44 protein-coding genes and 1 pseudogene (2 of these 45 running past the window's edge) are annotated in these 57,671 nt (G+C 36.7%); 30 read left to right on the forward strand and 15 right to left on the reverse strand.

All coding sequences use genetic code 11. The annotated features are described in order from the left end of the window. The 3 genes in view from NY607_RS11705 to NY607_RS11715 are tightly spaced (at most 16 nt apart) and all read left to right on the forward strand, a layout consistent with a single transcriptional unit that may run on beyond the window. Nucleotides 1–146, forward strand: the 3' portion of a protein-coding gene (locus NY607_RS11705; RefSeq protein ID WP_048393287.1) for a response regulator transcription factor. It extends 547 nt beyond the left edge of the window; the window shows 146 of its 693 coding nt (coding positions 548–693); the start codon falls outside the window, past its left edge; its stop codon occupies nt 144–146. Next, nucleotides 124–279: a hypothetical protein gene (locus NY607_RS11710; RefSeq protein WP_155483369.1), complete on the forward strand. Its 156-nt coding sequence runs from the start codon at nt 124–126 to the stop codon at nt 277–279. Before NY607_RS11705 ends, NY607_RS11710 begins: the two co-directional genes overlap by 23 nt. Before the next feature lie 16 nt (nt 280–295). Continuing rightward, complete coding sequence (locus tag NY607_RS11715) at nt 296–2,506, forward strand: sensor histidine kinase (protein WP_054549073.1); 2,211 nt, start codon at nt 296–298, stop codon at nt 2,504–2,506. A gap of 36 nt (nt 2,507–2,542) precedes the next feature. On the opposite strand, the gene NY607_RS11720 is transcribed toward NY607_RS11715, so the two are convergent. Continuing rightward, nucleotides 2,543–3,691, reverse strand: coding sequence for an acyl-CoA dehydrogenase family protein (locus NY607_RS11720; RefSeq protein WP_004229727.1), 1,149 nt, complete (start codon nt 3,689–3,691; stop codon nt 2,543–2,545). Nucleotides 3,692–3,986: 295 nt separating this feature from the next. Here NY607_RS11720 and NY607_RS11725 point away from each other — a divergent pair, with 295 nt between their 5' ends. The 4 genes from NY607_RS11725 to NY607_RS11740 all read left to right on the forward strand — a co-directional run bounded on the left by NY607_RS11725 (nt 3,987) and on the right by NY607_RS11740 (nt 8,773). Beyond that, complete coding sequence (locus tag NY607_RS11725) at nt 3,987–5,066, forward strand: metallophosphoesterase (RefSeq protein WP_259419729.1); 1,080 nt, start codon at nt 3,987–3,989, stop codon at nt 5,064–5,066. Between the two features lie 104 nt (nt 5,067–5,170). Then, on the forward strand, nt 5,171–6,007 hold the full coding sequence (locus NY607_RS11730) for an undecaprenyl-diphosphate phosphatase (RefSeq protein ID WP_175400802.1): 837 nt from the start codon (nt 5,171–5,173) through the stop codon (nt 6,005–6,007). Between the two features lie 294 nt (nt 6,008–6,301). Beyond that, a complete protein-coding gene (locus NY607_RS11735; RefSeq protein WP_259419730.1) occupies nt 6,302–7,594 on the forward strand; it encodes a globin-coupled sensor protein in 1,293 nt (430 codons plus the stop codon). A gap of 216 nt (nt 7,595–7,810) precedes the next feature. Then, complete coding sequence (locus NY607_RS11740) at nt 7,811–8,773, forward strand: 2-hydroxyacid dehydrogenase (RefSeq protein ID WP_131520694.1); 963 nt, start codon at nt 7,811–7,813, stop codon at nt 8,771–8,773. Nucleotides 8,774–8,811: 38 nt separating this feature from the next. Here the strand turns inward: NY607_RS11740 and NY607_RS11745 are convergent, their stop codons facing one another. Continuing rightward, a complete protein-coding gene (locus NY607_RS11745; protein ID WP_004229711.1) occupies nt 8,812–9,612 on the reverse strand; it encodes a TIGR00266 family protein in 801 nt (266 codons plus the stop codon). A gap of 578 nt (nt 9,613–10,190) precedes the next feature. On the opposite strand from NY607_RS11745, the gene NY607_RS11750 reads away from it, so the two are divergent. From NY607_RS11750 to NY607_RS11765, 4 genes are all read left to right on the forward strand, one after another. Further along, nucleotides 10,191–11,669 carry an aldehyde dehydrogenase family protein gene (locus NY607_RS11750; RefSeq protein ID WP_004229708.1) on the forward strand — a complete coding sequence of 493 codons (1,479 nt, stop codon included), beginning with the start codon at nt 10,191–10,193 and terminating at the stop codon, nt 11,667–11,669. 26 nt (nt 11,670–11,695) lie between these two features. Next, the gene (locus NY607_RS11755; protein WP_131520695.1) at nt 11,696–12,868 is read left to right on the forward strand and encodes a saccharopine dehydrogenase family protein; all 1,173 of its coding nucleotides are present in this window, start codon (nt 11,696–11,698) and stop codon (nt 12,866–12,868) included. A 9-nt stretch (nt 12,869–12,877) separates the two neighbouring features. Further along, complete coding sequence (locus tag NY607_RS11760) at nt 12,878–14,071, forward strand: acyl-CoA dehydrogenase family protein (protein WP_237899183.1); 1,194 nt, start codon at nt 12,878–12,880, stop codon at nt 14,069–14,071. A gap of 123 nt (nt 14,072–14,194) precedes the next feature. Beyond that, nucleotides 14,195–16,294 carry a beta-propeller domain-containing protein gene (locus tag NY607_RS11765; RefSeq protein ID WP_237899185.1) on the forward strand — a complete coding sequence of 700 codons (2,100 nt, stop codon included), beginning with the start codon at nt 14,195–14,197 and terminating at the stop codon, nt 16,292–16,294. A gap of 52 nt (nt 16,295–16,346) precedes the next feature. Here the strand turns inward: NY607_RS11765 and NY607_RS11770 are convergent, their stop codons facing one another. Further along, complete coding sequence (locus NY607_RS11770) at nt 16,347–17,756, reverse strand: polysaccharide deacetylase family protein (protein WP_131520697.1); 1,410 nt, start codon at nt 17,754–17,756, stop codon at nt 16,347–16,349. Nucleotides 17,757–18,094: 338 nt separating this feature from the next. On the opposite strand from NY607_RS11770, the gene NY607_RS11775 reads away from it, so the two are divergent. Both NY607_RS11775 and NY607_RS11780 read left to right on the forward strand, forming a co-directional pair. After that, the gene (locus tag NY607_RS11775) at nt 18,095–18,847 is read left to right on the forward strand and encodes a threonine/serine exporter family protein (RefSeq protein ID WP_131520698.1); all 753 of its coding nucleotides are present in this window, start codon (nt 18,095–18,097) and stop codon (nt 18,845–18,847) included. A gap of 12 nt (nt 18,848–18,859) precedes the next feature. Then, complete coding sequence (locus NY607_RS11780) at nt 18,860–19,336, forward strand: threonine/serine exporter family protein (protein WP_131520699.1); 477 nt, start codon at nt 18,860–18,862, stop codon at nt 19,334–19,336. 44 nt (nt 19,337–19,380) lie between these two features. Here NY607_RS11780 and NY607_RS11785 read toward each other — a convergent pair whose 3' ends face one another. Continuing rightward, the gene (locus tag NY607_RS11785; RefSeq protein ID WP_259419731.1) at nt 19,381–21,405 is read right to left on the reverse strand and encodes an EAL domain-containing protein; all 2,025 of its coding nucleotides are present in this window, start codon (nt 21,403–21,405) and stop codon (nt 19,381–19,383) included. A gap of 186 nt (nt 21,406–21,591) precedes the next feature. Here NY607_RS11785 and NY607_RS11790 point away from each other — a divergent pair, with 186 nt between their 5' ends. The 4 genes from NY607_RS11790 to NY607_RS11805 all read left to right on the forward strand — a co-directional run bounded on the left by NY607_RS11790 (nt 21,592) and on the right by NY607_RS11805 (nt 27,338). Then, nucleotides 21,592–22,488, forward strand: coding sequence for a DMT family transporter (locus NY607_RS11790; RefSeq protein ID WP_131520701.1), 897 nt, complete (start codon nt 21,592–21,594; stop codon nt 22,486–22,488). Between the two features lie 66 nt (nt 22,489–22,554). Then, nucleotides 22,555–24,276 carry an ABC transporter ATP-binding protein gene (locus NY607_RS11795; protein WP_259419732.1) on the forward strand — a complete coding sequence of 574 codons (1,722 nt, stop codon included), beginning with the start codon at nt 22,555–22,557 and terminating at the stop codon, nt 24,274–24,276. Continuing rightward, entirely contained in the window at nt 24,276–26,108 is a 1,833-nt protein-coding gene (locus tag NY607_RS11800) for an ABC transporter ATP-binding protein (protein ID WP_131520703.1), read from the forward strand. The genes NY607_RS11795 and NY607_RS11800 overlap by 1 nt, the downstream gene beginning before the upstream one ends. A 360-nt stretch (nt 26,109–26,468) precedes the next feature. After that, nucleotides 26,469–27,338 (forward strand): GNAT family N-acetyltransferase, encoded by an 870-nt coding sequence (locus NY607_RS11805; RefSeq protein ID WP_237899187.1) that lies wholly within the window; start codon nt 26,469–26,471, stop codon nt 27,336–27,338. A 266-nt stretch (nt 27,339–27,604) separates the two neighbouring features. Here NY607_RS11805 and helD read toward each other — a convergent pair whose 3' ends face one another. Continuing rightward, complete coding sequence (helD, locus tag NY607_RS11810; protein WP_131520704.1) at nt 27,605–29,830, reverse strand: RNA polymerase recycling motor HelD; 2,226 nt, start codon at nt 29,828–29,830, stop codon at nt 27,605–27,607. A 157-nt stretch (nt 29,831–29,987) separates the two neighbouring features. Here helD and NY607_RS11815 point away from each other — a divergent pair, with 157 nt between their 5' ends. Next, complete coding sequence (locus NY607_RS11815) at nt 29,988–30,704, forward strand: glycerophosphodiester phosphodiesterase (protein ID WP_259419733.1); 717 nt, start codon at nt 29,988–29,990, stop codon at nt 30,702–30,704. Nucleotides 30,705–30,795: 91 nt separating this feature from the next. Here NY607_RS11815 and NY607_RS11820 read toward each other — a convergent pair whose 3' ends face one another. Next, nucleotides 30,796–31,818: a DUF2804 domain-containing protein gene (locus tag NY607_RS11820; protein ID WP_131520705.1), complete on the reverse strand. Its 1,023-nt coding sequence runs from the start codon at nt 31,816–31,818 to the stop codon at nt 30,796–30,798. A gap of 182 nt (nt 31,819–32,000) precedes the next feature. Between NY607_RS11820 and NY607_RS11825 the strand changes: the two genes are divergently transcribed. Both NY607_RS11825 and NY607_RS11830 read left to right on the forward strand, forming a co-directional pair. Then, complete coding sequence (locus tag NY607_RS11825; protein ID WP_004229655.1) at nt 32,001–32,495, forward strand: amidase domain-containing protein; 495 nt, start codon at nt 32,001–32,003, stop codon at nt 32,493–32,495. Nucleotides 32,496–32,592: 97 nt separating this feature from the next. Then, nucleotides 32,593–33,165, forward strand: a complete 573-nt coding sequence (locus NY607_RS11830) for a nitroreductase family protein (protein ID WP_259419734.1) — start codon at nt 32,593–32,595, stop codon at nt 33,163–33,165. A 54-nt stretch (nt 33,166–33,219) separates the two neighbouring features. Here NY607_RS11830 and NY607_RS11835 read toward each other — a convergent pair whose 3' ends face one another. From NY607_RS11835 to NY607_RS11845, 3 genes are all read right to left on the reverse strand, one after another. Continuing rightward, complete coding sequence (locus NY607_RS11835; RefSeq protein ID WP_131520707.1) at nt 33,220–34,602, reverse strand: dipeptidase; 1,383 nt, start codon at nt 34,600–34,602, stop codon at nt 33,220–33,222. Nucleotides 34,603–34,879: 277 nt separating this feature from the next. Beyond that, complete coding sequence (locus NY607_RS11840; RefSeq protein ID WP_131520708.1) at nt 34,880–35,623, reverse strand: SDR family NAD(P)-dependent oxidoreductase; 744 nt, start codon at nt 35,621–35,623, stop codon at nt 34,880–34,882. Between the two features lie 20 nt (nt 35,624–35,643). Beyond that, nucleotides 35,644–36,399 (reverse strand): SDR family NAD(P)-dependent oxidoreductase, encoded by a 756-nt coding sequence (locus tag NY607_RS11845; protein ID WP_048393320.1) that lies wholly within the window; start codon nt 36,397–36,399, stop codon nt 35,644–35,646. A gap of 192 nt (nt 36,400–36,591) precedes the next feature. On the opposite strand from NY607_RS11845, the gene NY607_RS11850 reads away from it, so the two are divergent. Together NY607_RS11850 and NY607_RS11855 are read left to right on the forward strand one after the other, a co-directional pair. Beyond that, complete coding sequence (locus NY607_RS11850) at nt 36,592–37,725, forward strand: LuxR C-terminal-related transcriptional regulator (RefSeq protein WP_131520709.1); 1,134 nt, start codon at nt 36,592–36,594, stop codon at nt 37,723–37,725. Nucleotides 37,726–38,018: 293 nt separating this feature from the next. Further along, nucleotides 38,019–38,567, forward strand: a complete 549-nt coding sequence (locus NY607_RS11855) for an RNA polymerase sigma factor (RefSeq protein WP_259419735.1) — start codon at nt 38,019–38,021, stop codon at nt 38,565–38,567. Nucleotides 38,568–38,673: 106 nt separating this feature from the next. Here NY607_RS11855 and NY607_RS11860 read toward each other — a convergent pair whose 3' ends face one another. From NY607_RS11860 to NY607_RS11880, 5 genes are all read right to left on the reverse strand, one after another. Then, the gene (locus NY607_RS11860; protein ID WP_131520710.1) at nt 38,674–39,120 is read right to left on the reverse strand and encodes a MarR family winged helix-turn-helix transcriptional regulator; all 447 of its coding nucleotides are present in this window, start codon (nt 39,118–39,120) and stop codon (nt 38,674–38,676) included. Nucleotides 39,121–39,143: 23 nt separating this feature from the next. Then, nucleotides 39,144–39,548 (reverse strand): transcriptional regulator Spx, encoded by a 405-nt coding sequence (gene spx / locus NY607_RS11865; protein ID WP_004225558.1) that lies wholly within the window; start codon nt 39,546–39,548, stop codon nt 39,144–39,146. Nucleotides 39,549–39,986: 438 nt separating this feature from the next. Further along, on the reverse strand, nt 39,987–41,558 hold the full coding sequence (locus NY607_RS11870; RefSeq protein WP_054549086.1) for an ABC-F family ATP-binding cassette domain-containing protein: 1,572 nt from the start codon (nt 41,556–41,558) through the stop codon (nt 39,987–39,989). Nucleotides 41,559–41,592: 34 nt separating this feature from the next. Continuing rightward, on the reverse strand, nt 41,593–41,778 hold the full coding sequence (locus NY607_RS11875; protein WP_004225556.1) for an SE1832 family protein: 186 nt from the start codon (nt 41,776–41,778) through the stop codon (nt 41,593–41,595). A gap of 192 nt (nt 41,779–41,970) precedes the next feature. After that, complete coding sequence (locus tag NY607_RS11880) at nt 41,971–43,017, reverse strand: PseG/SpsG family protein (protein ID WP_054549087.1); 1,047 nt, start codon at nt 43,015–43,017, stop codon at nt 41,971–41,973. Nucleotides 43,018–43,335: 318 nt separating this feature from the next. Here NY607_RS11880 and NY607_RS11885 point away from each other — a divergent pair, with 318 nt between their 5' ends. The 5 genes from NY607_RS11885 to NY607_RS11905 all read left to right on the forward strand — a co-directional run bounded on the left by NY607_RS11885 (nt 43,336) and on the right by NY607_RS11905 (nt 50,723). Next, complete coding sequence (locus tag NY607_RS11885; RefSeq protein ID WP_259419736.1) at nt 43,336–44,166, forward strand: oxidoreductase; 831 nt, start codon at nt 43,336–43,338, stop codon at nt 44,164–44,166. A gap of 128 nt (nt 44,167–44,294) precedes the next feature. Continuing rightward, nucleotides 44,295–44,849, forward strand: coding sequence for an NADPH-dependent FMN reductase (locus tag NY607_RS11890; protein ID WP_131520713.1), 555 nt, complete (start codon nt 44,295–44,297; stop codon nt 44,847–44,849). Between the two features lie 112 nt (nt 44,850–44,961). Then, a complete protein-coding gene (locus NY607_RS11895) occupies nt 44,962–48,744 on the forward strand; it encodes a DEAD/DEAH box helicase (RefSeq protein ID WP_259419737.1) in 3,783 nt (1,260 codons plus the stop codon). Between the two features lies 1 nt (nt 48,745). Continuing rightward, nucleotides 48,746–49,498, forward strand: coding sequence for a hypothetical protein (locus tag NY607_RS11900; protein ID WP_259419738.1), 753 nt, complete (start codon nt 48,746–48,748; stop codon nt 49,496–49,498). A 154-nt stretch (nt 49,499–49,652) separates the two neighbouring features. Next, nucleotides 49,653–50,723, forward strand: coding sequence for a glycosyltransferase family 2 protein (locus NY607_RS11905; protein ID WP_131520716.1), 1,071 nt, complete (start codon nt 49,653–49,655; stop codon nt 50,721–50,723). 236 nt (nt 50,724–50,959) lie between these two features. Here the strand turns inward: NY607_RS11905 and NY607_RS11910 are convergent. Then, nucleotides 50,960–52,834 (reverse strand): annotated as a pseudogene (locus NY607_RS11910) (DNA topoisomerase III); the annotation flags it as partial. Nucleotides 52,835–52,932: 98 nt separating this feature from the next. Between NY607_RS11910 and NY607_RS11915 the strand changes: the two are divergent. The 3 genes in view from NY607_RS11915 to NY607_RS11925 are tightly spaced (at most 17 nt apart) and all read left to right on the forward strand, a layout consistent with a single transcriptional unit that may run on beyond the window. Beyond that, entirely contained in the window at nt 52,933–54,147 is a 1,215-nt protein-coding gene (locus tag NY607_RS11915; RefSeq protein ID WP_259419739.1) for a site-specific integrase, read from the forward strand. Nucleotides 54,148–54,149: 2 nt separating this feature from the next. After that, nucleotides 54,150–56,573, forward strand: a complete 2,424-nt coding sequence (locus tag NY607_RS11920) for a helix-turn-helix domain-containing protein (protein WP_259419740.1) — start codon at nt 54,150–54,152, stop codon at nt 56,571–56,573. A gap of 17 nt (nt 56,574–56,590) precedes the next feature. Then, a protein-coding gene (locus NY607_RS11925) for a hypothetical protein (RefSeq protein ID WP_259419741.1) crosses the window boundary here: on the forward strand, nt 56,591–57,671 show its 5' portion. Its footprint extends 557 nt past the window's final position; only the first 1,081 of its 1,638 coding nucleotides appear in the window; its start codon is at nt 56,591–56,593; its stop codon lies off the right edge, out of view.

The raw sequence follows: 57,671 nt of genomic DNA on the forward strand, positions 1-57,671 counted from the left end.
AACGTGTTTGGAATGAGGAAGCTTATAATGCTGAAAATATTGTAGCTGTTCACATTCGGAAAATACGTGAGAAAATTGAAGCTGATCCGAAAAATCCACGCTATCTAAAGGTGGTATGGGGCGTTGGCTATAAAATGGAAAAATAAATTAGAGAAGTATATGACTATTGCTGGATTTATTGCAGGTGTTATTGGGCTTATCTATTTTGGAATTTATGCCTATCAAATCGTCGATTCTCGCTCCTCAGAGGTTTTACAATTGTTAGAAAGAATTTTTTAGAGGAGTGTAAAAAGGGATGATAAAAAAATGGAAATCTCTTCTCGTATTAATGTGTTTAATCTGGACAATTTTCGGAGTCTTTACTTTTTATAATGTGGGCTATCAGTATATTGGTAAATCATATTTTGATTCGGAAAATTTCCAACATGAAATCGATAATTTCACAGCAGAACTAGGACCGTTAGTAATTAATGTACCAAATGCAGAGGAATTGAAAAATAAAATTGAGATTACTCAAACTGAAATAGAAGATCATCGTAATTATTATGGGACATTAGGACAGCAAATCGATAATATTAAGGCACAATACGAACAACGTATTCAGGAAGCTATAGATGCCAATGCAACAGAATTAAAGACAAAGCTAGTGTCTGAACGTGATAATAAAATTAAAGATATTACAGCAAATTTTGAAGATGATGAGCATGTAAGAAAAAAGATTCTTGCTGAAAAGGAAGCCCTCATTGATAAATATATTAAAGCAGCAAAAGGTGAATCCAAAAACTTTGGAAAAAACTATGACTATTGGTCTTATGAGTTGACTAATACAGAAACTGGTAAAACGTACCGTGCAGGTGATGTTACCGAAAGTAGTGCCTATAAAATTAAGTATACTGATCGAAAACCGCTATATGCATGGAATATCAGTGAGAATTTAAGAGATATTTTTTACAATACCGAAACATACGTAAATGTAGATGATCTTTACGAAACAGCTGAATATACAGGTGTAATAGCTATTTCAAAAAAAGCAGCAATGTCAGAAGATGTTATACAGGGAGGGTATCAACAATTTCAACAGTTTCAACGCAATCAATATACTCATTACTTTATTTGGCTCACAAGTATTTTAATGGCCGTCTTTGTATGGAGGGGGCGTAAAGACTTATTACAGATAGTTACGAGTATGAAGGAAAAAGATCTTTTAACAAAGTATAAAATCGATGTACAAATTATTCTTTTGTTAATAACGAGCCTTATGTATTTCATTTCAGCCCAGGTTGTTTTTGAATCTATTGAATATAATTCTGTTTATAATTATAATTATGTCCGTTTTATACTCGATATTGGCTTTAAAATACTTGTTTTAATGGTAATTGGTAGTGCTTTCTTCGTGCAATTAATTTGGTTGTATACAAGAGTAAATACTTTGAATAAGCTAGAGGAAAATGTGAAATCGAGCTATTTATGGTCACTTGGGGATTCGTTGACTGACTTATTTATTAATCGTTCGATAGCATTACATTCAATTGTAATGCTAGCCGCAGCCTTCTTTGGAGGTGGTAGCCTTGTTGCTACCATGATAGGAGGCGGAGCTTTTCCAGTCCTTGTACTTGGCATTTGTATGTTTATAGGATTTCCTGCTATGATTGTTTTCCTATCAAGAATGGGTTATTTAAACCGTATTATGAAAGATACGAAGGATATGGCTGAAGGACGTTTAAATCGTGATGTAAAGGTAAAAGGTAAATCTCCGCTTTCAGGTCATGCAGAAAACCTCAATCATTTACGAGAAGGTGTGCGTACGTCCATGCATGAGCAGGCGAAAAGTGAGCGGTTAAAAACAGAGCTGATTACAAATGTGAGTCATGATTTACGTACTCCTTTAACCTCTATAATTACGTATACCGATTTACTGAAGAAGCCAAATATTACAGAGGAAGAACGGAAACAATACATCCATATACTGGATAAAAAGTCTGAACGTTTAAAAGTGCTGATTGAAGACCTTTTTGAAGTATCGAAAATGGCTAGTGGTAATATTGAACTTCACCGCAGTCGAGTAGATTTAACACAGCTTATCCAACAAGCTGTAGGGGAGCATAAAGAGGATTTAACGCAGTCACAACTAGATTTACGAATGACCATGCCTCATGATCCAATCTTTGCATATGTGGATGGTCAAAAATGGTGGAGACTTATTGATAATTTAATTGTCAATGTTTTGAAGTATGCGCTAGAGGGAACGCGTGTTTATGTGACATTTAAGCGTACGGCAGATGGCGATGCTGAATTTACGGTGAAAAATGTAGCAAAGTATGAAATTAGTGAAGATGCTGAGGAATTATTTGAACGCTTTAAACGTGCAGATGCCTCACGTCATACAGAGGGCTCAGGGCTTGGATTAGCCATTGCACAATCCATTGTCGATTTACATGGAGCAAGAATGAGCATTGATGTAGATGGCGATTTATTTAAAGTAATCGTTCGAATTCCAGCAGTTTAATGGTAAAAAGGCGGCAAACTTCTGCCGCCTTTTTAATTATAGGCCTAAATTTTTGGCGATAATAACCTTCATGACTTCATTAGTACCAGCATAGATCGACATAACAGGTATATCTCTATATCTTCTAGCAATCTTATATTCCTCCATATAGCCATAGCCACCATGCAATTGCATACATTGCGTAGCAAGGTCACGTGCATTTTCGGTAATCCAGTATTTTGCCATAGAAACTTTTGTCACAACATCATTGCCTGCAATATGTTCTTCAATCAATGATTCTAAAAAGGATTTACCAAGCTCGATTTTAGTAGCCATTTCAGCTATTTTAAATTGTGTATTTTGGAAGTCACCAATTGTTTTGCCAAAAGCCTGACGTGATTTCACATAGTCCAGCGTTAGTGTAAGCATATCCTCAGCGGCTGTTTGTGCGGCAATCGCTACTGCTAATCGCTCTTGCTGCAGTTTTTCCATCATATAATGAAAGCCCTTGCCTTCTTCGCCAAGTAGATTTTGAACAGGCACTCGACAATCTTCAAAATAGAGTTCAGCTGTATCTTGGGCATGCATACCAACTTTTTCGAGCTGTCTTCCTTTTGTAAAGCCAGGTGTGCCCTCTTCAATAACAAGTAGGCTAATACCACGATGTTTTTTCTCAGCCTGAGGATTTGTTTTTACTGCGACAACCGCTAAGTTTGTATGGATGCCATTTGTTATAAAGGTTTTTTGACCATTTACAATATAATGGTCCCCATCGCGAATGGCTGACGTTTTGATATTAGCCAAGTCTGATCCTGTACCTGGCTCCGTCATTGCAATAGCTGTTATATAGTCGCCTGTAACACATTTTGGCAGCCAACGAGATTTTTGTTCGTGTGTCCCATATGCTTCGATATATGGGACAACAATATCATTATGCAGGCCAACCCCGATAAGACTTGAGCCTATACGTTCAAGTTCTTCTTGTATGATGACGCCAAAGCTGAAATCCAAGCCCAGCCCGCCATATTGTTCTTCTACTTGTGGACAAAGATAGCCCATATCGCCAAGCTTACGCCAAAAAGAAAGCGGAATAAGATGATCTTTTTCCCACTGTGCATAATGCGGTTCAGCTTCTTCAGCTAAAAACTTACGAAAGGTTTTGCGAAATAATTCATGCTCTGTTGTTTCAAATTTATAACGTGTCATTTGAAATAGCACCCCTTTTTCTTCGTAAATACGCGAATTTGCTCGTTCATCTACTATGTTACTGGAAGGAATGTGAAAATAAAAGTAGCGTTTAGTATGTAAATGACGAAAATGTCATCTATATACAGTGAAATGTCATGTAAAACGAGAGTAACGAATGAAATGAAAAGGTAAACTTAAATTTGGACAAGTTCCTACTTTCTTTAGAAGATTATTCAAGTGCTTTAAGCAATATGATTGATAAGTATAATGGTATAATCAATTAAATTATAGAAAGAAAGTAGAGGACTTGGTTATGCCAAAAGTAATCGGCGCTGTTCTTTTAATTAGTATTTATAGTGCTTTGACTTTCTATTTAGGGTGGGGAGTAAAGCAGTGGCTTGTAGCAATGGGGTGGTTTCGTTTTCCAGTATTATTTTGGATCGTGCTGTATATGGTTGCTTTTAGTATTATAATCGGAAGATTACACGAGTCATTACGTGTGTTTTCTGTAATCAGTAATTATTGGATGTTTATCTTTGAATATGGCTTATTGCTATGTTTAGTTGCACAATTCATTATTTGGCTTACACCTTTTAAAAACGTGCAAATAATAGGTAGTATAGCAGTAGCTATCCTATTCTTGTTAAGTATCATTGGCTCCTATTTAGCCTACTCTCCAGTTGTTCGTCACTTAGAAATAACTGTTGATAAACAAGATAGTGACTTAAACACACTAAGAGCTGTTGTAGCATCTGATTTTCACTTAGGTGTTTTATCACATAAACGACATTTACAACGTTTTGTCAGCTTAGCTAATGAAGCACAACCAGATATCGTGTTGTTAGCTGGGGATATTGTGGACGATGACCCTAAATGGTTTGTTCAAGAGGGTATGGCAGATGTCATGAAACAATTAACATCTACATATGGAACATATGGTATATTAGGTAACCATGAATATTATGGCAAAAAAATTCCTGAATTTATTAAGGAAATGGAAAATGCCAATGTGAAAATGCTCCTAGATGAAACAATTCTTATAGAAGATGCGTTTATATTAACAGGGCAAGAGGACAGAACGAATAAAGAAAGAAAACCACTTGAGGTGCTAAAGCCTTCTGCTAATTTACCATGGCTTGTAATGAATCATACACCTGACGATTTAAACACGCCTTCCCAAATAGGCGTTGATTTACATATGTCTGGTCATACACACAAGGGACAGCTGTGGCCGAATCAGTATATAACAGCTCGTGTATTTGAACTGGATTATGGTTATAAGTTGAAGGAACAGATGCATACACTTGTTTCATCAGGCTATGGCTTCTGGGGCCCACCGATGCGAATTGGCAGTAGATCAGAGCTTTGGGTAGTAGATATAACATTTAAATAGTATGTGATAATCTAACAATCGGCTTCTTAGGTGAAAAGGCAGTAGTATATAAAAACTTAGTATTTTATAATAAGTGGGTATTTGATTAAAAAAGGTAAGGTGACATGGTGGAAATTATAGAGTTATTAAAAGCATTAATATTAGGCTTTGTCGAGGGTATGACCGAATTTGCACCAGTATCTTCTACGGGACATATGATTATCGTGGATGATATGTGGTTAAAGACTGAGGAGTTTTTAGGGAAATATCCTGCCAACACATTTAAAATTGTTGTACAACTTGGTTCCATATTAGCGGTTATCGTAGTTATGTGGAAACGTATGCTAAGCTTAGTTGGTTTATATAAAATTGAAGGTCAAGCTAAGTCCATAAATGGCCGCTTTAACTTATTGCATGTTATTGTTGGTATGCTACCAGCAGTTGTCTTAGGTTTTGCATTCAAGGATTTTATTGACGACCATCTTTTTAAAGTAGAGCATGTTGTTTATGCACTAGTGGCAGGAGCAATTCTGATGATTGCTGCAGATAAGTTGGCACCGAGAAAACCAAAAGTTGATTCTTTAGATAAGATTTCTTATGGTTTAGCATTTAAGGTAGGACTTGTACAATGCCTATCACTATGGCCAGGTTTTTCTCGTTCAGGTGCAACGATTTCGGGTGGGGTACTATTTGGTATGAGTCACCGTGTTGCAGCCGATTTTACATTCATTATGGCTGTGCCAATCATGGCAGGAGCTAGCCTCGTATCCGTTTTGAAAAACTGGGATACTTTATCAATGGACTATTTTGGCTTTTATGCTGTAGGATTCATTAGTTCGTTCGTCTTTGCATTATTGTCCATTAAGTTTTTCTTAGCGCTTATTTCAAAGGTAAAATTAATGCCTTTTGCCATTTATCGTTTAGTTTTAGCAGCAGTTCTTTGCGTTATCATTTTCATGTAAACAATAAGTCACGCTTCTTCTTCAAGAAGCAGTGGCTTTTTTTGCGTTAAGATTATTGAATCATATATCCATTTTTTCAATAAATTGATAGAAAATGAGTATAAAGAATCATGTTAAAGCATAAATTAATAGCGAATTATAATAATATTAGACAACATTTACCTACATATTGTTCATTTAGATGTTTTGAGATTATAATTGATACATAAAGTGTCTAATTATTTGTTGTTTTTTTATAAAAAGTAGGAATATAGACTTATTAAGATATATGATTAAATATATGAGGTGGAGAAAATGTTTCAACTTATCAATAGATCTAAGAAAAATACAATTGAAATAAGCAATGAAACAACATTCGGTATTTTTATAGAAGATCCAGACCGTTTACTACAATTAAATCTTGTAGGGTTAAGTGTGCATGATCTTCAGCTGATTAATAGTTTAAAACCATATGTAGAAAGAAATGTAGTAGAAGTGGTAGCGGCATTTTATCATGCAATAGAAAGTGTTCCTGCCTTACAAAAGGTTATTCAATCACATAGCTCCAGCGAACGTTTACGACAGACATTACGTCACCATATTATTGAAATGTTTGAGGGGAGAATAGATGAAGCCTTTTTAGAAAAGCGAAGACGTGTGGCCAAAATGCATGTAAAGATTAATTTATATCCGAAGTGGTATTTAGCTGCTTTTCAAATACTTGAGAAATCACTTCGCAAAATAGTCTATGAACTACGATTACCAAAGGGCGAAGAAGAGAAGTTTTGTGATGCTATCAGTAAAATATGTAATTTTGAACAACAAATCGTTTTAGAAGAATACGATAGCTATGCAAGTATACTAATTGAAACACAACGCAATAATGTTAGGGACCATGTAAAGGATGTTATCGGCGGAGTTTCTACACAATTAGAGGTTCAATCACAAACTACGACTGAAACAGTAACAGAACTTGTATATAGCGCAAAGCGTGTCAACGTTTCTTTGAAGGAAAGTATGTATGAAGCAGAATCAATGCAAAAAGTGTCTAGTGAAGGCTATACTAAAATAATATCTATTAATGAGCAAACAGGGAAGATTCATCATAAGACCGTAGAAATGGCAAATATGGTGGAGCAATTAGATGCATCCTCTTCGAAAATAAATGCCGTTGTAGAAATTGTGAAAAGTATTTCTGGGCAAACAAATTTACTTGCGTTAAACTCTGCAATTGAGGCGGCACGTGCTGGTGAGCATGGTAAAGGCTTTGCAGTTGTTGCAAACGAAGTACGCAAACTTGCGGATCAAACGAAAAGTTCTGTTGAACAGATTGCTGAGTTAATCATGACGTCAAATGGTATCACAACACAAGTTGTACAAGCTATTCAGGACATACAGGAGCTTGTAAATAGTAGTATCGAACGTAATGCTGAATCTCTAAAAGCTTTTGATGCGATTTCTGGCTCTGTAGAAAATTCGATCTCAAATTTCCAAAAAGTCGATAATCAAGTATCTGAATTAGCTACTATTATTGAATCGATTGGTGAATCTTCGGAAGAATTAGCGGGGGTGGCTAATCGCTTAAATACAACAATAAGAGAGTTTTAAAAGAAACATAGCTATGCATACTATCTATGCATAGTTTTTTAGTATGTGAATTAGGATAAAAGGTCTTATTTTATGGATAAATCAACTAATAGGCTGATGAATTAGCTAATAACAAATTTTATAGAAAGAGGAAGATTACAAAACCCCTAGAAAATGCTTGTTTTAAGTGTTACGCTATAGGCGAATTAGGGAATTGAGTAGAGGGGTGTTTGGAGCATGAAAAAGAAATTATTTATAACACGTAAGTTTCCTACACATATTGTTGAACTGCTACAGGAGTTTTATGAAATCTCACAATGGGATGAGGAAGAAATTGTGATTCCACGTGAAAAATTGCTCACAGCTGTCGCTGACTGTGAGGTACTGTGGGTAACGATAGCTGACCAAGTAGATGAAGAATTACTTTCGCATGCCCCCAACTTAAAATTAGTGACGAATTTAGCAGTTGGATATAATAATATCGATGTGAAGGCTTTAAAAAAACGAGGCATTATGGCGACAAATACGCCTGGAGTTCTAACTAATACAACTGCGGATTTAGTATTTGGCTTACTGCTTGCAACTGCTCGTAGAATTCCAGAAAGTGAAAGATATTTACGTGAGGGCAAATGGAAAAGCTGGTATCCAATGCAACTGGTTGGCAAGGATGTTTCAGGAGCCACAATTGGCATTATTGGCATGGGAAGAATTGGCCAAGCTGTTGCTAGAAGAGCAAAAGGGTTTGATATGAAAATTTTGTATAATAATCGCAGACGTCGTCATGAAGCAGAAGAAATGTATGGCTTTCAGTATGTTTCGCTGGAGGATCTATTAAAGCAATCTGATTTTGTTGTGATTATGACACCTTATAATAGTGATACGGAAGGGCTCATTGGTGCAAAGGAACTTGCTTTGATGAAGGAAGATGCGGTATTAATTAATGCCTCACGGGGTGGAATTATTGATGAGGATGCGCTGTACGATGTTCTTAAAAATGGGAAGCTTTGGGCTGCAGGACTAGATGTGTTTGAACAAGAGCCAATTGCGATGGATCATCCTTTATTAACACTTCCAAATGTAGTAGCTCTGCCACATATCGGTAGCGCGTCATTAGAAACGAGAACGGCTATGCTCATGTTAAATGTAAAAGCTTTGACTGCTTATGGACAAGGAAAGGCAATATCCAATCGAATTGATTAAAAAGAGGAGCATATCGGTGAAAGATATGCTCCATTTTTTTATCTATTGAATAAATCGAATAAGCCACCGATACCGCCTTCACCTTTAGATTGACCGCCGCCACCTTGCGAAATAGGTGCAGCTGCAAAGACACGACTGGCTAAACGGCTAAATGGTAATGATTGTACCCACACTGTTCCAGGACCACGTAATGTAGCAAAGAAGATTCCTTCGCCTCCAAACAGGGCTGTTTTTACGCCTCCAACCATTTCAATATCGTAATCTACATTGGATGTCATTGCTACAAGACATCCTGTATCCACACGTAAAACTTCACCTGGTTGTAATGTTTTTTCATGAATGGCTCCTCCTGCATGAACAAACGCCATGCCGTCACCTTCTAGCTTTTGCATAATGAAGCCTTCACCACCGAAGAAGCCTACTCCAATTTTTTTCTGAAATTCAACGCCTACAGAGACCCCTTTAGCAGCAGCTAAGAATGCATCTTTTTGACAGATAATTTTACCATTTAATTGGCTTAAATCCATCGGAATAATCTTCCCAGGGTATGGTGATGCGAAATAAACATGCTTCTTACCTGAGCCAACGTTTGTGAATGTTGTCATGAATAAGCTCTCGCCTGTTATTAGGCGTTTTCCGGCACCTAATAATTTCCCCATTAGACCACTTTGTGAGCCACCTCGTGAGCCGTCACCAAAAATAGTTTCCATATGGATCGAATCATCCATCATCATTAACGCTCCTGCTTCTGCAACAACTGTTTCCTGAGGGTCAAGCTCAACTTGCACATATTGCATGTCGTCACCAAATAACTTGTAGTCAATTTCATGATTATTCATAAAGGGATTCCTCCAAAAATAAATTTAATGATATTGTATACGATTATAAGCTACATTGGTTTCAATAGAAAATTAAATATTTTAGAAAAAAAGGGAATTAGTTAGAAAATGTCGAATATAAAAACTAGAATGTGTATTATTTATTTTCATTTAACTAAGGGTATTGTGAATATACATAACCTTAAGAGGCTTCTAAATTCAGAAGTCATCCTCTATATTGAGGTAAGGAAGTTAAGTGGAAATAAAGCCTCTGGCAGTTGTCACCGATTATTATTGAAATGCTAGTATTACAAGGTGTGGTGTATATTGAAAATTCGGAATTTTGACATATTTTATCTCCGTTCATCCAAGATTCCTAATGAGATATTTATTGTTTTGGTGGGGATCACCTATTGATTGTATGGAGATAAAGCCACTGGTAGCTGTCACGAGTAGTGAAACGTGCAAGCACATTCCACTACTCGGACACAATTATCCTAAGGCGAAAAGGATTCTGGTTAAATTCATAGACTTATACCTATGGAATACGACTGGTACAACAGCTGAGGCATCATAGAGTATTTCAGGGGGTGTATGTAGTGGAGATTAAAAACTATATCGGTGGTAAATGGATCACACATTCACATTTACAAAGTATAGCAGTGACGAACCCTGCAAACGGTGAGCAGCTTGCTACCATTCCGCGCTCTACTTCGAACGAGGTAGGTGAGGCTGTAGCTGTTGCTAAACAAGCACAAAAGAGCTGGGCACTTATACCAGCACCAAAACGTGCAGATTATTTATATGCCATCGGTCAAAAAATGAAAGAGAAAAAAGAACATTTGGCGACCGTTTTAACAAAAGAGATGGGCAAGGTCATTGAAGAGGCTAGAGGAGAAGTTCAAGAAGGAATTGATATGGCATACTATATGGCTGGTGAAGGACGTAGATTGTTTGGTGAAACAACACCGTCTGAGCTTGCCAATAAATTTGCTATGAGTGTAAGGGCACCTATAGGCGTTGTAGCACTCATTACACCTTGGAATTTCCCTGTTGCTATCGCCACGTGGAAGTCATTTCCTGCCATTGTTGCAGGGAATACATTCATTTGGAAACCGTCTAATGAGACTCCAATGATGGCCTATGAAATGGGTAAAATCTTTGAGGAAGTAGGCTTACCAGATGGTGTCGCTAATATCGTATTTGGTACAGGACCTACAGTAGGCACAGCATTAATTGAACATCCTGACGTCAAGGTTATTTCGTTTACGGGTTCTACAACAACAGGCAGTAAAGTAGCTGAGCTTGGCGGGAAGCATTTGAAAAAGGTTTCTTTAGAGATGGGTGGAAAAAATGCTGTTATTGTCATGAATGATGCTGATTTACAGCTAGCTACAGAAGGGATTTTATGGAGCGCATTTGGTACTGCTGGGCAAAGGTGTACAGCATGTAGCCGAGTCATTGTGCATAAAGATGTAAAAGAACAATTAGAGAAACGTCTCTTAGATGAAATGCAAAAGCTCACAATTGGGGATGGTCTAGATGAGGGAGTAAAAATCGGGCCAGTGATTAATAAAGCAGCATTGGAAAAAATTAATCACTATGTACAGATAGGTAAACAAGAGGGTGCTACATTATTAGCAGGTGGCAGGATACTAAATGAACCACCTTATGATAAGGGGTTCTATTATGAGCCAACATTGTTTACAAATGTGAAGCCTGACATGATTATTGCTCAAGAAGAAATCTTTGGTCCAGTCGTATCTCTAATTGAAGTGGCAAGTTTGGAAGAAGCAATTGAAGTAAATAATGGTGTGAAATTTGGCTTATCTAGCTCAATATTCTCACAAGATGTCAATACAATTTTTCGCGCACAACGTGATTTAGATACAGGTATTGTTTATGTAAATGCTGGCACAACAGGTGCTGAAATTCATTTGCCATTCGGAGGTACTAAAGGGACAGGAAATGGACATCGTGATTCAGGTGTAGCAGCCCTAGATGTATACACAGAGTGGAAGAGTATTTATGTAGACTACAGCGGTAAATTACAAAGAGCACAAATCGATACAGAGTAACAGATCAACGAAAGGGGATGTTCTTGATGAAAGTTGTTGTATTAGGTGCAGGTTTAATGGGGAAAGAGGTAGCTCGTGATTTAATAAAAAACGATAAAGTGGAGCGCGTGTATTTAGGTGATATCGATGTAAAAGTTGCACAGGACTTTGTAGATACGCTAGATACAGATAAGGTAGAAGTGGTAGAACTACACGCAGAACGTGACGATTCATTAATGAACGTTATTTCGAAGGGGGATGTTGCCGTCAATGCATTGTTTTATTCGTTCAATGAACGAGTAGCAAGAGCAGCTATTGAGGCAGGCGTTCATTCCGTTGATTTAGGTGGTCATATCGGTGGCGTTACAGAGAAGATATTAGATTTACATGAGGAAGCAAAGGCAAAAGGTGTTACAATCATTCCTGACCTAGGTGTTGCTCCTGGCATGATCAATATTCTAGCGGGCTATGGTGCTTCAAAATTAGACGAAGTAGAATCTATTAAACTATTTGTTGGTGGTATTCCAACTGAGCCAAAGCCTCCGCTTCATTATACACGCGTATTTTCTTTAGATGGCGTTTTCGATCATTATACTGAGCCTTCAAAAACGATACAGAAGGGCAAGCTTGAAGAAGTTCCATCCCTATCAGGCGTTGAACCTATTTATTTTGATGATTTCGGTGTGCTTGAGGCATTTTATACATCTGGTGGTATCTCCACATTGTATAAGACATTCCCAAATGTCCGCACATTAGAATATAAAACCATCCGTTATAAAGGCCATGCTGAGAAATTTAAACTTTTAGCAGACTTGGGCTTCCTTGATTCTGCGAATAAGGTAGAAGTGGATAATCAAGAAGTGCCTGTTCGTGCAGTCGTACGAGAGGCTCTCAAAAAGAAGCTTGAATTGGGCTCAAAACCTGATGCTGTATTGTTACGTGTTATTGTAGCAGGTGAAAAGGCCCAACAGCAGGTGACATATGAATATGAAATGGTTGTACGTAAAGATATGACTATTAATGAAACAGCTATGGCACGTGCTACGGCAAATACGATTTCAGTTGTTGCTCAGATGATTGGTGCCGGTGCTATTACAGAGCATGGTGTATTCCCGCCTGAAGCAATCGTGCCAGGTGATACGTATATTGAAGAGATGGCTAAACGAGGTGTGGTCATTAAAGAGACATCACATAAGTCTGCTATGATTGTGAAATGGTAGGTGCTGACCATGAACTTTGAAATGTCCACTGAACAGGAAATGCTAAGAAAAACAGTAAGACAGTTTGTTGATGAGGAAATCATTCCCTATATTGCAAAATGGGATGCTGAAGGTGGCTTTGATGCTAAAATTTGGTCCAGACTTGCTGAGCTTGGCTTAATGGGGGTTTGTGTTCCTGAACAATACGGAGGTAGTGGCATGGATTATAATGCACTTGCTATCGTATGTGAGGAGCTTGAACGGGGAGATACGGCATTTCGTACAGCCGTATCTGTCCATACAGGTTTAAATAGCATGACCTTAATGCAGTGGGGGACTGAAGAGCAAAAGCAGCGATACCTTGTTCCGCAAGCTAAAGGTGTACGGATTGGAGCTTTTGGTCTCACAGAACCTGGGGCTGGGTCTGATGTAGCTGCTATGTCAACAACTGCTGTCCGTGATGGAGATCATTATATCCTCAATGGGCAAAAAACGTGGATCTCCTTATGTGATATTGCAGACAACTTTATCGTATTTGCCTATACAGACAAATCGAAGAAACATCATGGAATTAGTGCGTTTATTGTAGAACGTTCCATGGCTGGTTTTACATCTAAAGCGATTAAAGGAAAATATGGTATTCGTGCTGGTAATACAGGTGAGCTCTTTTTTGAAGATTTACGCGTGCCAATTGAAAACCGACTTGGTGAAGAGGGCGAGGGTTTCAAAATTGCCATGTCTGCGCTAGATAATGGTCGATTTACAGTAGCAGCAGGTGCTGTTGGTTTGATTCAAGCTTGCATAGAGGCTAGTGTGAAATACTGCCATGAACGGGAGACATTTGGTAAACCTATTGGTGAGCATCAGCTTGTTGGACAAATGATTGCTAATATGGAAGCAGGCTATCAAATGAGTCGTCTCCTTGTCTATCGAGTTGGAGAATTGAAAAATAAAGGTGTTCGAAATACTCGAGAGACATCATTGGCAAAATGGCAGTCTTGTGATTTTGCGAATAAGGCTGCGGATGATGCGGTACAGATTCATGGAGCCTATGGCTATTCAGACGAGTATCCAGTTGCCCGTTATTTAAGAAACTCCAAAGCACCAGTCATTTATGAAGGGACTCGCGAAATTCATACTATTATGCAAGCAGATTATGTATTGGGAAGACGACAAGATAAGCCATTAAAAAATATGTTGCCTAAATGGCCATTTGAAGAATAAACGAGAGGGAAGTGTTTCCCTCTCGTTTTTTGGTAGTGCCTTAACTTGAAAATTTCAGAAAAATGTAACTTTCCTCTTTTTTACTAGTCTAATTAATAAACAAGTATATGAAGGAGAGGAAAAATGATGAAAAGTAAATGGTTCGCAATTATGCTGATAATCGTTCTAGCTATCGTGCCTGGAATTTTTACATGGATAGTGAATACAGATGTGACGGCAAAGGCGGCTAGCGCAAGTATGGCAACACAAAACTGGCAAGCATCTTTTTCAGTTGCTTTAAAGAAAAACAAAATAACTGAGGAATATGTCTATATCACTACGGAAAAAGGACGCAAAGTACCTGCAACGATTGAATTGTTGGAAGATCAAAAAACGATAGTGGTCAATAAGTTAGCACCAGGTAATTATCAATTGCATGTAAAAAAGGAGGCCTTTGCACAAGGCGGACTGAATGTAGCTTCGCAGACAATCCCGTTTACAATTATCGAGACATTAACAGCCGTTAAATCGGAGAAAGAGTTACAGCAGTATTTTAAAAAGTTGTTAACAACTCAAAGAGTAGAAGTTAGAGAAGAAGAGAGCTTACAAAGTACAGCAAGTGAAGATAAAGCAACCGCTAATAATGAGTCTACAACTAATAATCAAGTAGAAGGGGTAGAAGAGGGAGACATTGTAGTTGTCAAAGATGGCTTTATTTACACTGCAAAAGATCAGAGCATTACAGTTGTGAATGCTAAAGATCCTAAGAATTTAAAGGTGGCTACAAGTATCAAATTAAAAGATTCCCAATATATTTCTAAGCTTGCCCTATATGACAATCTATTAATTGCTATCGGGGATCAATATATTGAAAAAGCTGGCACAGCTATGGTAACAGCCTCAATTTATGATATTTCAAATCCAAGCAATCCAAAGCATGTACGTGATGTTGGGCAAGAAGGCTTCTTGCAGGATATTCGCATAACGAATGATACATTATATTTAATCGGAAATATGTATCCAAATTACTGGATGCTACAAGAAAACAATAAAACCGATTTAAAGCCTAAAACATTTGATAGTATGGCAGGGCCAGAGTACAAAAGTCTGCCTTTAGAAAAAATCTCAATCTTACCAAATACGATGGATGGTACCTATAGTTTAATTACAGCTGTCGATTTAAAAAATGGAGCTAAGACAACGGCCAATACGAAAGGGTATTTAGGTGGAAGTAGTGGTCTTTATATGTCAGAGAACGCCCTGTATTTAACGACACCAATGTATGAAAGTAATATTGATGTTTCATCTGAAAAGCGCGTCATGGATATGATTTGGTTACCGAGGTCAGCCGACACTCAAATTTTCAAGTGGAATGTAGATGGAACGACTTTGAACTTTGTCGGAAGTACGGAAGTAAAGGGAACTGTGTTAAATCAGTATTCAATGGATGAATATAAGGGGAACTTCCGAATCTTTACAACAGAAGGTAATACGTGGAATGAGAAAAGTACTTCCTATAACCATCTCTTTATTTTGGATGAACATTTAAAACCGCTTGGTTCAGTAAAAGATATGGCGCCTGGAGAAAAGATATATTCAGCTAGATTTATGGGAGAAAAAGCATATGTGGTGACATTTAAACAAGTGGATCCACTATTTGTCATTGATGTAGCGAATCCGAAAAAGCCTGCAGTACTAGGGGAATTGAAGATTCCTGGCTTCAGTAATTACCTACATCCATTAGATGATAAGCATTTAATTGGTATTGGTTATGATACGGAGCAACGCTATGATTCGTATACAAAACGTAATTTTACTGTGACAACCAATATGAAGATGTCCCTATTTGATGTATCAGATTTCCGAAATCCGAAAGAGCAATCAACCGTAAAAATTGGTGGAAAAGGTTCTTCCTCTGAAGTGCAATACAATCCTAAAGCGCTATTCCGCAATAAGGAATTCAACTATTTTGGCTTCCCTGTAGTACTGTATGAGGCAGGTAAGGGAGACGAGGTTGTCTATCAAGGTCATGGTGCTCAAATTTATGAGATTACTGCAGAGAAAGGGATTGTATTGAAAGGAAATATAATCAATCGTAATAATAATGAGGCCTATGAAAATTGGGAGCAGGTTGTACAACGTGTTGTCTATATAGATGATACGCTGTATACAATAGCGCGTAACGAAGTGAAGAGCTATCAGTTAAATGACTTCAAGCCTTTAGATACTTTAACAATAAAATAATTGCAAAAGTCCAATGAATATCGAAATTCATTGGACTTTTTCTTTGTAAATACTATTGGCGATATGGCAGTATCTCGGACACAGTCACAAATTCATAGCCCTGCTCTTGTAAATAGGCAAGAACAGCATCAAGTCCGTCTGCAGTGGATTGATGAATATCATGCATTAAGACAATGGCATTATTGTGTAAATTATTTTTTACGTGTGGCAATAGCTGCTGTGCATTTCGATGTTTCCAATCCAATGTGTCAATTGTCCATAGCACAACAGGGATAGGAATCTCAGCATTAATTGTGTCATTAGTTGCACCGTATGGTGGTCTAAAAACTGTAGCACCTTGATTGATTGCCTTCTCAATTTCAGTGGCAGTAGTGTTATATTCTTTCATCACTTGTTCCTGCGTAAGCTTTGTTAAGACAGGGTGGTTCCACGAATGGTTTCCAATTTCATGACCGCGCGCAAGAACATCTTTTACGATGTCAGGATAGTATTGTACACGACTACCGAGCATGAAGAAAGTAGCCTTTGCGTGGTACTTATCGAGAATATTTAAAATTTGCTCCGTCACTTTTGGATGTGGACCATCATCAAATGTTAAAGCAATACGTTTTTTATTCGGATCACCAGTTGGTGGTGGATTAATTGGTTTTACATTTTCCATTGCGATCTGAAATTCAGAGGCTAACAATGGGTTAATAAGCGAAAGGGGTAGTTTCACTATTGGGGTACCTGCTGCTCCACTAGCAATCTCATATTCATCGAAATAGATTTGTAATGAATCGTCAACAATAGCAAAGCGATTGAAGTTAGACCATTTGGGTTCTGTAGCTTTTAATAGTTCATCGTTGAAAAGCTCATCCTTTAATTGGAGGTTTTTTTGCAAATCCTTTCGAACATTTACAGCCAACGTAGATAAGTTATTCTCATCATTTTGTAAGAGCGTTTGAATCGTAATTTGTTCGCCCGTTTCGTTGTTAATGAAGTATGTTTTTGTGGAGACTTCGTGATTGGCTCCACCTACATATAGCATTTTTGTAAGCACAAAGGAATAGTAATGCTCTCGGTATGGAAAAGTTTCAAGACTAATATTTAATTCACCCATAGCTTCTTTATCTTTATTTTTCTTCATCGATGTTAGATAGTTTTCTTTTGAATCCGATATGTATTGTAATACGGCATCATTAAAAACCTCGTTATCTGTTTGCGGGTAATGAATAGCAAATGGTGTTCGTTTGTCATTTGAAACGTCCGTAACAATACGTATGCCTGGAAACGCAGAACTTTCGGTCGATAAATGACTATTCACCGATTCCGTCTCGGATTCTTTTGAAGCACTAATCTTTTGAAACTTAAAGTCATCCTTTGAAAGGATAATAAAAAGTATAATAGTTGTTAAGGTCACAATAAGGCTAAGTAATAAGAAATCAATTATTGGACCGCGTCTTTTTCTGCGTTCCTGCATGGTTTTGGATACGCTCCCCTCTTTTTTTATTTTCTATACAATCAGACGTGCCAGTCATTAAAAAAGTTATACAAATCTAGAATCTTTTTATGTAATTTTATGGAAATTTATTAAGGTCACTTTTTCTTCAAGAATCAGCGAATTAATTGTAGTTGTACTTCTATTTAAGAGGTTGTAAAATACCTACTAAAATAGAAAAAACACATGCGTAATATTAGTGTAACTGTAAAAATAAATTGAAAGATAATACATTGCTTATGAAAAATTTTCAGTTGAGTTTTTATTGGCAGTTCGTTAATATTGGCAAGGAACCTTTTTGAAGGAGGCAGATAGCTGCAATGGTCTTACAAGATGCGGATAATGAACTTACGATTGACTGTTTGTTGCTTGCAGGACGCATTATGATTGAAAGTGGTGCAGAAACATACCGCGTAGAGGATACGATGCTACGTATGGCACATTCTCAAAATATGCCGAATGCTCAATGTTATGCCACACCAACTGGCATCATTTTTTCGTTAGGCAAGACACAGCCAACAAGAATTACATCAATTCCCAGTAGGGTTACAGATTTGCAAAAAATCGCCTTGGTAAATTCAGTATCTCGTAGACTCACATCTCAAATCATAACATTAGAAGAAGCTTATGACGAGTTAAAGTCGATACAAAAAACAAATTATTTTTTACCAACTTATTTGCAAGTTTTGGCAGCTGCGCTTGCTAGTGGTTGTTTCCTTATTATGTTTAAGGGTGGATGGTCAGATTTTCCGGTAGCTTTTTTAGCAGGTGGGCTAGGTTTCCTAGTACTTATAATCATTAATCATTTAACAAGGGTAAAGTTTTTTTCTGAATTTACAGCATCACTCGTCCTCGGCTTTGTTGCCTTCTTTGCAGTAAAGTATGGTTATGGTACTGAACTTGATAAAATTATTATTAGTTCCGTCATGCCACTCGTACCAGGTATTTTGATTACAAATGCTGTTCGTGATTTAATGGCAGGTCATTTTATGTCAGGGATGGCAAAGGGAGCAGAGGCCTTTTTAACAGCCTTTGCTATTGGTGCAGCAATTGCCGTCACACTAGGATTTTAGGAGGCGGACAATATGCATATGATGGATATTATTATACAATTAATAGTTAGTTTTTTTGCGACAGCGGGGATTGCCATTATTTTTAATGTTCCTAGAAAAACACTACTTCATTGCGGACTCGTTGGGGTAATTGGCTGGATTATATACTACGTTCTAACAGAGCAAGGCATGGATGTTGTCAAAGCTTCTTTCTTTGGCTCATTTGTCATTGCCATTGTGGCTCATTTATATGCCAGACGTTTTAAAATACCCATGATTATTTTCATTGTTGGGGGAATTATACCATTAGTGCCAGGGGGCATGGCCTATAATGCAATGAGAAATGTGGTAGAGGATGATTACTTACAAGGCTTGCAATATGGCTTAAAGGCATTTTTAATTACAGGTGCTATTGTTATTGGACTAGTTTTTGCAGAAGTAATTATTCAACTCATATTCCGCTCAGTTCGTTCAAGTAAAGTAAAATTACAAAAGGTTTATAAAAAATAGAAGGAGGCTGCGTGCAAAATGGACGCAGTCTCCTTCTTCTTTAATTATTGTTTAGTCAATAATAGTTCAATCTCTTCAGGTGTAACAGGCTTGCTAATATAATAGCCCTGAATGGCATCACAGCCATAAGTAATTAATAGATCTGCTTGTTCAGCTGTTTCTACACCTTCAGCGACCACTTTCAATTCCATGGATTTACCTAGTTGAACCATACCATTCATAAGCTTTTGGCTCTTTTCGGATTTCAAGAGTGAATTTGTAAACGTTTGATCGATTTTTAATGTACTTATTGGTAAAATTTGCATATATCTAAATGAGCCGTAGCCAGTACCGAAATCATCTAATACAAAGGAAATGCCTTCGTTTTCAAGCTTACGCATTTGCTGTGCAATAGACGTTGCGGCTTCAGCTTCTAAAGCAAATTTTTCAGTAATCTCAATTTGTAATAGGTTCGCTGGACAACCTGTTTTTGTAATCATTTCAAGTATAGATTTTGCCATATTCTTATCACGGAATTCGCGTACAGAAGAGTTAATAGATACTTTTAAATCATAGCCAGCCTTTTTCCAAAGTAATGCTTGTTCACAAGCCCTTTCCAGCATGAAGGACCCAATATTATTAATTAGACCTGTTTCTTCAGCGATAGGAATTAACTCATCAGGCGTTACGACACCTATTAACTCATCTTCCCAACGTACCAGTGCTTCCACAGCAGTAACTTTTCCAGCATACACATCGATTTGTGGCTGATAGAGTACCTTCAAGTTTTTTTGGTCAAGTGCTTGGAGTAAGCGCTTTTCAATTAATGCTTTACGATTTAAAGCTTTATGTGTTGCTGTTGATAAAGAAACAATTTTATCTCCGCCAGCCTCACGGACTGTTGAAATAGTAGCAATGGATGCCTTCATAAGCTGAGAGAATGTTGTTTGATCCTCAGGATATCTAGTTATGCCGCCACTTATAGAAATTGGTACAGCAATATTGCCGCTGTAAATCGGATGTTGTTGTAAGTAAGATAAAAAGCCTTGAATAAACCATTCACTTAAAGGCGTGATGACAACAAAATCATTTTCATTTATACGAGCCATCGTGCTATCTTGGAAATACATTTTTATACGATTTGTAAATTCAACAATCAGGCTTTGATCGATTTGTTGATCATGTAATTCTTTAAGTGTATAAAATTTATCAATACTTAGATAAACAAATGAAAAGTGTCTCTCATCGTCAATCATATTGGTGATTACTTTTTCAAGTCGATGTGCATTCATCAAACCAGTTTCTGTATCGATGTAAGCAATTTTTTCGAGTTGGTGTTGAATCGTTTTTGATTTTGTTACATCCTTTTCAATTAGGATAAATTGTTGTTCATTTGTTTCAAGATTAAAGAGAGGGATAGCCGTTAGTAGCACCCAATAGGATTGCCCCGTTTTTGTGATTTTTTCAACTTCTCCCTGCCATGTATGACCATTATTTAAATTACGCCAGATCGTATGTGTTATTTTTTCACTCACTTCATTATCAGGGAACAGTTGCCAAAAGGTTTTGCCGATAACACGCTTTGGTGTCCATTGGCTTGTTTTTAGAAATTCATTATTACATTCCAAGATAAATCCATCGTGATCGAGTGTAACAGTCATAAAGGTCGCATCTAAACCTTGCTTAAGATTTACAAAGGTATTGCATTGAGAGATAGCCTGCGTCATTAATTCTGGTAGCATAAAAATCAATAGAATAAAACGCTCTCCCTCATCTGTAAAAGGTTTAGCTAGCAGAGCTGTTGTTATTTCTGCATTTGAAGTTGTGTGTACTTGAATTTTTTCTAGATACGTACTGTCCTCATTTTGTAAAATAGATTGAAATGTTTCAACAGGAAGCTGACGCAGTAGATTTTCGTGTATAGATGGAGTAGTATTTCCTTTAATATCATTAGCTGATAAGCCAATCAGATGTTCAGCACTCTTTCCCCAGACTGTTGCTTGTCCATCTTGATTAATGATAATTGCAGGAAAAGGAAGTGAATTTAAATAATGTTCATCAATCGTAAATGATTTATGCATATGACTCATGATTATTCGATCTCCTTGGGTAATCAATATATACTAATATTATAGATAATAATCGGGAATTAGTCATTATGAATATATTTGTAAATATTTGATAGTAAAAAATAATAGGACTTTTCTAGTGAATTACAAGAAATGTTTTGAAGAAAAGTAACAATTTTTAGTACGTATATAGGAAGCAGGATTGGTATGAAACGTTTAAAAGGAATAATATTTATCGTCTCAGGTGCTATGTTATGGGGAGCAACTGGCCCTTTAATGGAGTGGTTGCTGAATCATACACCTTTGACTGTATCCTTTATGTTAACAATCCGTTTATCGGTTGCAGGTATATTACTACTTACATATTTATTGTTAACAGGAAAAAATATTTTTGGAATTTGGCAGCACAAGCTATGGGGGAGGCAACTCATAGTTTTTGGTATTGCAGGTATGCTTGGTGTCCAATTTACATTTGTTGCTGCAATTAATGAAAGTAATGCTGTGCTTGCTACCTTACTACAGTTTTTAGCGCCAATATTTGTTGTCGCGTATGTCTCTCTTAGTTTAAAGAAATGGCCACCAAAATATCAAGTGTTAGGTATTATTGGTACCCTTATAGGGTTATTTCTGTTACTAACGAATGCATCATTTGAAAGTTTACTTATTAGTCCAAAAGCCTTGTTGTGGGGAGTAGGAGTAGGCTTAACATTTGCATTTTACACCTTGTATCCTGCACGCTTAATGAAGGAGTGGAGTGTGCTTTTAGTAGTGGGCTGGGGGATGTTGGTGGGTGGCTTCACTTTAGGCTTAGTAAGCCGTGTTTGGCAGCAGTCCAGTCAATGGGTTGTTCTAGTAGATTTTAAAATTTTAATGTTATTAGTTACTTTAATATTTTTTGGAACAGTAGCTTTTATATTGTTTTTAAGTAGTATGAAATACATCACAGCAGTTGAAACGAGCATTCTTTCTAGTATTGAGCCATTAACTGCGATGGTTATTTCTGTTATTGTTTTTGGTACTTCATTAGGTTTTTGGCAATTAATAGGAGTATTCGTTATGCTTGTTTGTGTAACGTGGCTTTCAATAGCGGGAGAGAAAGCATAAATATACTATAGTGTTAGTAGTTTTTGACTGCCTTTAAATTTTATCTACCAACAAGGGGGAAAGAATATGAAAGAGGTTTTTTCCTATGTAAAGCCATATAAATGGACAGCTATTTTTGCTTTATGTTTAATGCTTTTAGAGTTATTTGTTGAGCTTGTGCAGCCACTCATTATGGCAAAAATAATCGACGAGGGAGTAAGGGCACAAGATCAAGGAATGGTTTTGCAATGGGGGGCTGTTTTACTTGGGCTATCTTTCGTTGCCTTTCTGGCGGGCGTTATTAATTCTTATTTTTCTTCACATACAGCTCAAAGCTTTTCGTATGATCTTCGAAATGCCATGTTTGATAGGATTCAATCCTTTACGCTAGCAACCTATCAAAAATTCTCCACTGCATCGCTTATTACTCGATTAACAAATGATGTCACACAAGTACAAACTGTGCTGTTTATGAGCTTGCGTATTATGCTTCGAGCGCCACTTGCTGTGATAGGAAGCATTATTATGGCTTTTGTCGTAAATCCGAAATTAGCTTTATTTTTAGTTATTGGTGCACCGATCATTTTTATTTTTCTTATTTTTATGGTGGCAAAAGGTGTGACTTATTTTGGGAGTGTACAAAAGAGGGTGGATCGTTTAAACAGAGTTTTACAGGAGAATTTACAGGCGATACGGTTAGTAAAGGCTTACTTAAGAGGGGCATATGAGGCTACACGCTTTGATGAAGTTGCAGTACGGTTAAAGGTTGATACTGTGAAGGCATTACGCATAATGGAATATATTATGCCGGTTCTTTTGTTTATTATGAATATGAGTCTGCTCGCAGTTTTATGGTTTGGTACAAAACAAATTGCTACAGGAACAACGCCACTTGGTGATATTGTGGCTATTGTGAATTATGCAATGCGTATGACAGGCTCATTTTCAATGTTCGCTTTTATTATTATCTTCTACGCACGTGCGAAGGCATCTGCAGAACGTATGGCAGAAATCCTTTCCATTGAAAATGAGGTTGAAGATACGTCCCTTTTAGAAGAAGTAGGTCATGCAACACAGTATGGAGAATTAACCTTTGACCATGTTAGTTTTACTTATCCAGGAGGGGATGTTCCTGTTCTGTCAGATGTGAGCTTTCAAGTTAAGTCTGGCGAGAAACTAGCGATTATGGGGGCAACTGGTGCAGGGAAATCAACATTATTACAACTCATTCCCCGGTTCTATGAAGTAACGCAAGGCAGAATACTTGTGGAAGGTCAGGATGTTCAACATTGGGATTTACAAGAGTTGCGGGAAGTGATTGGCTATGTCCCTCAGCAGTCATTGTTATTTACAGGAAGTATTGCAGATAATGTGCGTTGGGGAGATACACAGGCTGAAATGGATGCTGTATTACAGGCTACAATGCAGGCGCAAATTCATGCATCTGTTGAAGATTTTCCAAATGGTTATGATACCAAGGTTGGGCAAAAAGGTGTTAATTTATCGGGGGGGCAAAAGCAGAGGTTATCTATAGCTAGAGCCCTTTTGAGAAAAGGACATATTTTAATGCTTGATGATAGTACAAGTGCTTTAGATGTTAAAACTGAACAGTCTTTGTGGGCGGCACTGAGTGAAGAAAAAGCAACGATGCTTGTTGTTACGCAAAAAATACGTACAGCTAAAGGTGCAGATCGCATTTTACTGATTGATGCTGGAAAAGTAGTTGCTTATGGCACACATGAAGAGCTTTTAGAGACTTCCTCGCTTTATAAAAAAATAGCTATCTCTCAACAGGAGGTGGAGGATTAATGGGATTTTTCCAGAAACCTTTTGGCTATGAACCGCTTTTGACAAAAGATGATCTCAAACAGGTTGTGAAGAAAAAGAAGGGGCCACGTGCAGCTGATTGGCGAAGCACATTGCTGCGGTTATGGAAAATTGTCGACGAACAACGTGCACTGCTCATTGTCGTGCTCTTATTAGTGATGATTAGCTCCATATTAGCTTTGGTTGGTCCTTATGTAATCGGTCAAATGATTGATCACTATGTTATGCATGGCGAGCTTTCAGGCTTAGGTAAGGGGATTGGCTTATTAATTGGTATTTATGTGTTATTAGCCGTTTCACTTTTCCTACAAAACTATTGGATGATTGGCATCGCCCAGCAAACGATCTATAGATTAAGGACAAGTGTATTTACTCATTTTCAACGACTGCCAGTGGCATTCTTTGATCGTCGTCAGCATGGCGAATTGATGAGTAGAATGACGAATGATATTGAAGCTGTCAGCTCAACATTGAACAGTTCCTTTATTCAGGTATTTTCAAGTGTACTTACGCTTGGAGGAACCGTCATTATTATGCTCAGTTTAAGCCCATTGCTGACAGTTCTGACGATGATCATTATTCCACTGATGTTTTGGGCGATGCGATGGATTACACGTCGTACAGCACCACTGTTTAAAGAACAGCAGGTAGCTATTGGCGCCTTAAATGGGATGATAGAAGAAACCATTTCAGGACAGCGGATTGTAAAGGCATTTTCACAAGAGGAGCGAATGAAAGCAGAATTTCGTGAAAAAAGTTTGCGCTTAAAAAGAACTGGTTTTTGGGCACAGACATATTCAGGTTATATTCCTAAGGTTATGAACTTCTTAAATAACATAAGCTTTACCATTGTAGCAGGCGTAGGAGGAGTCCTTGCGTTATATGGACATGTATCGATAGGGGTAATTGTTATATTCACTGAATATGCACGACAATTTACACGTCCTTTAAATGATTTAGCAAACCAGTTTAATACGGTACTGTCAGCCATTGCTGGTGCAGAACGTGTATTTGCCTTACTTGATGAACAACCAGAGGCAGAAAATGTGTCAGCACAAAAGCATCAGCTGTTGGGACATGTATCGTTTAAGCAGGTGTACTTTAAATATGAACTAGAAGAAGAAGGATACACACTAAAAAATGTAGACTTTAAAGTGGAACCTGGTCAAACGGTAGCGCTTGTTGGTGCAACTGGGGCTGGTAAAACGACAATCCTTCAACTTATTGCAAGATTTTATGAGGTCTCAAAGGGAGAGGTATTATTTGATGGTATAAATGTACAGCAAATTGATCGACAATCCCTTCGTTCACAGATGGCTTTTGTTTTACAGGATCCATTTTTGTTTGAGGCTTCTGTTCGCGAGAATATCCGATATGGTAGACTGGATGCGAGTGATGCAGAGATTGAAGAGGCGGCCAAGCAAGCTAATGCACATGATTTCATAATGAAACTAAAGGATGGATATGATACTATTCTTGCTGCGGATGGACGCGAGATTTCCCAAGGCCAAAAGCAATTACTTTCTATAGCAAGGGCTCTTATTGCTGATCCAAAAATTTTACTATTGGATGAAGCAACAAGCAGTATCGATACTGTGACAGAGCTGGCGATACAAGAGGCTCTCGATACGTTAATGCAAGGGCGCACCAGCTTTGTGATCGCACATCGTTTAAATACTGTCCATAATGCCGATATAGTCTTAGTTATGCATAAAGGGGAATTAGTGGAGGCTGGACCTCAGCAAAAGCTAATCGAATCAGGCGGTCTTTATGCACAAATGCTGCATTCATCCTCACACCATCTTGAGGAATAGATGGAAAAAGAGCAATTTCATTTGAAGTTGCTCTTTTTATCGAATTAAAAATGTTCTTAATTTGAATAAATGGTACAATTATTATAAAAAAATACTAAAATAGGAAGCGATATATAGTTTAAAAGTAATGGTTTGTAACAGAATAAATATCTCTATTTTTGGAAAATTAGTATATTATATTATAGCTATTATTTCTAGTAAATTTCAGTCATTTTACTGACTTTTTATAGTATAAATCCTTTTATTTTTCTATTATTTGAAGTAAAATTTTGATTAATAGCAGGTAATAATATATTTTGTTGCCAGCTTATTTTCATTCTTGCTACAATAGGGCAATAGTCTGTTACAGGAACGGAGTAAATGATGAATATTTCAGTGATGACAGTGTCTTTTCCATTAGATGGAGAAACATTGAAAGAAGTAAAGTTATTATGTGAAGAAGCAACAGTTCAAGATTATCGAGTATATGAAACCATTATGAACGTACCAATGGCAGGATCTTTCGAGAATAAAGGCTTTATGGTACTAGCGTATGAGGATGATAAGGATTTACTAGTTGGTGCTGCTAGTGCTATCGACTTAATGGGGCTTCATACATATGAGTGGTCATTAGTGGTGACACCTGCATATCGACAAAAGGGTATTGGAACTGCGTTAGTTGATGGTATACAAGTTGGGCTAAAAGAAAGAGGGGCAGAGGGTCAATTAGCTGTAGTAATTGATGGTTCTCCTTATGGGCATACATTTATTGAAAACAAAGGTTTTACCTATAGTTTTTCAGAAACGACTTTAGAAACAAAAGCAGAGCCTGTTACGTTACGAGGTGATATAAATATACAGGCCTATAACGGAGAGCAAGCTGAATTGATTACTATTTATTGTGAGGCTTTTGGAGATCTACCCGAAGAATCAGAAGAGCTTATTGCTTTTAATACATCAACAAATGGAAGAGAGCTTTGGGTTGCTTACAGAGATGGTGCAGTTGTTGGCACAGTGACTACAGCGAAGGAAAATGAAATCCAGTGGGTCACAGCACTTGCTGTACATCCAAATTGTGAAGGACAAGGTATTGGGACAGCCCTTCTTTCCTTTTCAAAGGATTATGCGAGTAAGGTTGGTGCAGCATTTGTCATGCTAGATGTAGAAGTAGACAATAAAAAAGCACTTTCTGTCTATGAAAAAGCAGGCTTTATGAAAGCACAGCAAATTGATTATTATGTAAAACAATAGAAAAAAGGGTGATGAGAGGTATTTAATATTAACTCATCGCCCTTTTTTATCATAATCACCTACTATCTTCATATAATATTAATAAGCTTTAAGAAAGGAGTCGTGATCATGCGCATGCCAGCATTGCCAAAGAAGAAGTCTCCTCCGAAGGAAGCCCCTAGTTCATGGTGGAAAGTTGTGAAAGCTTATTTATCCAAAGGGAAGTTTTATAAATTACCCCCAAGAAATTAACGATGCAAAGAAAAAAGTCGCCTTTTAGCGACTTTTTAATTTTCTAATAAAAATGTCTTTTTGGATGGCCCGATTAAGTATAGCTCGTGCATAGCTCGTGTAAGAGCTACATAAAGTAGCTTTCGATCAATTGGTGTATCGTAAAATGGTGTATCGTAGGCAGCTACAATGACGGCATCAAATTCAAGTCCCTTAGCTAAGTGACTTGGGACAACAAGTAACATTTCTTGATTAATAGATTCATTTTCTGTTAGTAGTTGTGAAGCAATGTCATTATCTTTTAATGCCTGTTGCATAGTAATGGCTTCTGCAGTAGTTTTGCAAATTAAAGCGATGGATCGGTGACCATTTTGACGAATGGCTTCAAAGATCTCTTTAATTTTGAAGGCATCGAATTGCTCCTCTTGAATAAAACTTGGTACGTTACCGTGACGCACAACGGGTTCTACTAAAGGTAGCTGTTCATTCATTTGCGCTAGAATTTGATTCGCGACTTCCATAATTTCAATTGTTGTTCGATAGCTTTTTTGCAAAGTGCGGAAGCTTGCACGAGGAAATAAGCTTTGGACAGGCTCCCAGGCTGTTAATGAGCGATAGCTATGGATACCTTGTGCTAAATCACCGACCATAGTAAACATATCTGTATCAAGACCTGCTTTTAAAGCAGCAAGCTGAAATAAACTGTAATCTTGGACCTCATCGATAAAGACAACACGCATCTTCCATTCATCTGCAATGCCTTTTAAACGTGCTTGTAAATAGTATAGTGCAGCTAAATCTTCGAGTGCCCATTGTTCTTTACGATGTGCCTGCAAAAATTGTTGCTGTTCAAGGTAATGCCATTCAGGGGCGAGTTCTGCTAATAGTTCTGCATCGGTGAGAAGGGTACGATAGAGTGTTTTAATATTATGTTTGGGAAAGCGCCGCATATAAGCTGATGCCGTTGTCTTCGTTTCTTTTTCAATGGCAGGAATTCGTTCATCACGCTCATCAATGAATTTTGTGACAACACGTCGCCGTTTTTCATCATCTCGAATTCCATTTAAGGCTTTACCCAATGCTTCATCATACTTTTTATGGAGTGTAGCTAAAACAGCCTGTTTTTTTTGACGTACATGGCTTGCTAAGACCTTTTTAATATGTTCAAGTCGCTTTTCGATAGGCATATATGAGAATTCATATAAAAACAGCTTCTTCAGGTGGGAAGCACGCATGATACAGTATTTTTCAATATAGACATCTTCGAATTGCTCTGCGATCCTTTGTTCCAGCTTTTGTACGTAGCGTTCGATGACATCACGATAGTAAAGTGAGCCTTTCATTTCAGCAATCCAGTCAGTAGGCTGACTTCCTCCAGCAACGAGCAATTCTAATTGCTCATTTGGATTTTGAAGCTTAAGCTTTAATTTAGTGGCAGAAAGAACGTAGTCTGTAAAAGTAGTTTGGCATATTTTATCGACGCCAAGCTCTGGTAAAACATCGCCTATATAATCAATAAATAATTTATTCGGTGCTAAAATCATGAGCTGCTCAGGATTAAAATGTTCACCCATTGTATAAAGGAAATAGGATATTCTGTGTAGAGCAATGGTTGTTTTTCCACTACCAGCAGCACCTTGTACAATAATTGGTTGACGAAGATGTGCTCGAATAATTTCATTTTGTTCCTTTTGAATTGTTGAAACAATTTCAGTTAGACGGACATCAGCTTTTCCAGCTAATGCTTCTTGTAGTAGTTCATCATTTGTTGTTAGATCAATATCTCGTATATCGAGTAATTCGCCATTTTCGATCTTGTATTGCCTTTTAGCAAAGAGATGTCCTTTATGAACTTCACCACGGACATCGTATTCCATGTCACCAAGACGTCCATCATAATAAACATTAGCTACGGGTGAGCGCCAGTCAACAATAATGGGCTCATGGGTTTCACGATGAAATAGTGATGTTTTCCCAATATAAAGGAATTCTTCTGGGTCACCGGTTTTTTGGAAATGGATTCTAGCGAAATAGGGCTTCTTGCGAACGGCCTCTAGACCTTCTTTTTGATTACGTGCCATTTCAAAAAATCTGGCATTTGTTAAGATATTTAAATAACTTAAACTCGAATCTAAGTAATCAAGATCTGCCATAGATTTGCGGATATTTTCTTGAGCAGATTTTAAATCTCGTTGTGATTCGTCTAATATTTGTTGCATATAGCCTTGGGTATACGCTAACCGCTCTACTTCAGCCTGAAAATCTGGATGTTGTACAGTCATTTTTTAGCACCTCCTAGGTACTTACAATTTCAAAGTAGATTATCATACTACTATATATAATATTTACCAGCAAGTGAAAGCTAAAAAGTCAATTATGCTATTATTACATGGGGCTGGAAGGTTTTTCTTTGAATAATAATAGAGGAGGTTATTGAATTTGGACATATTTGCACATAGAGGCGTTTCGATAAACTACCCAGAAAATACGATGGCTGCCTTTCAAGCAGCATCAAAGCTTCCTATAGCAGGGGTAGAGCTAGACGTTCATTTAACCGCAGATAAAGAGGTAGTGGTGATTCATGATGAGACCATTGATCGTACCTCCAATGGCTCAGGCTATGTAAAAGATTTTACATTACAGCAATTACGTACTTTTGATTTTGGCTCCTGGTTTTCACGGGAGTTCGGAGATGAAGTAATTCCTACGCTAGGGGAAGTGTTGGAGTTATTTGCATGTACCAATCACCGTATCAACATTGAACTGAAAACAGACATTATTGCATATGAAGGAATCGAAGCGCTCGTGCTCAAAGAAGTAGCAGCACAGCAAATGACAGAGCGGGTGATCATTTCATCTTTCAATCATGAATCATTGCAAACAATATCAAAAATAGCGCCTTATATAGAAAGTGCAGCATTGTTTGCAGAGGTGCTGGTGGATTTCCCAACTTACATTGCTCTTATACCAGCTAAGGCGTTGCATGTAAGTTTACCAACTTCCTTCCGTAAATCAGTTAAACTAGCTCTCGCTGAAGGTGCAACTGTACGTGTGTATACCGTCAATGAACAACGAGATGCTCGAAGTTTACAACAGCTCGGTGTACAGGCGATATTTACAGATGATCCAGAAAAAATATTAAGAGCCCTTAGTTAGAGCAAAAGTGGACAGTTAGGAGACAAAAGCTTCCGTGGAATCATTTGCATTTTCAAAATACCCACGGAAAGCAACGTCTTCTAGAGGATTTTTACCATTTTGCACGATGTTCCTCAATACATCCGAGCATTTGTTGAATAACCAGTGTTTCACCATTGTCGAGTAAAATAGAACCGTCGTAATAGCCAAATAGTTGATGTACCTCTGATTTAACTAGTTTGGCATTCGTTTGGGCTATACGTTCAAAAAAGGGTGAAAAGGTTAAGGAGACCTGATTAGAAAATTTTGTTTTTACTTTCCAACGCTGCATATAATCTTCGGAATCATATTGAAATAATAAATCCTCATGTATTTTTGTCATTTTACCATCAACAAAAACAGCATTTTCGGTCATGCCTGTGCCATCTGTCCATTTACCTCCTAAATTAAGTCCGATGCGTCGTCCACGTACTCGTTGAGAGGCCATTCCCCAATTCCATAATGCTTCACGTGGCCATACACCTCGTCCATAATCCAACACAGCAAAATTCTCCTCAGCTGAGAAATTAAAACGTCGAGTACCAATTGTGACAACACCTGATGTTGGCAATATGTGATGCTTGCCTGTGAACTGAAATGTTTTGCGATTCCAAGGAATGACTACATTTAGGGTTTCGTCCGCTGGTGGGTGCTGAATGATAAGCTTCGCTCGTAAAACATCTCCGTCAAAGTTTGGTATGGAAACAGATAGATGTGTTTCATTTTGTATATATAATAAATCAATCATCATTTCACTATTTTTAAATGAAACAGATTCTAAAACCTGTGAAGGCATTTTTAGTTTACCACCGAAGGGGATTGTGATCGTTTTTTCAAAATAGCGCTGTGTTTCATATTCAAGGAAATAAACGAAGCAGACTGCTGCGTAATCTAGATGACTAATCGTAGCTGAAAACAAGATTTCATCACCGTAGACACACCAATAGTTCCATTTCTTTTTGCGCATGAGATGGCCGCTTAAATTGCTATTAATAAGTGGTTTGCGTGCAAATCCGATGGCTGCTGGATTTAAATTACCTTTTTTATCGCATAAAAGAGTTGGCTGTAAAATCTCTTTTTCAGCATGCTGCCTCACATTCAACATCCCTTCTGGTCATAAAATAAAATTGACATATCTTTAATCCTTATTGTAGCAAAAATGTTCTTGAAATTGGAAAGGAACATGCTGAATATAATGGATTTCAATAAGAATTATGAGGAAGGACCTAACTAATAGAAATGCTTAAATAGACATATGATGGCATGAGGAGGTTATGTATGGCAAAAATGTATAATAGGCAGGCTGCAGTTCAATATGCTAATTTGTGGTGGAACAGACGCAATCCTGCTTTTCCAAATTTTGATGTAGATTGCACGAACTATATATCTCAGTGTTTACTTGCAGGAGGTGCACCGATGCGAGGTGCACCAAGTAGAGAGAAAGGCTGGTGGATTCAGCAAGGGAATTGGAGCTTTAGCTGGTCTGTTGCCCATTCATTACGATGGTATTTAGAAGGATCTACAACAGGATTGAAGGGTAGACGTGTTCAATATGCAGAGGAACTAGAGCTTGGAGATGTCATTTTTTATGATTTTCAAGGGAATGGTAGAATTGACCATTCCGTTATTGTTACAAGTATTCAAAATGGTATTCCTTATGTGAATGCCCACACCTCAGATAGTATTAATCGACCTTATTTTTACGAGGATTCCACCGCCTATACGCCAAGCATGACCTACTTTTTCTATCATATAGATGACAGCTTTGCTTAGGAACAGGTAGTTTTAAAGCATACAAATATATGATAATGTGAAAGATAGAAGAGATAAACTCTAATATGTTGTCTTATGGTAGAAGGAGAATTGATATATGAGCGAACAAATTTTATCTGTTAGAGATGCAATTATTCAACGTCGTTCCATTAAAAAGTTTAATGGCCAGCCTGTAGAGCGTGAGGATTTAATGGCTATTATTGACGATGCAGTATGGGCTCCCAATCATGGTAATCGTGAGCCGTGGCGATTAGTTGTTGCCTGTGGAAAGGAATTAACAAATCTTCACCAGCTATTACGTGACTTAACAATTCCTAAATGGCAGGAGCTTTCAAGCGAAGATTTAGCGAAGCAGATGTTGAAATTTACATTACCAGGTGGCTATGCCTTTGTTATCGTTCCAGAGGATGCGCGTCAAAAAGAACGTTTAGAAGATTATGCAGCAGCAAGTACATTTATTCAAAACATGCAGTTACTGGCATGGGATAAAGGCATAGGCTCTTGCTGGAAAACACCAGGCTTCCTAGATAACCCAAAATTCCGTGAAGCTTTAAAGGTACAGCCAGGTGAGCGTGTCATTGCTATGCTACAAGTTGGTTATTTTGATGAAATGCCAAAAGGCAAAGAGCGCAAACAAGCAGCTGATATCGTTACGATTTTTGGTGAGTAATCAAACAAAAAAATCCCTTCACTTTGACAGTGAGGGGATTTTTTTAATCGATATTTATTTTTGTAATCCTGAAACCTCATATAAATAATCACTAAGAACACGTAAGCCTTTATCAAAGTTTTCTAAATGGAAGTGTTCATTTGGTGCATGGAAGTTTTCACTTGATAGACCGAAGCCCATTAGCACTACAGGTAATTCTAAAATTTCATCAAACGCAGCGACGATAGGGATGGATCCACCGCCACGTGTGTATGCTGTTGGTACATTATACACTTTTTCATAGGAGCGTCCAGCAGCCTGAATAAATGGATGATCGAAAGGCGTTAGGAATGGACGGCCTTTATCAAATTCAGAAATGTTGATTTCCACACCAGCAGGTTTGTGCTTTTCAACATGTGCTTTTAAAAGTGCTACAATTTCATCGGGCTCTTGATTTGGTACAAGACGACATGTGATTTTAGCGCCAGCTTCAGCTGGCAGCACTGTTTTGATGCCTTCACCTGAGAAACCACCAAATACACCGTTAACCTCTAGGGTTGGGCGGGCCCAAGTACGTTCTAAATAAGAATACCCTTGTTCACCGAATAATTCTTTTACGCCAACTTCCTGTTTAACAGACTCTTCATCGAAGCCAAGCGCAAGATAAGCCTCACGTTCCTCTTCTGTTAATGGCAACACTTTGTCGTAGAAACCTTCAACTTGAATCGTACCATGCTCATCACGGAAGGATGCTAAAATTTCAGCTAATGCGTGAATAGCATTTTGTACGCCACCACCATAAAGACCGGAGTGTAAATCTCCCTTAGCTCCACGCACATCAATTTGAATGCCCGTTAAGCCCCGTAAACCATAGCATACCGCAGGCTTCCCAGGACCATAAAGACCTGTATCGGAAATTAAAATTAAATCTGCCGCTAGTTTTTCTTTATATTGTTCAACATAGGCAGGTAGATGTGGACTACCAATTTCTTCTTCACCTTCATAAATGAACTTAACATTGACAGGTAATGTCCCTGTTGTAGCAAACAATGCCTCAATCATTTTTAAGTGCATAAAGACTTGTCCTTTATCATCACTCGCACCACGAGCAAATAATTTATTGTCTCGAATTGTAGGATTAAAAGGCTCACTGTCCCATAAATTTAATGGATCAACAGGTTGAACATCATAATGACCATAAAATAAAATAGTTGGTTTACCCTCTGCATGTAGCCAGTCTGCATAAACAACAGGGTGCCCAGCTGTTTGTGTAATGGAGATATTTTCAAGATTTAGTTTTTCAAACGCACTGGCTAGCCACTCAGCTGCATGTTGAATATCCTCTTTATGCTCGGATAAAGAACTGATACTTGGAATTCGTAAAAATTCATTCAATTCATTTAAATGTGCCTCACGGTGTTCTGCAAAATAAGCATCAATTTGCTGTAAATTAGTCATTAAGCATCCCTCTTTCTACTATTTCGATAATAGAAATAGTATAGCACAATTTGCTTTTAGGAATCTTAAATTGTCTTGAAAGATTACACATAGCACCTACAAAATAAACCACAAGAGCTAAATAGCAATTGTGGTTGAGTCTTACTTGAGTGGGTTATAAATTCGTCATTTTTCAGTGAAGGGTTCAGATACAACAGCCAGATCGCTTCGCACTTTTAACGGCTAGAATGGCATCATTAAATGCACTAGCTTTCAGGTGAGTCTATTCAAAGCCTCATTAGTGAGCAGTATAACCACCATCAACAAGAAGCGTTGTACCATTAACAAAGCTTGCGTCATCGCTTGCTAAGAAGAGAACAGCTTTAGCGATTTCTTCTGGTTTACCAAGTCGACCTTGTGGGTGAAGGGATGCTAAATATTCTTTCTTCTGAGCATCGACCTCAGCTAATAGAGGAGTGTCGATATAGCCAGGACACACCGCATTTACACGAATACCCTGTTTAGCGTAAGCAGTACATAGGTTTTGTGTTAATAATTTAACGCCACCTTTTGCAGATGAGTAGGCTGTAGGGTTTGGTAAGGCAACGAAGCTATGAATTGAACCAGCGTTAACAATGACACCACCTGTCCCTTGAGCTAGGAATTGTTCAATGGCATATTTATCCGAAAGAAATACACCTGATAAATTAATATCAATTGTTCTTTTCCATTTTTCAAAAGAAAGCTCGTGTGCTGGTGCATCGTCAGCTACACCTGCATTTGCATACATAATATCAAGTTTACCGTATTTAGCAACGGTCTCCTTTATCATGTTTTGAATGTCCGTTTCATTAGTTACGTCTGTTTTTACGAAGAGTGTATCAAAACCATTGTTATTTAATTCTTCAGAAACGCTTTGTCCACGATCAGAAAAATCGGCAATAACGACTTTAGCGCCTTCCTCTACAAAGAGACGAACTGTGGCTTCACCGATACCACTAGCCCCACCTGTAACAATTGCTACTTTATCTTTTAGTTTCATATAAATGACCACCTTTAATGTTATTTTGCTGTTGCTCCGCCATCAATAACGAATTCTGCACCTGTTGAAAAGGAAGATTCATCAGAAGCTAAAAACAATACAGTTTGCGCTACTTCCTTTACAGAGCCTAAACGTCCTAATGGGAATAAGTTTTTGCCTAATTCATCTTTTGAGCTTCCTGTTGTTGCTGATGCATAGTCTGCCATACCTGTATCAATGTAGCCAGGATGAATGGAGTTGACACGTACGCCGTATGGAGCATACTCCATAGCAGCATCTTTTGTCATAATGCGAACAGCCCCTTTACTAGCGCCGTATAATACGTGACCAGCAGCACCTGTTAAGCCTGCAATAGAGGAAGCATTAATAACAGAACCATTATGTTGTTTAGCCATAAGCGGCATAATATGTTTCATGCCTAAGAACACACCTGTCACATTGATGGACATTAAGCGGTTCCAGTCAGAAAGCTCGATTTCTGCAAGGGGTTTTATGATATAGATACCTGCATTATTGAAAAGAATATCCACTTTCTTAAATGTTTTTATTGATTCATCTGCAACCTTTTTCCAGTCTTCTTCATTACTAACATCGTGGCGGATAAATACTGCCTCACCGCCGATAGTTTGAATATCACGGACTGTATCGTTCCCAGATTGTTCATTTATATCAGTAATAACTATTTTTGCTCCCTCTTTAGCAAATAATAGTGCAGTTTCTTTCCCGATTCCTGTACCTCCACCTGTAATAATGGCCACTTTGTTTTCTAATCTCATTTCAAGCACGCACCTTTCATTATTTCTGGTTATATGGTTGCCTTAGGATTCAAAAGTATTCGCATTGTTTAGCGATACCTTCATCTTACTCCTTTCAATTTGAAATACTATCCTATAAGATGCTGTATAATATAGTGAGTGAATATCCTCCATTTATAGGGGTATTTTTAGTGTGAAGGAGAAGAATTTCCTATGACGCATCCATTTCAATCAATTGAAGAAGTAACACTTCAAGAGTTTGTGTTGTTTATTAAAATCCATCATCAGCAAATTGAAGAGAATACAATTATTTACCTTAATCTAGAACCTTCTATAACTGGGGCAGATCGAAATAGAACAGCAATGCTATTAGATTCATTTTTGCGTTTAATGACACATGCAAATATCGAGGAATTAAATAATGATGATAAGTATTTTTTTAACACATGGCTTCAATCACAGTTGTCCATTATTGATAGGAAGAGCTTTAATTTATTCCAATTAATTTTCGAGAAATCATTGATTACTTTTATGATTCAACAGAAGAGTAGTCGAACGAATGCCATCTTCATGTATGTATTATCGACATTTACGTTACTTGTAGAGCTTTATTATTATGACTGTGAGGGAGATAACCAAACTAGTAACATCGCTAGCGAAAATCAGAAAATTAGGCATCTACAGCTATTAGATAGGCTTGATAAATTGCTTATTAGTTCCTCAGGTTATCAGGATTTAGCGCTGATTTTAAAAAAATGTGAAGAGTATTTTAGTTATAAAAGATGTGTATTTTACGCATATGTCCCATGGTCCAATCAATTTTATGGAGTTATTGGCGCAGAGCTTCCTAAGGTGCAAAGCATGAAAGGGGAGTTGACTGGGGAAAACACAATACTTAGTTCAAGAAAGCCCATTTATTTAAAAAATCCTAAAAATTACTTGAAAGACGAGCATATCCAATTATTTAATTTATCCTCGATTATTTTTATTCCCATTTTGCGTCAAGATCAATTATTTGGATGGTTAACATTTGATCAGCTAGGGGAGGAGTTTGATTGTACAAAGGAAGAATTAACACTCCTTGAGGAAGTAGGGAAGCGTTTAGGTTTATTTTTATCACGTAAGGGCGAGAAGGTAGAAAAAAATACAGTGCTTCATTTAACTGAAAGGGAATCGATGATACTTGGCCTGCTTGCCGAAGGATATGATAATAAAAAAATTGCTGGTTTATTATTTTTAAGTGAGCATACTGTCAGGGATTATGTAAGCAGTCTTATGACAAAGCTCAAAGCAAAGAATCGAACACAGGTCGTTGCCTCAGCCTTTCGTCTAGGACTGTTAAGCTAAAACACCCAATGCACTTCTATTAGGAGTGCATTTTTTGTTTCTTCAAATGCTAATTAATATTCTGACAATAAATACTATTGAAAATATAGTTTAATTAATAGGTAACTATTGTCATCAAAAGCTTTTTTGGAGGGAAAGCAGTATAGTAGTAAAACAATTTTTACGAATATTACAAGTGAAAGCGATTAAGCTTACACGATTGTAATGAAATTGAAAGCCAATGCGATAGAGTGTAATACATTATTTTGCGAGAATGTGTATAGAAGCAAGAACAAGAAGCGGAGGCATACACAATGAATGAAAAATTAGAAGGCGTATACGAGGAATACAATCGTTATATATATCATTTATGTTTAAAACTAACTCGCAATAATATAGAAGCTGAAGATTTAATGCAAGAAGTTTGGGTTAAGGTTGTACGCTATGAAGATAGCGTGGCCGAAGTAGAGCATATTAAAGCTTGGCTGACAACTATTACAATGAATACATTTAGAGATCGCTATCGTAAAAAAGTACGACGTAGCAAATATATGATGAACCAACCTGAAACATTAGACGTGCCGATTCTAGATTTGGTTCCCAATAACGATATTTCTACAGAAGAAAAAATTGAAAAGGACATTGTGACAAAACTAGTCCAGGATAAAATGGAGCAATTAGAAGCGATTTATAGAAAGACTTTATGGTATTTCTACATAGACCAATACTCACTTGCAGAAATCTCTACAATTATGAAAGTTTCCATTGGTACTGTGAAATCTCGTTTATTCCGTGCAAAGGCTCGATTAAAAGAAATGCTCATGTCAGATACAGCTATTGTGGAATCTGTGCTACCAGCGTAATAAAGCAGATTGGTCGCACATCACAGTACTTAGACGGAAGTATTTGGTCGACTAATCAAAAAAGATGCATTCGCAAATAGTTGCAAATGCATCTTTTTATTGTGTTTTAATCTGGTCGATTTGTCTCCACATCCAATAAACATTTAGAAAAAATAGATCGTAAGGTTTGCAGTTCCTCCGCTGTTAGCATACCAAACATATTATTAATGATTTCACTCACTTGTTGACGAGATTCTTTTAATATGTTTTCACCGTCAGCCGTAATGACTAGTTGAGAAGCACGGCGGTCTGTGGCATGCTGTGTTTTTTCAATAAAGCCACCATTTATCAGCTTGGTTGTTAAAACGGTGACACCACCAGTAGTTACTTTTAACCGCTCAGCAATAGCAGAAGGGCGTTTTGGGCCCTCCTGCGATAAGTAGTCTAAAATTAAAATATGGGATTTTGAAAAGCCGAGTACATTATGATTATTCCACTCGTTTGCCCACTTACGCTCAATAGATGAAACGACTTCAAACAACGAGGTAATGGCTTTTTGTTTTTCTTGGTCCATAGAAGGTCATCTCCAAAACTGTTTTAACTTTCTTGTGCCAATCTTGTCATCGCATTTAATTCGTAAGCACGTACTTTACGTGGGATAAAACGACGGATGTCCATCTCATTGTAACCAACTTGAATACGTTTTTCATCTATTATAATAGGACTACGCAACATTCTTGGATGTGCCTGAATAATAGCAAATAGCTCTTGAATAGAAAGTTGGTCGATGTCGATATTTAAATTTTTAAAGTCATTTGAGTTTGTTGCAATGATTTCATCCGTGCCATCTTCAGTCATACTTAAAATTTCTTTGAATTCTGCAAGTGTAAGTGGGTGAGATGTAATACGTTTTTCTTTATATTCTATGTTGTGATCTTTTAACCATTTAAGTGCTTTTCTGGATGAAGAACAGCTCGCTTGTGAGTAAATTGTAACTGTCATTCTTCATTCCTCGCTTTCTTTTTTAGATTATATTTTACAAATAGCTTATTAGTAAGTTAATAGTTTATATATATATCTTACTAGTAAGCTATATATAAATCAATAGTTAATTGAAAAAATTTCTCAACCGAATTATTATTTTTTCAGTTATATTAAAATATACGAAGATAAGCGTAAAAAGTTTCGTTTATTCAGCTTACAATGATGTAAGTTTATGTTAGCTCTATAGAAAATGTCTTTTTAAGCTATAAAATCGATGTTGAATGAATAGGGACTACTAGAATTCTATGTTGTCTCGTAGGGGAGAGTTAGTTGGAAGTAGGAGTAAAATTGTTAGTCCACTGATTATAGTATGTTTAAATGAGGCTATTTATACATAGAAGTTAAAAAAATTTAAAAGAGCAGCCCCATAACATGTTGGAGCTGCCCTTGAAATAATTAGTCTTGGCCTTGTTGTCCAGAAGTAAACCAATCTTGAACATTCCAGACTTTTGTTACGAGTCCTTCATAGAAATCAGGTTCGTGACTTACTAGCACAATGGTACCTTTAAATTCTTTCATGGCACGTTTTAATTCATTTTTTGCATCTACATCTAAATGGTTTGTCGGTTCGTCGAAGAGAAGCCAGTTAGCTTCCTCCATCATTAATTTACATAAACGCACTTTAGCTTGCTCGCCACCAGATAATGAATTAAGCGGACGTGTAATATGGTCAGTTTTTAGGCCTGCTCTTGCTAAAGCTGCACGTACTTGGGCTTGTTCCATAGAAGGGAATGCATTCCAAACATCATCAATTGGCGTGATTTTCTCAGCTTTTACTTCCTGTTCAAAATAGGAAGGATATAGGTAGTCACCACGGACTACTTTCCCACCAAGCGCATTAATTTTACCTAACATTGTTTTTAATAATGTGGATTTACCAACACCATTCATACCGACTAAAGCAATTTTTTCTCCTCGTTCAATCGCAAAAGAAAGTGGAGGAAGTAATGGCTTGTCTTTATCGTAACCAATCACTAAGTTCTCAGCCTCTACAACATAGCGGCTAGATGAACGGGCTTCTTTAAAACCGAATTCTGGTTTTACAGCTGTTTCTGGGCGATCAATTCGCTCTAAACGATCAAGTTGCTTAGCGCGTGATTTTGCACGACCAGTAGTGGAGTAACGAGCCTTGTTTTTGGCTATAAAATCTTCTTGCTTCTTGATGAACTCCTGTTGCTTTTCATAGGCTTCAATATGCTGACGTTTATTGATTTCAGCAAGTTCAAGGAATTTTTCGTATGTTGCAGTATAACGAGTTAATTTAGAAAATTCCAATTGGAAGATGACATCCACTGTTTCGTTCATAAATTCTGTATCATGTGAGATTAGAAGGAAAGCATATGGATAGTTCTTTAAATAAATTTTCAACCAAGTAATATGTTCCTCATCAAGATAGTTCGTCGGCTCATCTAATAAAAGTACTTTTGGCTTTTCTAATAAAAGCTTAGCGAGGAGTACCTTTGTACGTTGTCCACCAGAAAGGGCAGCTACATCACGCTCTAAGCCAATGGCATCAAGTCCAAGTCCACGTGCCACCTCTTCAATTTTCATATCTAATGAATAAAAATCTCCTGCATCTAATGCATCTTGTACTTCTGCCATTTGTTCTAAAAGTACTTCTAATTCTTCAGGCGTTGCGTCTGCCATCTTGCCTGTAATTTCATTCAGTTCTTCTTCTTTTTTATATAATGGTAAAAAGGCATCGCGTAACACTTCACGCATTGTTCTACCAGCCGTTAGTACGGTATGTTGGTCTAGATAACCATAGTGTGTACCAGGCAGCCACTCAACTTTTCCTGTATCGTGGATCGTTTGACCTGTAATGATACCCATTAATGTAGACTTACCGACACCATTAGCCCCTACAAGTCCAATATGATCACCTTCCACTAAGCGAAACGATACATCTTTAAAGAGTGTACGATCACCGAAAGAATGACCTAAATTTTCTACTGTTAATATTGCCATATCTGTTCCTCCAACTATCTTTCTTGTTTACATTTTATAGTTCTGCAAGCTGCTTGTTAAGTTCTGCTAATTGAGCTTCCATATTCGCAAGACGTTGCTCTGCCTTAGCTACCTGATCGTTGTGTCCAGTAGACTCCAACTTTTCTATATCACCTTGTAAATTCATATAGTCCATTTTTAACTCTCTAATTTGGTATTCAATATCACTTTTTGTTGGCATGAAGACTACTCCTTTTGAGAATATTTTTATAGTGAATGCGTGTAAAAGCGATGGAGGTTTTAAGAATCCCCCACCGCTTATTCTTTAAAATCAATCGGGTACTTGTTGAATTTACTTATGTCCAAACTACTGTAAGAGCTGTTGGAGTGAAAAATTCTTATATATTGTATCATAATCATCTTCGAAGTAGCACTAAGTAGAAGCGATATTATGACGATCGTAAGCAAAATCTAAGAGTAAAGCTTGAAGTGTTTCATTATTACCAGCAAGATTGAGTTGTCGCTGTTTTCTCACTGCTCGTTCACTGCGAGCTTCGTGTAAAAGAAATTCCATGACAGCATTTTGGATTTGTGATTGCTTCATTTTACGACCAAGTCCTAGATGGATAAAGCCATTATGCTCACGAGGAAAAGCATGTAAAAGCTCAGCTTCAGTTTGCGCAAGTGTAATGCATGGCACGCCATAAGAGGCAATTTTATAAGGTGTATAGTTAGCATTACAAATAATGACATCTGCTTTAGGTAGTAGTTTGAGGAGTGCATCTTTATCTCGAAGAATAGCAGTATTGCGACGACTAAGTACCATCATTTGCAAGTCATCCGTTGCATGGCGATAGCTGTCGTCAATCATAACTGTAATTTGTAGTGGTATTTGTAGCTGAGTTAGGTGTCGAAGTGTTCGATACGTTAAATTATGCTCGTCCCCATCCTCGAAAGCAACAACGATATGAGGCGGATTTTCAGGTGTTTTACTATCAGGTATATTATCGAAATGCTGATATGCATCTGGCAGGGCAAAAACAAAGCTTCCACCAATATAATGCGCTGGTAAATAATCTTTCACTTCTTGATAGAGTGCTAGTAGTACACAATCACAGGCTTGGCCACCTTCACCAAAATCATCAAAATGAATAATTGTTTTGCAGAATGGTCGTAATTCCTCTACTTGCCAGCCTTCAGAATTTCGCCCATCTCTAACAATTAAATCAGGTTGAAGTCCTTTGATTTGCTTAGGTAATTCGTTAAAGTGATCAAATAGAATAGGCGTAACTCCTTCATTCATTAAAATTTGAATTCCGTCATTTGAAGGAGTCTTTACAAAGATAAAAACCTTCTCATTCGAAAGTAGTTTAGCTAATGTTGAAACCCGTTCAAAAGGATACAGCCCTTTATCAATACAGCTTTCAATAATGAAAACAATCGTTTTTTTTGGTTCAATTGCGTGTGTTTCGTTTTGCAAATGTATCCCATCCTTTCCTCTGTCTCTTTAAATTATGGCGAAGAAAGGGCAAGTATGTGTAAAATTTAGGATTTGATCATGATTGTCTCTAGCGGAATCTTCTAAAATAGCTATCTTTAATCAGTTTTAATCATCAAAAAAATGGTCGATATATATAGTAAGGCGAATTGTAGGAATATACATAACAATTGGAAGTTCTTTATCTTGGTTCGAAAAATCCCTCTACAAATGGAGATGATGGGATGCTTTGTTTAACTCCGATGTGTCAAGATAAGCGTAATTGATATACTATCAATAAGTAGAAGGACGGGAGAAAAAATGAGTATGCGTGCAGCGATTGTTGTAGGGGCGACTGGTTTAACCGGCTCCGCTCTAGTTGAACAATTATGTGAAAATGATGAGTATATTTCAGTAACAGTTATTGCACGAAGAAAGCTAACTTATACGCATCCAAAGTTAGAAGTGAAAATTCGTGATTTTGATAGAATAGAAGAAAACGATATAGGATTTGCTCATGAATTGTATTGTTGCTTAGGTACAACCATTAAAAAGGCAGGCTCTCGTGAAATGTTTGAAAAGGTAGATTTTGAATACCCGTTAGCAATTGCCTCTTTAGCAAAAAAACGGGGAATCCCTCATTTTCTTGTGATTACGGCAATGGGAGCTAATGAAAATTCTCCATTTTACTATAATCGAGTTAAAGGTAAACTTGAGCGTGATTTAGAGGAACTAGGTTTACAAAGGCTTTCCATTATTCGCCCATCACTCTTAGTAGGGAACCGTGATGAATTTCGATTAGGAGAAAAGGCAGGAGAAAAATTATTAAAGCTTGCACAGCCTTTATTGATTGGACCTTTAAAACGTTCTAGAGCAATTGAAGCTACACAAGTGGCAAAGGCTATGATTATCATTGCCTTATATAGTAAACAACAGTCAGTCACTATTTATCCTTCAGATGAGTTAGCTACATTAGAGTATCCGGAAATACCAGAAGAGGACATTTCAAGAGAGACATTATTTAATTGGGATAAGCTGAATGAAGGCGAGAAAGTTAATCGGGAGGTTGTCATTAATCGAGATAAATATAAGCTTGAGGAAACGGTCATTGATAAGGAAGTCCATTTCCGACAACGTGATCAGGATAATTAATTTTAGGATTAAATTCGTCGTTCCGTCTAAAGACTGAATTTATATCAATTGTCATGACAATCCTTTCCGAGCCACTTTTCATTTGTTACAATATTATTGTAGAAGATGAATGTGGAGGCAAAGTAAAGATGAAAATTTTACTCGTAGATGGCACGATGTTTGGTCGTAAAACTGGTGCTATTTTAGAGCAAGTGGAGCAATATATTAAAGAATTAGATGCTAGTTTCGAGTTAGAAATGATGCATTTTAGTCAATATAAGCATCAAATTGTGGATGGTTCTCCATTAAATGATGATATGAAAAAAATGATTCAACAATTTGAAGAGGCAGACGCTTACATTATTGCAACGCCTATTTTCCAAGCGTCCATTCCAGGTGTTTTGAAAAATGCCTTTGATTTCTTACACCCTAAAACAATGCGCTATAAGCCCGTATCTATTGTTGCAAATGGAGGCACATACCAGCATCACCTTGTAGTCGAAAATCAGCTAAAACCTATTTTAGACTACTTCCGAGCGCTTGTTACGCCAAACTATGTGTATACACATACATCACATTTCGATGCAAATAATACTATTGTAGATGAAGACGTTCATAGTCGTTTACGTGAATTAGCTCGAGTATTTGTTCAATACTGTGAAATGAGCAAGAACTTGCCGAAGGAAACAATTGACCAACATTAAGATAGCCCTTGTACGGTGGTAAGAAATCACTGTGCAGGGGATTTTTCTTTGTAAGTATTGTTTTAGGATGTGATAAAATAAAACTTTAGTGACACAGGAAGGAGGGCTGCTCATGCAGGACATCGCTTTACTAGAAAAACAACGCTGTAATCTTATTTTGACCAATAAGGCGAAGGAAGCGGTAGAGGAATGCTCAGCAAACGAGCATGCCTTTTTTGCGTTACAAAGATCTTTTACTGTCTATATTGAAAAACGAAAAGCAAAAACAGTTGGTGAAACCTTTTTATCCATCTATTTTAATGCGGAGGACAATGAAAAATTAAGCGATCTTCTTGCTGAGAAAACGGTTATTATGGATTGTGTGCTAAAGGTGGAAGGATTGCTGGCAACCAATATTCGATTTGTCCATATGCGTGGACCTATTAACACAAATCGTCGCTTAGCAGCCGCATTACAATTTGTGACGAAGCCTAATAATGGAGCAGGTATTCCACTTGATTTGCACACCAAAATAAGACAGTTACCGATTGCAGAAGAACGTACAGAGTATGTAAAAAAGCGTATAGCCAGCTGGGAAGGCTATTTAAAAATACAAGAACGAGATGCAACCATTGATGATATTCATACAGAATTTAAGCAAAGCTATTTCAATGAAGACTTTACACGCTTAACCATTGTATGTCCCTACATAAAGAGTAAAGAATGGAAAAGGTTAGATGGTTTAAGTGTTAGCATTCAAGGAATTCGAGGCGAAATAGGACAAGTTATAAAGGCTAATGCAGGAAAGCAAACGGTAGAAATTGATGTAAAGCCTTTTATACAGGATTTGGCTCGCAAGGACCAACTGAATCTTCGTTCAAAACAAACGAGCTTTAGTAATTTTGCAACATTAAGCCAAATTCGACGACTACGTAATGGTTTTACAAAGCTAGAAAAGGGTGAGGCAGTAAACCCTAATTTAGAAACAATATTGTTTGAGCGGCGTCCTACAGTTCGCGCATCCAAGCTACGCGAAGATATTGAGTTTCATAATAATTTAAATGAATATCAACGACGAGCCGTTTTAGGTGCACTATCAGTTGAGGATTTGTATGTCATTCAGGGTCCACCTGGTACGGGGAAAACAACTGTCATTTCAGAGATTTGTCAGCAAAATGTAAAAGCAGGCTTAAAAACACTTGTTGCCTCACAGTCTAATTTAGCTGTAGATAATGCATTAGGACGCTTACTGTCCAATCAAGAAATTCGAATTTTACGCTATGGTAGAACGGAAAGTATTGAGGAAGAGGGTAAAAAATTTATAGAGGAAAATGTTGCGCTTCAGTGGCGTGAGCAGACACTTGCTGCGATTGAAGAAGCAATTACAATATTTCCAGAACGTCAGCAAGAGTTAGAAGCAAATCTGGTAAAAGCAAAAGAGGAGCTAGAGAAATTAGAGCAATGGCTAGAGCAATTAACACAGGAAATTGTTGCAAAAGAGCAGGCAGCTATTGAGGAACCCATTTTACAGCAGGAGATTCAAGCATTAAAAAAAGAATTGAAGGCTGCTAAAACAGAGCAACAAACATGTGAGACTCAAAAAGAGCATTATGAAAAACAGCTCGCACAAATTGAGCCAATTGTACAGCAGCTTGAACAGACCCTTGCTGATTACCCTTCAGTCGAGCAACTACAGGGAACGATTCAGGAAACTACTGAAAAAGTGAATCATCTAGAGGCTGCTGCTCAATATAAAGAACTACAAGAACAAAAGCACCAGTTAACACAGCAATTTGAAGAGATACAGCAGAAATATGAAATCGAAAGTAATCGTCTAGTAATCATGAAGGAAGCGCAAAAATATATATACACCTTAACCTCATTTGAGCTTATCCAGCGTTTTTTACAGCATTATCAAATTCGCCCTTCTCATGTACTTTCGCAACAAATTGATCGCTTGCAGCATTTAGAGGATGCGAAAGATTTAGAGGCATGGTCAACGATTAATGCGCGTTTACAAAAAGCAATTGTGAAGCTTGAGGCTTTGGTTACGCATGAAGGCAAGGAGCGTGCCCTTGCTAAAAGTAGACTACAACCGGTACAATCGTTTTCTTTGCAAAACCTTACTGGTGTATTCGCACAATTAAACACGGCTTTTCAAGATGGTCAAGCACCAGCAAGTGATGTTATTGAAAGTTATTTGCTCGGGCTATATATGCGTCGTGATTTTGTTTGGCAAAAGGGTATAGCACTAAAGCAACAGCAAGAGCATAAAGATCAGGAATACGAAACTTTTCGTAAAAATCTTGGAACTTTAATTCATCAGGAATGTGCAATAACTAGCTTTGATGTGCAAAGTTACCAGCGGCAGCTCCAACCATTTATCCAGCATACTGAGCGGTTACAACAATTAGCAAACGCCTTTCAAATTACTGAAGAACCAGAAGAATCTGTAGACTATTTAAAAATTCTTGCCTCACAAGCTAGAGAGTCTCTTCTACAAGCAAAGCAGCAACTGGAGGCAGTGGAACAGGCTAAAGTACAACTCGTTCCTAAACAAGCCTCTTTACAGACTGTCCAAACAAACTTGCAGGAAGTAGAACAGCAGCTAACGCTTATAGAAGAACAAATAAAAGATATTAATATAGCAGGATTGAAGAAAGAAAAGCAACTAGCTACCTTTACAAAGCTTTTACAATCTATGCCAGAACGAACGGCTGAAGAGGTGAAGGAAGCTATTCAAACTGCAAAGCAAGCAATCGAAGCATTCCAACGTCAGGAAAAACAGCTACCTCTTCACAAAAAACTACAAGAACAATGGCGTGAAAAATTACAAAACGCAACAGAGTATGATTTAGATGAAATTCGAAAATTGTATGTGCGTCATGCGAACGTTATTGGTACAACATGCGTAGCTTCTGCCAGTAAGGAGTTTATGGAAAATTATCCGACCTTTGATGTGGTTATTATTGATGAAGTTTCAAAGGCAACACCACCAGAATTGCTCTTACCAATGCTAAAGGGGAAGAAAGTTATTTTAGTAGGTGATCATCATCAGCTACCACCATTACTTGGGGATGATACGCTGGAGGAAACATTAAAGGCAATGCTAGAAGAAAATCCAAACTTTGAAGGCGCACAGGAATTAAAAAATCTGTTGCGTGAATCATTATTTGAGCGTTTGTTTAATAATTTGCCACCAACACATAAGCAAATGCTAGCATTGCAATACCGCATGCATGAGAAAATCATGCAAAGTATCACACCGTTTTATGCGGAAGAAGAAAATGGCTTGCAATGTGGCTTACCAGATTCAGATGCAGCAAGAGATCATGGCTTAGAAGGGCAGTTTATAAAACGTGATGACCATTTACTGTGGATTGATATTCCAACAGAAAAACCTTATTTAGAGGAGCAAGTAAAAGGGGGAACGAGTCGTTTTAATGAAGGAGAATTGCTCACAATTAGACGTATTTTACTAGATCTCAATGAAGCTGTGAAGGCAGCAAAAGAAGCAGGGCGTATGCCGCAGGATGCTCAAAAAAGCGTTGGTGTCATCAGTTTCTACGGTGAGCAGGTAAAGAAAATTAATCGTCTTCTTCAGCAAGAATTACAGCTACCACATCTGCAATTTAGAACAGGGACTGTTGATAAATTCCAAGGGATGGAAATGGATGTCGTTTTAGTGAGCATGGTTCGTAATACACCTAAAGGCGGGGATATTGGCTTTGCCAGAGATTATCGTCGATTAAATGTCGCGCTATCTCGTGCCCGTGAGTTACTACTGCTTGTTGGAAGTGCAGAAATGTTTGCAAAACGTGCAAAACATCAAGAGACAAGAGAGATGTATGCGAATTTGTTAAAAACAGTAAAATCCTACGATGGCTTGCGTAATCATGAAGGATTGGTGATGTAGATTGTCAAAATTACAACAACGACTAATGCGTGAGCTTCAGCAGAATCGTAATATTAAAATTGTCAAAACGGCTGAATGGTGTATTCCCATTCGAACAGTTGATGTGACCTATGAGCCTGTTCGTCGTTCAACAATGGATGTCTTAATGACAATGCTTCTGCTTAGTATCCAAGAGGCGGATTTTAGCAACGCACAGGAATTGAGCGAGTTATTGCTTGTAGACCCGTTATTTATTGAAGACTTGGTTTCTTTAATGATTCGAGTAAACCTTGTGAGGAATGAAGATGATTTCTATAGGCTAACTGAAAAAGGTCAGAGGCAGCTAGAACGAGGTATTTTTGAAGAAGAACTAGAGGAAGAAACCTCCACGCTTTACTTTAGTCCTTGCCATCAATCGTTTCTCACTATTGATACAAGTAATGATGAATATGATGAATTGCCAGAGCTTTATCGTTATATTGACAAAGAGGCAGAACAACAGGAACAATTTGAGGAGTCCATGGTGATTGCAGCTTTACAGGAAGCGGATGAAAAAGAGGAAGGTAGCTCTCAGAAAGTCATCGCAAAAATTGTTCAAACAGAGGCGCAACAAATTAATGATAGCCCATGTTTAGAGTTTGTTCTTTATGATAAGGAACAGGATATCGTATTTGTACGAGTATGGAATACATTACTCAATCAATGGGATCATCATTTAGAGCAACAGCTTACAGAAGAAGAACAATTAACATGGCGTGAGCAATATTTATCTTGATTCAATAGGATTTCAATTGCTAAAAAAACGAACGTAAATCGCGTTCGTTTTTTTGTTTTACATTATAAATTTACAAAGTTAGGTGATAATCGAAAAATTTTTTCGATAAAATACTGCATTAGCATAAATTAAACCATTGCTAAGGAGGGGACAGATGTTAACGATTAGTTTATGTATGATTGTTAGAAATGCACAATGTACGATTGAAAGATGCTTAGATTCTGTTCAGCACCTCGTGGATGAGATTAATATTATTGATACTGGCTCAACTGATCGTACAAAAGAGATTGTACAAAATTTTACCTCTCGAATTTATGACTTTTCCTGGTGTAATCATTTTGCCAAAGCACGAAATTTTTCCTTTCAGCAGGCAACAAAAGACTATATTTTATGGCTTGATGCAGATGATGTTATGACAAAGGAAAATCAGCACAAATTCAGCCAGCTAAAGCAAACGTTATTTCCTTCTATTGATGCTGTAACAATGGATTATTATTTGACGCTTGATTGTGATGGGGAAGTGGAGTGTAGTGAACGAAAGTTTCGTTTAGTAAAAAGGGCGAATCATTTTCAATGGGAGGGTGCTGTTCATGAGAATTTAAGGGTGTCAGGGCAGCTCTATCATAGTGATATCGCTGTCACACATTTACCGTTAACGAAAGATATTCATCGCAATATAAATATTTATGAGGCATTAGTAAAGAATGGACATTCTCTTTCAGCAATTGAGACATTTCATTATGCGAATGAACTAAAATTACATCACCGTTATCTAGAAGCTATTAATCAATACAATCTATTTTTGGATAGCAACTTAGGCACTACAGATAATCGCATTGAGGCTTGTTTACAAGTAGGGGAATGCTATCGATGTTTACATGATGATCAACAAGCACAGCAAGCTGTTTTGCAATCTTTCCTATATGATCGACCAAAGCCAGAAGCATGTTGCCGAATGGGCCAATTTTTTATGGAGCAATTAAAACATAAAGAGGCTATTTACTGGTACTCTCAAGCCTTGCAACAAGCTCCTGCCGATACAATGACTATCCAAAAGCATGCTTATTCAACATGGATTCCTCATTTACAATTAAGCCTTTTATACAGGGGGTTACGGTTATTTGAAAATGCCTATCAGCATAATCTAGAGGCACAAAAATGGAAACCGAATCATCAGGAAATAATCAATAATGGGAAATATTTACTTAGTCAATTAAAGATATAAATCTTTCTTATGGAAAAGGTACATCAATAAACAAGACATAAATAGCTTGGCCAATTAACACAGAGACACCTACAACAACCGTCATAAAAATTACATTACGTGGCCTAAAATCTTTTGCTTCCATTAAAAACCTCCCTCGATATAGAATATTCAGTCAATTCAAGATATGTTTAGAAGGGATGAGTATGCATAATAAAAGAGCAAATTCACATATAGAGTGAATTTGCTCTTTTTAATTAATCGAACTTTAACCCCTTCAATGCTTCAGCAAGTGCATTGTTCACAGGCTCCTCGTTGTTTTGCTGCTTTAAGTACTTTTGTACGGAGCGCTTGTCGACCTTGCCTCCGCCTTCTTTTTTGCGTCTTGCTTCAAAGGCTGATAATTTTTCGCGATAGCCACATTTACAAACGAAAATTTGACCATCGCCTTCTCCACGAAGCTCTAATTTTTTATGACATTGTGGACAACGTGCATTTGTGGTACGTGAGACATTTTTACGATGACCACATTCGCGATCTTGACAGACAAGCATTTTTCCTTTCTTGCCATTCACTTCAAGCATCGGTTTACCGCAATCAGGACAGGATTTGGTAGAGATATTATCATGCTTATACTTTTTGTCACTACCCTTAATCTCTGTAACAATTTCCTTTGTGTAATTTTTCATCTCGCTAATAAATACATCTTTTTTTAGCTTACCCTTTGCAATAAGCTCAAGCTTTTGCTCCCATTCTGCTGTCAGGGCAGGGGATTTCAATTCCTCTGGCACTAGGTCGAGTAGTTGACGACCTTTAGAGGTAATGTAAATATCTTTGCCACCACGCTTTTCTATTAAGAAGGAATTGAAAAGCTTTTCAATAATATCTGCACGTGTTGCGACTGTGCCAAGACCACCCGTAGATTTTAATGTGTCGGCTAATTTTTTATTATTCGTTGCCATGTATTTTGTTGGGTTTTCCATGGCTGATAAAAGTGTAGCTTCGTTAAATCGAGCAGGTGGCTTTGTTTGACCAGAAGTTTGGGCAAGAAGCTTTACTTTTAACATATCGCCCTTCTCAATGCGTGGTAGTATTTGTTCCTTTACGTCATCTGCTGTGTCCTCATCATCAAAGCGATGCTCATAAACTTCCTTCCAGCCAGATGATAAAATCGTTTTTCCACGAGCAATAAAGCTTTCATCGCCAATTTTTGCACGAAGTGTTAGTTGCTCATATTCAAAAGCAGGGAGTAGAACAGCTAGGAAACGCTTTACAACAAGATCATAAATTTTACGTTCCTTATCTGTGAAAGCTGAATAATTTACATAGCCCTCTGTTGGAATAATTGCATGATGATCTGATACTTTACTATCGTCGACAAAGGCCTTTGTTGGCTTGATTGGTTTAGTAAGCAGTTTATTGGCGATGGAGCGATATTCACCAATACCACAGGCCTTTAAGCGTTCTGGTAGTGTGGCAACGATATCCTGTGAAATAAAGCGAGAATCCGTACGTGGATAAGTTAACACTTTATGTTGCTCATAGAGTTTTTGCATGAGACTCAATGTTTCTTTCGCTGAGTAGCCGAAGATTTTATTGGCATCCCGCTGCAATTCAGTTAAATCATAAAGTCCAGGTGCAAAGGATTTTTTAGGCTTCTTTTCAATGTCCGCAACAATAGCATTGCTATTTCCTATTTTTTTCACCAGTGTATCGATTTTATCTTTATCAAAGCTACGACTATTACCATTTTGGTCTTGCCATGTGAGCTTTAAGTTGTCAGTTGTTTGCGCTTCAATACCATAATAAGTTTGTGCCTTAAAGTTTTTAATTTCATCTTCACGTGCAGCAATTATTGCTACTGTTGGTGTTTGTACACGTCCGCAATTCAACTGTGCGTTAAAGCGGGTAGTTAGAGCACGAGTAGCATTAAGCCCGATATACCAATCTGCCTCTGAGCGAGCTACAGCAGAGGCATATAGATTATCATATGCATTACCTGGCTTTAGATTGGCAAACCCATCTTTAATTGCCTTATCTGTAACAGAGGAAATCCATAAGCGTTTCAAAGGCTTTTTAATTTTCACTTTATCCAGTATCCAGCGTGCTACTAATTCACCTTCACGTCCAGCGTATCTCCATATGAATGTACATAAATATTTTGCACATAATAAGTGTTTTATGTTATCTTGAATTATCAGATTTTTCTAAAATTAAAGGGGTGATTTTATTGGGGAATGATAATTTAATATTTCTAAAGAAAGAAGATGTTAAATTTATTTCTATACCTATATGGATTGATTATGTAATTTACAATGATGGAAAAATAGAAAAAAGGCAAATATGCGTGATAGGAATTAAAGGCTTAAAACTTGATATTCATTTAATTCATCCTATAACCGAATTTATTATGAGCTTTTGGCAGAATAAAGCGTTTAATACACAAAAAAAACATGCCAATAATATTGTGAAATTTTTAAACTATTTAATTAAGAATTACAAGAGCCTCAGGATTGACTCTATCTTAGATATACAATTAAATCATGGAAATATGTACTTAAATACTTTAACAGAAGAAGGATTAAAAAAAGATACTATAAAAAATGCTGAACAAACCCTATCTTATTTTTATAAATGGTTATCAGAGAACTTTAATACTCAGTTACCAGAGATAAACGTTAAGTATGGGAAATTCGGAGAATTTTTAGAGTCACCTTTTTCACCTGTTTACCCAGCAGCTACTCCGAAAAATATTGAACATACTTTTCCACCTAGCTATATACCTTTATTCTTTGAGGTTGCCATAGCTGTTGCCAAACCAATTGCATTAGGAATATATATGCAATTTTTAGGAGGGTTAAGGGTTGGTGAAGTTGTTAATTTAACAAGAAATCAAGTATTAAAAACTGTTTCTCAACATGGTATGACTTTAAAACTAATGAATAGAAACCTTCGTCCAGATTTAAAAGAAAATAGTAGCGTTAAAAAGAAACGGTTTCAACTAGTTTTTGAATTAAATAATTGGACAAACTCGTTAATAAAAGACCATTTGGCAATATATAAATCTTCAGATCCATCTAACCCTCTTTTCGTTAATGCTGCAGGAAACGCCATGTCTGAAAGAAGCTATAGGCAATATTTTGAAAAAGTAAAAAAAGCATTCATAGACCTTTTAATTAATAGCTCAGATATAGAGCAAAAAATGTTAGGATTGCATTTAAACCAAATAAAGTGGTCTACGCATATAGGAAGAGGTACATTTTCAAACTTATTAGCTGAATTTGCTGAAAATCCTTATGAAATAGCCCAGCCGCGTGGAGATAATAATCTTAACTCCTCGTTAGCATATATAAAGCGATCTGTTAGAATTCATGAAAAAATACAACAGAAGTTTTCTAATCTTCATGAAGTATATATACCTAGCTTAATTGAAAGAGAGGATTAATTATGGAGGAATTTTTAAGCTTAAAAGAAGTCCAGAAAAAATTAGGTTATAGTAGCCCTACCAGTGTTAGGAATCTTATAGGTAATGGTTTTTTAATAAATTCAAAAAAAGTAAAGGGGAAATGGTTGATTTCTAAAGAGGAACTAGATTCTTTTTTAGAAGGATTAAATAACAAAGAATATTTTACTTTAAAAGAAGCCGCGGATAAATTAAATAAAGATCCTCAATATCTGGCTAGTTTATGTAAAAGGGGCGTTATTTTTCCTAATGCTAAGAAGCACTCTCGTCTATGGAAAATTCCAATTAGAGACATAACAGAGTATCAAATGCAATTAGAAGCAGATGCAAAAAAGGAATATTACACACGAAAAGATATTTCGAAGCTATTGGGCGTACAAGCTGTAACAGTAACACGTTTAATTACAAATGGTAGTATATCTAATAATATAAAAAAAATTAAGGGTGAATATCGAATTCCAAAAGCTGATTTTGATCTCTTTTTAAATAAACAAAGACTATATAATGAAAAATATATTTCTTTAAAAGAGGCGGCTTCAAGAATCAACAAAAACTTTACGGCTATAGTACAGCGAATAGAAAAATACTTTCCTAATGCTGTAAAAGATTTTAGAGGTATTTGGAAAGTACCCCCTCATGACATTGAAAACTATTTAAAAGCAAAAGAATATAACTCGAGTATAGCTTTAACAGAATTACTAATATTCATTAATGATTGTTCCATGAATTTTAAATATAAAGAAACTCTAAATTTATTTAAAGAATTTGTAAGGAATCAATTTAATAAAATGAGAGGTTCCATTTCATATATTAGAGATAGAGAAGGCACATACAAAAAGATATTTATTTATCTTCAACAAAACCTTAAAAACGAAATTTATCTCTTAAAAGTTAATGAGCTGGATATATTTCTTAATGAGTCTAATACAAAGACAAATAAAGTATTAATTCTCAGATTTACGAATTATTGTTATTCAATTAAAGGAATTAATAATGATGAGAAAATAATAATAGATTCCTCCAATAGAAAAAAAAACGACACTCTGTATTCCCCAGCTATATTCAATAAAATCTATGAATACACTAAAGAAGTTAAATTTCATAAGAATGAGGCTATTGAAAATCAAGGTTATGCGAATATGTGGGCATACACACTTCTCCTTCTAACTGATTTTATACGTGGAGCAGACTTAATACTTCAAGCACCTAATATCTATATAAAGGATTTAACTATCAAATCATTAGAAGAGTTAAATTCAACTAATCTTAAGTTAAGAGAATCACATTTGGTTATTAACCAACTTTATATTCATTTTAGAAACAAAAGAGCTAGTAAAAATGAAGAATTCTTAACTTTTATAGTTTCCCCTGATTTAATTGAGCCTTTAGCCCATGCATTAGTCATCAGTGAATTACACAGACAAAAAAATAATAACCCCCTATTACTAAATACATTTGTTAGTGATTCAAAGTTTCAAACTGTATATACTAGTGGACTTCGTACTCACAAGGAGTTTTTCAAGAAATGTAAATTACCAGATGATTTTAAGTTTCATAGTCAAGCAATGAATAGAAGTGTTGCAACATATTTATTTTTTAGTATTGTGGAAGAGGATTCAGAGAATTCAGATTTGGCATTAACATTAACGCAAAACAGCAGATCACATGTTGATTCTAGCTCTACAGCTATTTATATCCAATTAACTAATAAAGATGGCCATATTAATCGTGTCTCTATTAATTTATTTCGGAGAGGGTACTTTGGTTGGTTATATAACTATTTAATTTTATTTGCCTTACAAGATGAGAATGTAAAACATACCTTAGAGGAACGAACAATCGCCATTGAAGAATTAAGAAAAAGGTATTCTCCTATTAAAACCGAAGAAATAGCTCAATTGTTTTTAGATTACACATCATCAGGAGATATTGAAAGATTTTTTGAAGAAAGCGAGAACGATGATTTCTCAAAGTTATTAAATGAAATATATTCAAAGTCCAACAGTGTAGTCGAAAGATTAAAAAAATATTCTAGGGATGAAATAAAAAAATTAATTGTTAAGTTAGCTAAAAATGAACTTCCTTCCAAGAATGAATTTGGTCAATGTTTAATAAGTCCAACCTGTGAATATCCACTATTGGAAGGTTGTTTTAAATGTGAATATTTTATACCACAATATTTAATTTTGATTGAACTTAAACAGAAACTTAATGAGGTTATAGATCTTATTCATTTGTCGAATAATGCAGCTATAATCCGAAAACATACTTATTTTTTAAAGCATTATCTATTTATCTGGAAAGAGGCTCGATTATCATACGGAGAAGATATCTGTAGCGCATATTTACCCAAAGACCAAATAACACATAAACTTAAAAAAGTAGCTCATAAGCTTGTAATTAACTAAATTGAGGTGATTTATAAGTGGAATTAAAAATAAATATATCTAATATTTCCGAGAATTTAGTCATGCAAAAAGTAAGAAAAGTCAGTGTTTTAACATTTAAAGAGAAAGAATACGAAGAAATGTTTAATAATCTATCACAAATAAACTTAATCAAAGGTAAATATAAATTACCCAAGTGGAAGATTTTGGACGAATTAGAAGACATGTATAAGGAATTTTCTTTTAATACAGGTGGGGATAATTTTTTACAAAACTATTTAAAATGGTATGTCTTATTAAGGTTACAATCTAAAAAAAAACCTATGACTGTGTATAACGAAATACAATCTATTAAGAATTGTATTTTGCGTAGTGATGGTTTAAAAGACAGTGTAAAATTAGAGATATTTTTAAATGAGGAATATACAAAAAGTAAAAATCAAGGTGGGAATTTAGCCAGTGATTTAAAACTATTTTTAAAGTTTATCCAGATTAAAAATAAAGAAGAATTAATTAATATTTGTGAAAAATTTCCGGGCGAAAAATATTTAAATAGAGAATTACCAAATTTAAAAGATGTTCTGAAATTTGACGAAATTATCAATGAATATTTTAGAAACAATTCGATTGATAACATTTTTAGATATTTGCCAATAATGTTGTGGTGGTTAATTACAAACATTATTCCTCAGAGACCAACTGAATTCCTACTTTTGAGGAAAGACTGTTTACTTACTTCGCAAATTGATGGTGAAGATAGGTATTTCATTACGATTTATAGAATTAAGAACAACAATAACAAAGAGTCGATAGAAATTGATGAAGCAACTTATAATATTTTAAATAATATCATAAATAAAATTACTACACAGATTCCTAACAATTCTCCTTATCTATTTAATATCGATTTTTATTATTATCATCGTCCTCGAAAACACAATAGAAGAAAATCAAACCAGAGATTAAATAGAAGGGATTTTTATTCGATTTTGGATGACTTTTATAATGAAGTAGTTAGTGGGATATATCAGGTTAATGAGATTGAAAGAGTTAAATTTGGAGATACCAGACATTTTGCAATCATTAATATGTGTTTGCAAGGGTTTAATATGCTTTCCG

Origin of the sequence: Lysinibacillus sp. A4, assembly GCF_024919535.1 — a bacterium.
GTDB classification, from domain to species: domain Bacteria; phylum Bacillota; class Bacilli; order Bacillales_A; family Planococcaceae; genus Lysinibacillus; species Lysinibacillus capsici.

Coding starts and splice junctions, on each gene's coding strand:
- NY607_RS11715 (WP_054549073.1), top strand. CDS start 296: ATGATAAAAAAATGGAAATCTCTTCTCGTATTAATGTGTTTAATCTGG.
- NY607_RS11720 (WP_004229727.1), bottom strand. CDS start 3,691: ATGACACGTTATAAATTTGAAACAACAGAGCATGAATTATTTCGCAAA.
- NY607_RS11725 (WP_259419729.1), top strand. CDS start 3,987: ATGCCAAAAGTAATCGGCGCTGTTCTTTTAATTAGTATTTATAGTGCT.
- NY607_RS11730 (WP_175400802.1), top strand. CDS start 5,171: ATGGTGGAAATTATAGAGTTATTAAAAGCATTAATATTAGGCTTTGTC.
- NY607_RS11735 (WP_259419730.1), top strand. CDS start 6,302: ATGTTTCAACTTATCAATAGATCTAAGAAAAATACAATTGAAATAAGC.
- NY607_RS11740 (WP_131520694.1), top strand. CDS start 7,811: ATGAAAAAGAAATTATTTATAACACGTAAGTTTCCTACACATATTGTT.
- NY607_RS11745 (WP_004229711.1), bottom strand. CDS start 9,612: ATGAATAATCATGAAATTGACTACAAGTTATTTGGTGACGACATGCAA.
- NY607_RS11755 (WP_131520695.1), top strand. CDS start 11,696: ATGAAAGTTGTTGTATTAGGTGCAGGTTTAATGGGGAAAGAGGTAGCT.
- NY607_RS11760 (WP_237899183.1), top strand. CDS start 12,878: ATGAACTTTGAAATGTCCACTGAACAGGAAATGCTAAGAAAAACAGTA.
- NY607_RS11765 (WP_237899185.1), top strand. CDS start 14,195: ATGATGAAAAGTAAATGGTTCGCAATTATGCTGATAATCGTTCTAGCT.
- NY607_RS11770 (WP_131520697.1), bottom strand. CDS start 17,756: ATGCAGGAACGCAGAAAAAGACGCGGTCCAATAATTGATTTCTTATTA.
- NY607_RS11775 (WP_131520698.1), top strand. CDS start 18,095: ATGGTCTTACAAGATGCGGATAATGAACTTACGATTGACTGTTTGTTG.
- NY607_RS11780 (WP_131520699.1), top strand. CDS start 18,860: ATGCATATGATGGATATTATTATACAATTAATAGTTAGTTTTTTTGCG.
- NY607_RS11785 (WP_259419731.1), bottom strand. CDS start 21,405: ATGAGTCATATGCATAAATCATTTACGATTGATGAACATTATTTAAAT.
- NY607_RS11790 (WP_131520701.1), top strand. CDS start 21,592: ATGAAACGTTTAAAAGGAATAATATTTATCGTCTCAGGTGCTATGTTA.
- NY607_RS11795 (WP_259419732.1), top strand. CDS start 22,555: ATGAAAGAGGTTTTTTCCTATGTAAAGCCATATAAATGGACAGCTATT.
- NY607_RS11800 (WP_131520703.1), top strand. CDS start 24,276: ATGGGATTTTTCCAGAAACCTTTTGGCTATGAACCGCTTTTGACAAAA.
- NY607_RS11805 (WP_237899187.1), top strand. CDS start 26,469: ATGATGAATATTTCAGTGATGACAGTGTCTTTTCCATTAGATGGAGAA.
- helD (WP_131520704.1), bottom strand. CDS start 29,830: ATGACTGTACAACATCCAGATTTTCAGGCTGAAGTAGAGCGGTTAGCG.
- NY607_RS11825 (WP_004229655.1), top strand. CDS start 32,001: ATGGCAAAAATGTATAATAGGCAGGCTGCAGTTCAATATGCTAATTTG.
- NY607_RS11830 (WP_259419734.1), top strand. CDS start 32,593: ATGAGCGAACAAATTTTATCTGTTAGAGATGCAATTATTCAACGTCGT.
- NY607_RS11835 (WP_131520707.1), bottom strand. CDS start 34,602: ATGACTAATTTACAGCAAATTGATGCTTATTTTGCAGAACACCGTGAG.
- NY607_RS11840 (WP_131520708.1), bottom strand. CDS start 35,623: ATGAAACTAAAAGATAAAGTAGCAATTGTTACAGGTGGGGCTAGTGGT.
- NY607_RS11845 (WP_048393320.1), bottom strand. CDS start 36,399: ATGAGATTAGAAAACAAAGTGGCCATTATTACAGGTGGAGGTACAGGA.
- NY607_RS11850 (WP_131520709.1), top strand. CDS start 36,592: ATGACGCATCCATTTCAATCAATTGAAGAAGTAACACTTCAAGAGTTT.
- NY607_RS11855 (WP_259419735.1), top strand. CDS start 38,019: ATGAATGAAAAATTAGAAGGCGTATACGAGGAATACAATCGTTATATA.
- NY607_RS11860 (WP_131520710.1), bottom strand. CDS start 39,120: ATGGACCAAGAAAAACAAAAAGCCATTACCTCGTTGTTTGAAGTCGTT.
- spx (WP_004225558.1), bottom strand. CDS start 39,548: ATGACAGTTACAATTTACTCACAAGCGAGCTGTTCTTCATCCAGAAAA.
- NY607_RS11870 (WP_054549086.1), bottom strand. CDS start 41,558: ATGGCAATATTAACAGTAGAAAATTTAGGTCATTCTTTCGGTGATCGT.
- NY607_RS11875 (WP_004225556.1), bottom strand. CDS start 41,778: ATGCCAACAAAAAGTGATATTGAATACCAAATTAGAGAGTTAAAAATG.
- NY607_RS11885 (WP_259419736.1), top strand. CDS start 43,336: ATGAGTATGCGTGCAGCGATTGTTGTAGGGGCGACTGGTTTAACCGGC.
- NY607_RS11890 (WP_131520713.1), top strand. CDS start 44,295: ATGAAAATTTTACTCGTAGATGGCACGATGTTTGGTCGTAAAACTGGT.
- NY607_RS11895 (WP_259419737.1), top strand. CDS start 44,962: ATGCAGGACATCGCTTTACTAGAAAAACAACGCTGTAATCTTATTTTG.
- NY607_RS11905 (WP_131520716.1), top strand. CDS start 49,653: ATGTTAACGATTAGTTTATGTATGATTGTTAGAAATGCACAATGTACG.
- NY607_RS11920 (WP_259419740.1), top strand. CDS start 54,150: ATGGAGGAATTTTTAAGCTTAAAAGAAGTCCAGAAAAAATTAGGTTAT.